This is a genomic window from Sporosarcina sp. HYO08 (assembly GCF_001563475.1).
Lineage (GTDB): Bacteria > Bacillota > Bacilli > Bacillales_A > Planococcaceae > Sporosarcina.
The window spans coordinates 1-57,671 of sequence record NZ_LPUT01000029.1 but is presented as its reverse complement, the minus strand read 5'-3'; the positions used below and the strand labels follow the sequence as shown (position 1 = coordinate 57,671).

Below are 57,671 nucleotides of genomic sequence, written 5' to 3'. Positions count from 1 at the left end.
CGCGATCCACATCGTACCATGTATACGTATCGTATTTTTCAACGATCGGTCCGATAAACATATCTAATACTGTGCAATCCGGACACCAACCTGCTTGAAACTTGACGATTGCTTTGTCCTCTCCAGCAATTGCTTCATTAAATTGTTCAACTGTCGTAATTGGTTTCATCATCAAATATTCCCCTCCCATATGTCAGTGTACAATGTTTTACTACGCGGCGGTAGTGAAACACTCTGCCTAGTCATGCATATAATGAAATCGGGTTTCAATATTGTGAAAATAGTGAAAATGTTTTAGAATAATAAATAGGGAATGTTTTGTTGTTTCACTCATAAAATGAATGAGCACTCATTCAAAAGTGGAAGGGAGACTTCGCGCGTGGCCATACAAATCAAAAAAGTGGCAGTTATTGGATCCGGTGTGATGGGATCAGGCATCGCAGCCCATCTTGCAAATGTTGGGATCCCTGTCTTGTTGCTCGATATTGTACCTACGGCATTGACGAACGAAGAACAAACGAAACGATTAACATTGGAAGATCCGCAAGTACGCAATAAGTTTGCAGCAAACGCTTTAAAAAAGCTGCTAACACAAAAGCCAGCCCCCCTAACATCGAAGCGTAACCTCTCATTAATAGAAGTTGGGAATTTGGAAGATGATTTAGAAAAGCTGAAAGAAGTGGACTGGATTGTTGAAGTCATTGTGGAAAATCTTGATGCGAAAAAGGCGTTATATGAAAAGATTGAGACAGTGCGGAGACCGGGAACGATGATTAGCTCTAACACTTCGGGAATACGAATTGATGCGATGGCTGAAGGGCGATCAAAAGATTTCCAACAACATTTTTTAGGTACACATTTCTTTAATCCGCCACGCTATTTGAAATTGCTCGAAGTTATTCCGTCAAGTTACACCGACCCATCCGTTGTGGAGGAAATGGTGCAATTTGGTGAGAACCGGCTCGGCAAAGGTGTCGTCATCGCAAAGGATACGCCTAATTTTATTGCCAATCGAATTGGAACGTACGGCTTAATGGTCACACTTCGTGAGATGGAGAGGTACGGTTATTCAATTGGAGAAGTAGATTCCGTGACGGGGACTTTGATCGGCCGGCCTAAATCAGCGACTTTTCGCACGTTAGACGTTGTCGGTCTTGATACGTTCATGCATGTTGTGAACAATGTTTACAACGAAACGACAGGGGAAGAACAACAAGTATTTACGATCCCACCGTTTATGAAGAAAATGATCGATAACGGCTGGATCGGTGCAAAAGCAACGCAAGGTTTTTATGTGAAAAAAGGTCGAGAAATTCTTGAGTTGGATCTTCAAACATTTGACTACATCCAGACAAAGAAAATGAAAGCGCCTTCAATTGAAATGACAAAGCAGCAAAAAGGATTGGCGAACAAAGTAAAGACACTCGTCTATGCGAAAGATCGAGCTGGAGAAATACTATGGAATACCTTATCGCCAACCCTTCGGTACGCAGCCGAAATGCACGGTGAAATTGCCGATACCATTGTCGCCATCGATCAGGCGATGAAGTGGGGCTTTGGATGGCGGCAAGGACCTTTTGAAGTATGGGATGCCATTGGCGTACAAAAATCCGTTCGGAAAATGAGGGAAGAAGGATTTGAGATCCCCACTTTTGTGCAAAGTTTGCTCGACAGCGGCTATGACTCTTTTTATGGTGAACAAGACGGGGTGATCCACTATTTTGATGGGGATCGTTACCGTCCAGTTCCGGTTAATGAAAAAGTAATTGATCTAAAACAGTATAAAAAGAAACAGGGTGTTATTAAAAAAAATACAGGTGCAAGCTTGATTGACTTAGGCGATGGCATTGCTTTGCTTGAATTTCATTCGCAATCGAATGCGATCGGACTGGATATTATTCAAATGATCAATTTTGCTGTCGATGAAGTCGAAAAAAATTACAAAGGGCTCGTCATTGGCAATCAAGGAAAAAACTTCTGTGTCGGCGCGAATTTAGGACTTATTTTAATGGAAGCCGGGGACGATAACCTATTTGAATTAGATTATGTCATTCGCGCATTTCAAAATGCCATGATGAAAATAAAATACGCAACAAAGCCGGTCGTTGCTGCGCCATTCGGTATGACGCTTGGCGGTGGGGCGGAAGTTTGCTTACCAGCGGCGCATATTCAAGCGGCGCAGGAAACGTATATGGGATTAGTGGAAACTGGCGTTGGGTTAATTCCCGGCGGGGGCGGCAATATCGGTCTCTATACGAAGTTCTTAAAAGGCATTCCGCATGGTGTGGAAGTCGATCTTCAAAAAGTGGCCAATCAAGTATTTGAAACGATTGCGCTGGCCAAAGTCTCAACATCTGCCGAAGAAGCGAGAGAAAATAACTTCTTAAACTTTGCGGATGGCATCAGTGTGAACGAAGATCATCAATTGTACGAAGCGAAACAAATCGCGCTTACTTTATTTGAAAATGGCTACACGACACCGAAGCGGGAGAAAATCCCGGTCACAGGAGATTCGGGTTATGCGACGTTACTGCTTGGTGCGGAAGCGATGTTCTTATCGGGCTATATAAGCGAACATGATTTGAAGATCGCGAAGAAACTTGCCTTTGTATTATCAGGTGGAAAACTGCCATTTGGGACACTAGTAGATGAACAATATTTACTAGACCTTGAGAGAGAAGCGTTTTTAAGTTTAATTGCAGAACCAAAGTCACAGCAACGGATGCAACATATGCTTTTGAAAGGAAAACCACTGCGCAATTAAAGAACCCGCCTAAAGGAGGAAAAAACATGCGTGAAGCAGTTCTCGTGTCCGGCGCAAGAACGCCGGTCGGTAAAGCAGGAAAAGGTTCCCTTGCAACAGTTCGTCCCGATGACCTAGGAGCACTTGTCATTCAAGAGACGTTGAAACGAGCGGGAGGGTATGATGGACCGATCGATGACGTTATTATTGGCTGTGCGATGCCGGAAGCAGAGCAAGGAATGAATGTTGCGCGCAATATTGGTGCACTTGCTGGACTGCCCGACACAACACCAGCCATTACGATCAATCGGTTCTGCTCTTCGGGTCTCCAGTCTATTGCGTTTGCTGCAGAGCGAATTATGCTCGGTCATGCGGAAGCGGTGATCGCAGGCGGTGTGGAGTCGATGAGTATGGTACCAATGATGGGGCATACGATTCGGCCGAATGTCAAGCTAGCCGAAACAGCACCCGAGTATTATATGGGGATGGGGCATACAGCGGAGCAAGTTGCGATGAAGTACGGTGTGAGCCGGGAAGACCAGGACGCTTTTGCGGTAAGATCACATGAAAAAGCAGGGGCAGCAATTGCCGCTGGAAAGTTTGTCGATGAGATCGTTCCAGTTGAAGTCGTTAAACGTTTTGTCGATGAAAAAGGCAAAGTTCAAGAACAACCTTTTCTATTCGAAATGGATGAAGGTGTGCGGCATGGAACGAATAGGGAAGTGTTGGCGAAATTAAGGCCGGTTTTTTCGGTGAAAGGAACCGTCACCGCCGGAAATGCCTCTCAAACGTCTGACGGTGCCGCTTCAGTTCTCATGATGGAACGGGAAGTGGCAGAAGCGAAAGGACTGAAGCCGTTCGCAAAGTTTCGGTCATTTGCTGTCGGAGGCGTGCCGCCGGAAGTGATGGGCATCGGACCGATTGCTGCCGTGCCGAAAGCATTGAAAATGGCAGGGTTAACCATTGCTGATATCGATTTATGGGAACTAAACGAAGCATTTGCCTCCCAATCCCTTCAAGTCATTCGGCACTTGGATCTTGATATGGATAAAGTAAATGTGAACGGAGGCGCGATCGCGCTTGGCCATCCGCTTGGGGCAACAGGTACCGTGTTAACATTAAAATTACTGCATGAGTTAAAAAGGCAAGGGAAACAATTTGGTGTCGTGACGATGTGCATTGGCGGCGGCATGGGAGCAGCGGGCGTTTTCGAACTACTGTAAAGCAATTGAAGGGGAGGAAAAAGAATGACTGAGCTCGTAAAAGGCGGGGCTTTCTTACTGGAAGATCTAGCGGCAAGTCGTGTATTTACACCTGAAGATTTTTCCGCTGAACAGAAAATGATTGCTGAAACGACAGAACAGTTTTTGAAAAACGAAGTTGAACCGCATATGGAAGAACTGGAAAAACAACAATTCGACCAATCGATTAAACTCTTGAAGGCTGCGGGAGAACTAGGTCTTTTAAGTGCTGACATTCCCGAGGAATACGGCGGGCTGGGGCTCGATCAAGTTTCATCCGCGCTCATTGCAGAAAAAATGGCTGTAACAGGTGGATTTTCGATTACGCATGGGGCACATGTTGGGATTGGAACATTACCGATTGTATTATTTGGAAACGATGAACAGAAAAAGAATTATTTACCCTACTCGTCTACTGCGGAGAAAATTTTTGCTTATGCGCTGACAGAACCGAGTTCAGGCTCTGACGCATTGGGGGCAAAAACAGTCGCAAAGCTGAATGCCGAAGGAACGCATTACGTTTTAAATGGTGAAAAGCAATTTATTACGAATGCAGCGTTTGCGGATGTATTCATTGTCTATGCCAAGGTGGATGGGGAAAAATTTACGACTTTTATCGTCGAAAGAGATTTCCCGGGTGTTTCCGTAGGAGCAGAAGAGAAAAAAATGGGGTTGAAATCTTCCTCTACGAGAACGCTTATTTTACAAGATGCACAAATTCCTGTTAAGAATATGTTAGGTGAAATCGGCCGCGGTCATGTCATCGCTTTTAATATTTTGAATATCGGACGCTACAAACTTGGGATTGGAACAGTCGGCGGTTCAAAACGTGCGCTGGATTTAGCGATTACGTACACAAATGAGCGTCAGCAATTTAAAACACCCATCTCTTCATTTAATTTAACAAAGCAAAAATTGGCCACGATGGCATCGAAAATTTATGCTGCTGAAAGTTTAATGTACCGAACGGTTGGCTATTTTGAAGCGCGCCATGCACAAATGACGCCAGAACAGCAAAAGGACGGGAAAGCGATCGCCGCTTCGATTGCCGAGTATGCCATCGAGTGTTCGATTAATAAAGTTGTCGGTTCTGAAACGCTGGACTATGTAGCGGACGAAGCAGTACAGCTTTTTGGCGGCTACGGGTATATCCAAGACTATGAAGTGGAACGCATTTACAGAGACTCGCGCATTAACCGAATTTTTGAAGGAACCAATGAAATTAATCGACTGCTCGTACCGGGTACATTTTTGAAGAAAGCATTAAAAGGTGAATTGCCGCTTCTTCAAAAAGCGCAAAGCTTGCAAGAAGAGCTGCTTATGCTGATGCCGGAAGAAATTGGCGAAGAAGCACTTGCGCAGGAAAAAATGCTTGTGAAAAACGCGAAAAAGATTGGTTTGCTCGTTGCAGGGTTGGCAGCGCAGCGTTTTGGAACGAAGTTAGAAGCAGAGCAAGAAGTACTAGTGAATATTGCCGATATTGCCAACATGATTTTTGCCATGGAATCAGTGTTGCTTCGAACAGAAAAAGCAGTGGCCAAAAATGGAGAAGCGAAAGAACAACAGAAGATTTTGTACACAGAAATCTTTTGTCAAGAAGCGTTTGAAGCAATTGAAAAAGATGCAAAAGAGACATTGCTCGCTTCTGTCGAAGGTGATCAGCAGCGCATGATGCTGTCCGCACTTCGAAAGCTAACGCGTTCGAATCCTTACAATATCATTGTGAAAAAACGCCAAGCCTCTGAAAAGCTCATCCAAGCAAGCAAGTACGTCGTCTAATCACCATAACATCTAGGTACTCATTAGGTGCCTGGATGTTATTTTTGTTATACTAGTGATAAATTGGCAGAAGCAGGGGGACTAGGATATGACATTGATCTATTATGGATATGCAAAATGTGGGACGTGCAGAAAAGCGAAGAAATGGTTAGAGATGAACGGGCTTCCTTTTGAAGAGGTTGATATTACAAAGGAACCTCCGTCCGCAGCGACGCTAAAAAACATGATTGAAACGTCCGGACTGGACATTAAAAAGTTCTTTAACGTCAGCGGCAAAAAATACCGTGAACTGGGCTTAAAAGACCAGTTGCCAACCATGTCAGATGAAGAGAAAATTGAGTTGCTTTCTTCAGATGGGATGTTATTGAAGAGACCGATTGTGGCGAGCGATGAAAAAGTAACAGTAGGTTTCAAAGAAGAAAGTTTCGAAAATACTTGGACAAAGTAATTGATTATCTTGAGTTTCGTGTAGAAGTATGGGAAAATCGACAAGAATGAATATAGTTTTGGAGGGGTCAAGAATGAGCACACCAAAAGAGTTACGTTATTCTGAAGAACACGAATGGGTAAAAGACGAAAACGGAAACTACCGTATCGGAATTACACATTTCGCACAATCTGAACTAGGCGACATCGTTTTCGTTGAGCTGCCACAAGCAGGCGACGAAGTAAAAGCGGACGAGCCTTTCGGAAGTGTTGAATCTGTTAAAACAGTTTCTGAACTTTACGCGCCAATTAGCGGTAAAGTCCTTGAAGTAAACGAAGAACTTGAAGACAGCCCAGAGCTTGTCAATGAATCACCATACGAAGGTGCATGGATGATCGTTGTTGAGCCATCCGATGTTTCTGAACTTGATGAGTTAATGTCTGCTGAAGAGTATGACAAAATGACAATCGGAGAATAATATGTACAAATGCAAAAAGCGCCTGGATGATTTTCCGGCGCTTTTTGTAAATAAATCGTCTAGGCTTCGGGCGCCAGACGCCCTACGCTTTTGAATATAATGGGGTGACAGCGTTGAATGAGGAAAGAGTCTTAATTGTTGAAGGCGATACGGATCGAAAACGCCTTTTGCCAATTCTTGCCGAACCTGTTAAGATCATTTGTACAAACGGCACGGTGAGTCCTTATCGTTTGGAGGAACTGTTAGCACCGTACGAAGACTGGGAGTTATACGTATTTGTAGACGCTGACGATTCAGGGGAAAAACTTCGTGCATTGTTCAAAAGGGAATTTTCAGAAGCGCATCATTTATACACAGATAAGATCTACCGCGAAGTCGCAACAACCCCATACAAATTGTTGGCGACCATCCTACATGCGGCAAATTTTAAAGTGAAAACGGAATATTTGTTTTGAAGGATTGAGTCATTTGGAAAAATGGACATATGAACAGTGGAAAGAACTATTAAACAACAAAGCAGACGCGGTTTTTTATTTATATACACCGATTTGCGGGACTTGTGCGGTCGCTTCTAAAATGATGGAAGTTGTGCAGGCGATGCGCCCCAATTTGCCAATCGGAAAAGCAGATATTAACTATGAGCAGGAGCTTGCGATCGATTATGAGATCGAAAGTGTACCTTGCTTGCTCATTCAAAAAAATGGCATCATTCGACATAAAGTGTATGCATTTCAGTCCGTACCACATCTTCTCGACAAAATAAGTTGACAACAAGAGACCGCATGTGCTAAATTATGCCTAACAATTAATTACATATGTCGCTCTTATTAAGAGAGGTGGAGGGAAAGTGCCCTATGAAGCCCGGCAACCGTCATATTTATGAAATGGTGCCAAATCACTCGAAGCGCATGCTTTGAAAGATGAGAGATCGGATGAACGTAACTTTTAAACGTAAACCTTTCTGCTAATCTGCAAAAAGGTTTTTTTATCTTTTGAGGTGAATAAAATGATCAATTTAAAGGATGTCAATAAAATATTTGGCGCCCAAAACAATGCAATAAAAGCAGTTGATGATGTGTCGCTTGATATTGCCGATGGCGAAATATTTGGGATTATCGGCTATAGCGGCGCTGGGAAAAGTACGTTAATCCGCATGTTAAATGGATTAGAAACACCGACTACAGGTTCCATTCAAATTGGCGGACTTGAAATCTCTTCCATTAAAGGACGAGAGTTACGAGAAGCCAGACAAAAAGTGAGCATGATTTTCCAACACTTTAACTTGCTTTGGTCAAGAACGGTGAAGGAAAATATTGCATTTCCACTTGAAATCGCCGGCGTGAAAAAAGCTGAGCGTGACCGGAAAGTGACAGAACTGATTGAACTTGTCGGTTTGGCAGGTCGTGAAAATGCCTATCCATCCCAATTATCGGGAGGACAAAAGCAACGGGTTGGCATTGCACGTGCATTGGCAAATGATCCAGAAGTTTTGCTTTGTGATGAAGCGACGTCTGCGCTTGATCCTGAGACGACAGATGCTATTTTAGAGTTATTGACAAGTATTAATGAGCGACTTGGCTTAACGATTGTGCTCATTACACATGAAATGCATGTGATTCGGAAAATTTGTCACCGAGTTGCAGTTATGGAAGCTGGGAAAGTCGTAGAATTGGGGAACGTTCTGGATGTGTTCCAATCACCGCAAGAGCCAATTACAAGACGATTTGTTTCTCAATTGACTGAACCAGAAGCAGCCAAACAAGCGATGACACATATAAAAGAAGAATTTCCTGAAGGTACGTTGTTAAAACTAGTGTTTGTTGGTGAACGAACAGAGCAACCGGTTCTGGCCGACCTTATTCGACAATTTGATATTGACGTGAACATTGTCCAAGGAAATATTTCACATACGCATGGTGGAGCATATGGAACACTTATTCTTCAACTCATTGGAAATGACGAGACGATTCAAGAAGCAATGAATTACCTCCATGGTAAGGATGTACAGACGGAGGTGATCGGCAATGATTGAAAGCTTTTTCCCGAATGTTGACTGGACAAAAATGTGGGAAGCAACAGTAGAGACGTTATATATGACAGCTGCTTCGACGCTTTTCACGTTTGTCATCGGGCTTGCACTAGGCGTCATATTGTTTTTATCAAGTCCGCATCAATTGTGGGCGAATCGACTTGTAAATATATTAACGGGTGCATTTGTTAATATTTTTCGTTCGATCCCGTTCATTATTTTAATCATTTTGCTCATCCCGTTTACGAAATTCCTTCTCGGGACAATTCGTGGACCGGATGCGGCGTTGCCTGCACTGATTATCGGGGCGGCACCGTTTTATGCAAGAATGGTGTTGATCGCTTTACAAGAAATAGATAAAGGTGTCATTGAAGCTGCAAAGTCGATGGGTGCTAAAACATCAACCATTATTTATAAAGTACTTCTGCCCGAGTCAATGCCTGCCCTTATATCAGGAATTACGGTGACAGCGATCGCACTTGTCGGGTATACGGCGATGGCAGGGATCATCGGTGCGGGAGGACTTGGAACGCTTGCTTATTTAGATGGATTCCAGCGCAGCCGAGAAGATGTGACACTAATGGCGACAATACTTATTTTGATTATCGTATTTATTCTCCAATTTATCGGAGATTTCGCTGTGAAGAAAGTGGATAAGAGATGAATAAGGCTACTATTTAATACAAATAAAGGAGTTTTATACGGATGAAAAAATTATTAACGGGAATTTTATTCGCTGTTCTCGTACTAGCACTTGCCGCTTGCGGAGCAAATAAAAACAGCAGCAATAATGCAGGTGAGGGGAATAACGAGGAAAAAGAACAAACGACAATTGTTGTAGGTGCTTCTAATACACCGCATGCAATCATTCTTGAACAAGCGAAACCATTGTTAAAAGAAAAAGGTTATGACCTTCAAATTGAAACATACCAAGATTATGTCCTGCCAAATACAGACCTTGAATCAAAAGCACTTGATGCAAACTACTTCCAGCATATTCCATACCTGGAATTGCAAATGAAAGATAATGGATATGACTTTGTAAATGCAGGCGGCATCCATATTGAACCAATTGGTGTCTATTCGAAAAAGTATAAGTCACTGGATGAGCTTCCTGACGGTGCAACGATTTTAATGAGTAACTCTGTTTCAGACCATGGACGTGTGCTTTCAATGCTCGAATCAAAAGGACTCATTAAACTTGCCGAAGGAATCGATAAAACAGCGGCTGAATTAAAAGATATTGTGGAAAATCCAAAAAATCTTAAATTCGACCCGAATTATGAACCGGGACTTATGCCGCAGCTATATAACAATGATGAAGGGGACGCATTGTTAATTAACTCTAACTTTGCAATTGATGCAGGTTTGAACCCGCTTGAAGATGCGATTGCAATTGAAGATGCGGATTCACCTTATGTCAATATTATTGCTGTTCGAAATGGTGACGAAAATAAAGAATCAATCAAAGCGTTAATCGAAGTCTTGAAGTCAAAAGAAATCCAAGACTTCATTCTAGAAGAATGGGATGGAACAGTTGTACCAGTAAAATAAACTTAGGTCTAACAGGTTTTGCCTGCTAACCATACAAAGAGAATAGAAAAGGGGAGAATGTTGATGAGAAAACTGTTAGGGGGAATACTGTTTGCAATCCTCGTTCTTGCATTGGCAGCTTGCGGGGCGAAAGACAGTGGAAGCGACAATAATGCAGCAAGTGATAACACAGGCGAAGAAAAGCAAGAACTTACAAAAATTGCAGTAGGTGCTTCTAATACACCACACGCTGTCATTCTTGAACAAGCGCAGCCTTTACTTGAAGAAAAAGGTATTGAACTTGTCATCGAAACGTATCAAGACTATGTGTTACCGAACAAAGACTTGGAATCAAAGGAACTGGATGCGAACTTCTTCCAGCACATCCCTTATTTGGATCAACAAGTCATCGACCATGGTTATCAATTTGCCAATGCCGGCGCTGTTCATATCGAACCGATGGCTGTTTACTCACAAGAATATGAATCAGTAGAAGATCTTCCAGAAGGTGCTACAATCATTTTTAGTAACTCGGTGGCAGAACATGGCCGCGTTTTATCATTGCTAGAATCAGCTGGATTGATCAAACTTGCTGAGGGTGTAGATAAAGTAAAAGCAGAAGTAAAAGATATCGTTGAAAACCCAAAAAACCTAAAATTTGACGCGAACTACGAACCTGCACTACTCCCTCAGCTATACAATAACGATGAAGGAGATGCAGTTGTCATCAATGCGAACTATGCAATCGACGCTGGATTGAATCCGGTTGAAGATTCCATTGTTCTTGAAGATACTGACTCGCCTTACGCGAACATCATTGTTGTCAGAGAAGGCGAAGAAAATAATGAAGCCATCAAAACTTTGGTGGAAGTGCTGACATCGAAAGAAATTCAAGATTTCATTTCAGAAGAGTGGAAAGGCTCCGTCGTTCCAGTAAAATAAGTTAAAAAGACCCTATCAATCAAAAATGATTGATAGGGTCTTTTTTGTGGGTAATTGAATATTTTGAATAAAAAAGTTAAAGGAAAAGTCGTATCCATAGAACACATTATATGGTATTGTACTTGTTGTATAACATCATAGGAGGATTAAAAAATGAAGCTTAAAATAGGCTTGATTTGGAGAATTGTCATTGCGATTGCTTTAGCAGTACTCCTTGGTACATGGGTGCCTGAAGGATTCGTTCGTTTATTTGCAACCTTTAACAGCATTTTCGGCAGTTTCCTTTCATTTATCGTACCGCTTATTATTGTCGCATTTATCGCACCTGGAATTGCAAAACTAGGAAAAGGTTCCGGGAAAATGCTCGGGATCGCAACGGTGGCCGCCTATTCCTCAACGCTATTTGCAGGGTTCCTTGCTTTTTTTGCCGGTTCAACGATTTTGCCGGGCTTCCTAAAAGGGAAAGAAATTAGCAACTTAGCGGATCCCGAAGAAGGCCTTGCCTCTGGATTTTTCGAATTGGCCATTCCAGCGCCAATGGAAATTATGACGGCACTTGTCTTGGCGTTTGTTCTCGGGATTGGCATGGCGTCAATTGGCAGTCGTTCCATGCTTCCGCTTTTCGATGAATTTAATGCGATTATTGAGAAAGTGATTTCATATATCATCATTCCGCTACTACCTATTCATATTTTTGGAATATTCCTAAATATGACGTTTGCAGGGCATGTAGCGAAAGTGCTGTCTGTTTTTGCACTTGTTTTCGTTTTAATTATCGTATTGCACTGGATTATGCTTTTCATTCAATATGTGACAGCGGGCACTTTGACAGGGAAAAATCCGTTTTTCTTAATTAAAACAATGCTGCCAGCTTATTTGACGGCAATTGGAACACAATCATCCGCAGCAACGATTCCTGTTACATTGCGTCAAGCGCGTAAAACAGGCGCATCTTCGAGAGTGACAGACTTTGCGGTTCCGTTGTTTGCGACGATTCACTTATCGGGCAGTACGATTACGATCGTTACATGTGCCATCGGCGTGCTTATTTTAAACGGACAAGCGATTGTATTCAGCGCCTTCCTGCCGTTTATCTTCATGCTGGGGGTCATGATGATCGCAGCACCTGGCGTGCCAGGCGGTGCTGTAATGACAGCAATCGGTCTTTTAGGCACGATGCTTCATTTCGATCAAACGATGATTGCTTTAATGATCGCATTATATTTGGCGCAAGATAGCTTCGGTACGGCAACAAACGTTACAGGTGACGGAGCACTTGCGATCATTGTCGATCGTTTTTCGCCAGGCGAAACAAAGTCATAATCTTTCAATGAAAACCGGCAGCTAGTTTGCCGGTTTTTTTCATGTTATTCAAGAAGGCTCGTTATTTCATTCTCAATTAGGGAATTAATAAATGAAAATAAATACCAACTATTGAAATCGGTGTAAAGAAGCCTTGAAATCAGGCAATCAGTTAATCACACAAGATTCTTAATGATTTGCATGCGCAAGGTGAATGCGTTAAGATTAGAATGATAATAATTTGCGGATGTGATTTTTACATCCTTAACATATTGGAGGTAGTGGAATGGCAACGTTGGAAATCAAAGGCCTACACGTTGAAATTGAAGGCAAAGAAATACTTAAAGGCGTCGACTTGACGATTAATACAAATGAGATCCACGCAATCATGGGTCCAAACGGTACAGGAAAATCTACGCTTGCACAAGCGATTATGGGACATCCCAAATATGAGATCACATCCGGTTCAGTCACACTTGACGGAGAAGATGTTTTAGAAATGGAAGTTGACGAGCGTGCACACGCAGGTCTATTCCTAGCGATGCAATACCCAAGCGAAATTACAGGTGTGACCAACGCAGACTTCTTGCGTTCTGCAATTAATGCACAACGTGAAGAAGGCGATGAAATTTCCTTGATGAAGTTTATCCGCGAGCTTGACGGCAAGATGGAGCTTCTTGAAATGGACGAAGATATGGCAACACGTTACTTGAACGAAGGTTTCTCAGGTGGGGAAAAGAAACGTAACGAAATTCTTCAATTGATGATGTTGAAGCCGAAATTTGCGATTCTTGACGAAATCGACTCAGGACTCGACATTGATGCATTAAAAATCGTTTCGAAGGGTATTAACGAAATGCGCGGCGAAAACTTTGGCTGCCTAATGATTACACACTATCAGCGTCTACTTGACTACATTACGCCAGATCACGTTCACGTTATGATGCAAGGTAAAGTTGTCAAATCGGGCGGACCTGAGCTTGCAGAAAAACTTGAAGAGCAAGGTTACGACTGGATTAAAGAAGAACTTGGCATCGAAGACGAGACGGTTGGACAAGAAGTTTAAGGAAGGGGACAATGTCAAATGACAGTTGAAACAAAAGTGGCATTGACCGAACAGGATGTCCGCTCTTATTCCGCTAAGATGAATGAAGCCGATTGGATGGCGGATTTCCGTGCAGATGCATTAGCGAGAGTGGAACAGCTCCCAATGCCAACACCAGATAAAACGAAAATTGATAAATGGAACTTCACTGAATTTCCATCACATACAGTTGAGACAGCTGTTTTCGCATCACTTGAAGAGCTTCCGGAAGAAGCGCGTGAGCTTGTCGATGTAACGCAACAAAAAAATATCTATGTTCAGCACAATAATACACCAGCTTTCCTGTCATTATCAGAAGAATTGAAAGCGCAAGGTGTAATTATGACAGACATTTTCACAGCATCCCGTGAACATGGCGATCTTGTGAAAAAGTATTATATGACAGATGGCGTCAAAGTGAATGAGCATAAGCTGACAGCACTTCATGCGGCATTGATGAACGGCGGCGTATTCGTATACGTACCGAAAAATGTTGTCGTTGAAGAACCGCTTCAAGTACTATTCTTACATGACGACGCACAAGCATCATTGTTTAACCATGTGCTCGTTGTTGCGGAGACAAGCAGTTCCGTCACGTATGTTGAAAACTATTTATCAACTGTTGAAGAATCAAAAGGCCTTGCAAACATCGTTACAGAAGTTATCGCAGGCGATAACGCGAAAGTCGTTTACGGTGCGGTAGACGTTCTTGCGGATGGCTTCACAACTTATGTAAACCGCCGTGGTGTAACGGGGCGCGACAGCCGCATTGAGTGGGCACTTGGCTTAATGAACGACTGTGACACGATTTCTGAGAACATTACACATCTTGTCGGTGACAACTCATCGTGTGACTTGAAAACAGTTGTAGTAGGTCGCGGTAAACAGCGTCAAAATTTCACGTCCGAAATTGTGCATTGGGGACTTGATACAGATGCATTTATCTTGAAACATGGCGTGATGAAAGATGAAAGTTCTGCGATCTTTAACGGAATCGGAAAGATTGAAAAAGGTGCGACACGTTCAAACGCAGTTCAAGAATCGCGTATCCTTATGCTAAGTGAGAAAGCTCGTGGAGACGCGAACCCAATTCTTCTCATCGATGAAGACGATGTAACAGCAGGGCACGCTGCATCTGTTGGAAATGTCGATCCGCTTCAGCTGTTTTATTTGATGAGTCGAGGCATTTCAGAAAAAGAAGCACAACGTCTCGTCATTCATGGTTTCCTTGCGCCTGTTGTTAGCAAACTTCCAATCGAAGGCGTTAAGAAACAATTGACGGAGGTTATCGAAAGGAAAGTGCGCTAATGCTCAGTAAAGAGATCCGTCAGCATTTCCCAATACTTAACCAAGAAATAAACGGCCATCCGCTCGTTTATTTAGATAGTGGGGCATCTTCACAGAAGCCCCTGCAAGTGATAGAAGCAATCAGCAATTATTACAAGTTTGATAATTCGAACGTTCACCGCGGCGTTCATACACTTGGAAACCGTGCAACGGAAGGGTATGAAGGCGCGCGTGAAAAAGTTCGTAACTTCATTAACGCGAAGTCGACGGAAGAAATCATCTTCACGCGCGGCGCAACAACTGCACTCAATACCGTAGCTCAGAGCTACGGTCGGGCAAATGTCGGTGAAGGTGATGAAATCGTCATCACATATATGGAGCACCATGCCAATATCATTCCTTGGCAGCAGCTTGCGAAGGAAAAAGGCGCGGTGTTAAAATACATCGACTTGGAAGAAGACGGAACATTATCGCTCGACAAAGTTCGGGAAGCAGTCACGGAACGTACAAAAGTCGTTTCAGTCATGTACGTTTCAAACGTTCTGGGTACGATGAACCCAATTAAGGAAATCACGGAAATTGCGCATGCAAATGGTGCGGTCATGGTCGTTGACGGTGCGCAAGCTGCACCGCATATGAAAGTGGATGTGCAAAAGTTAGATTGTGATTTCCTCGCATTTTCTGGTCATAAAATGTGCGGTCCAACGGGCATTGGTGTCCTTTATGGGAAAAGAGATTTGCTCAACCAAATGGAGCCGGTAGAAACAGGCGGCGAAATGATTGATTTTGTCGGATTATATGAATCTACGTGGAAAGAGTTACCATGGAAGTTTGAAGCAGGTACACCGATCATTGCAGGCGCAATTGGGCTTGGAGCAGCCATCGATTATCTTGAAGAAATTGGTATGGATGCGATCGAACAACATGAACATGAAATTGCGAACTATGCAATGGAACGCATGTCGACGATCGAAGGCCTAACCATTTACGGCCCGGCTGACCCAGGCAAACGCGCGGGAATCATTACATTCAATTTAGAAGAAGTCCATCCGCACGATGTAGCGACAGTATTAGATATGAATGGAATTGCCGTACGGGCAGGTCACCATTGTGCGCAACCGCTCATGAAGTGGCTTGACGTCTCCGCGACAGCACGTGCGAGTTTCTATATATATAATACGGTCGATGACGTCGATCGCCTCGTTGAAGGGCTGCGTGTGGCAAAGGAGTATTTTAGCGATGTCTATTAAAAACCTCGATCAGCTTTATCGTTCGGTCATTATGGATCATTATAAAAACCCAAGAAATAAAGGCGTATTAGATGAAAATAATGTCACCGTTGATATGAACAACCCAACTTGCGGGGATGTGATTCATTTAACGCTGAAAGTCGAAGACGATATTGTCCAAGACGCGAAGTTTGAAGGAGAAGGCTGCTCGATTTCGATGGCTTCGGCTTCCATGATGACACAAATGATCAAAGGAAAAAATACAAGTGAAGCGGTGAAAATTGCACAAGTTTTCTCCGATATGATGCTTGGTAAAGATGTAGATGATTCGCTGGATCTGGGAGATATCGAGGCACTTTCGGGTGTTGCGAAATTCCCAGCGCGCATTAAATGTGCCACACTTGCGTGGAAAGCGATAGAAAAAGGCGTCGGACAAGACGACGAACAATAATAGAACGGAGGAATCGTAATGGCTAAAAAAATGCCTGAAATCGGTGATTATAAATACGGTTTTGCGGATAAAGACGTTTCTGTGTTCCGTTCGGAGCGTGGTTTAACACGTGAAATCGTTGAAGAAATTTCTAAAATGAAAGAAGAACCTCAATGGATGCTAGACTACCGTCTAAAATCCCTGGAGATCTTCTACAGCAAGCCAATGCCACAGTGGGGCGGAGACTTGAATTCGTTAAACTTTGACGAGATCACTTACTATGTAAAACCATCCGAAGCAACAGAACGTTCTTGGGATGAAGTTCCGGAAGAGATTAAACGTACGTTTGATAAGCTTGGTATTCCGGAAGCAGAACAAAAATACCTTGCAGGTGTTTCTGCACAATACGAATCAGAAGTTGTTTACCACAACATGAAAGAAGATCTTGAAGATTTGGGGATCGTCTTTAAAGATACAGATTCTGCGTTGAAAGAAAACGAAGAACTGTTCAAGAAATACTGGGGTACTGTCGTTCCGAACACAGACAACAAATTCTCAGCGTTAAACTCTGCAGTTTGGTCGGGTGGATCATTTATTTACGTACCGCCAGGCATCAAAGTAGACACGCCGCTACAAGCGTATTTCCGTATTAACTCGGAAAATATGGGACAGTTCGAGCGTACGTTAATCATTGTAGATGAAGGCGCAAGCGTTCACTACGTTGAAGGATGTACAGCACCAGTTTACACAACGAACTCACTTCACAGTGCGGTCGTTGAAATTATCATTAAAAAAGATGCATACTGCCGCTACACGACAATCCAAAACTGGGCGAACAACGTTTACAACCTTGTAACGAAGCGCGCAATATGTGAAGCGAACGGAACGATGGAATGGGTTGACGGCAACATCGGTTCTAAATTGACGATGAAATATCCGGCAATCATTCTAAAAGGTGAAGGCGCACGCGGTATGACCCTATCGATTGCACTTGCAGGAAAAGGTCAGCACCAAGACGCTGGATCGAAAATGATTCACTTGGCACCAAATACGTCGTCAACAATCGTTTCCAAATCGATTTCACAGCACGGCGGTAAAGTAACCTACCGCGGGGTTGTACACTTTGGCCGCAGAGCGGACGGTGCACGTGCGAACATCGAGTGTGACACGCTTATCATGGATAAGCTGTCTACGTCTGACACAATTCCATACAACGAAATTCTAAACGACAACATTTCTCTTGAGCACGAAGCGAAAGTTTCAAAAGTATCAGAGGAGCAGCTGTTCTACCTCATGAGCCGCGGAATCCCTGAGCTAGAAGCAACAGAAATGATCGTTATGGGCTTCATCGAGCCGTTCACAAAAGAACTGCCGATGGAATATGCAGTAGAAATGAACCGTCTCATTAAGTTCGAAATGGAAGGTTCTATTGGATAAATAATGACACAAAAAACCGGCGCATAGGCGTCGGTTTTTTCATATGGTGAAAAAGTAAAAAGAAATTTTAATGAAAGCGTACGAAGTTCTGATCAACGTTCATGGACCACCAACAAACGATCATATACTAATCCAATTGATCGCAGGTCCAAAGTCAAAATTGTCTCGAAAATGACTTTGGATATGGTAATATGAGGTTATTGTATTAAAGGGAGGCGACAGGATGATTCAAATAGGATTGACAGGTTGGGGAGATCATCCGGAAGTGTATGCGCCCTCCTCTTCGTCGAAGGAAAAGTTAATAGACTATAGTGCGCATTTTCCGATCGTTGAGCTGGACTCGTCCTTTTATGCGATTCAGCCGGAACGAAATATTCGGAAATGGATTAGGGAAACACCTGACAGTTTCCGTTTCATTGTAAAGGCATATCAGGGAATTACCGGACATCAGCGAGGAGAAATCCCATATGCCGATGCAGGAGAAATGTTTGAAGCTTTCCGATTATCTATTAAACCGATGCAAGAAGCAGGGAAACTTACGATGGTGCTCGTACAATTTCCGCCTTGGTTTACTTGTACACGTAAATCTGTCGATGAAATTCGAAAGATGCGTGAGGAACTGCAAGACTTCGATATTGCGGTGGAATTTAGGCATCAATCTTGGTATTCAGCGCAATATAGAGAGCAAACGTTAGCATTTCTTCGGGGCCTCCAAGTGATCCATACAGTTTGCGATGAACCGCAAGCTGGTAATGGAAGTGTTCCACTCGTTCCGATTGCGACAAGGAATGATAAAGCATTGCTTCGTCTTCATGGCCGCAATCAATTTGGTTGGCAAAAGACAAGCCGTAACGACAAAGAATGGCGGAAAGTACGATACTTATACGATTACAGTGCTAAAGAATTACAGGAAATCGAAGCTGTGATTCATAATCTTCAGCAACAATCAGAAGAGGTATTTATCATATTCAACAATAATTCAGGTGGACATGCAGCCCCAAATGCGAAGCGGCTGCAAAAAATGCTCGATATCCAATTTGAAAGTCTAACACCGAAGCAACTCGACTTTTTTGAAGGGGACTGGTAGGGAACATGGAATTTGTTATTTTGGCTTTTATCGGCCTTTTTTCAGGAATTGTCGGGGCGCTTGTCGGCCTTGGGGGAGGAGTCATCCTCGTTCCTGCAACGCTGTATATTGGCGTTAACTTAGGGCTGATTGAGGGCATCACGCCGCAAAGTGTTGTCGGTCTTTCAGTCGTGATGATGATCTTTATTGGTCTTTCTTCTACTTTGTATTACATGAAGACGAAGACGATTGACTATCAAAGCAGTTTGATCTTTTTTGCAGGCAGTGTACCGGGTACTCTATTAGGGGCGTACGTAAACAAAGGACTTAACTTGTCATCTTTCAATTTATACTTTGGCATTCTATTAATCGCGATTTCCACTTTGCTCCTTGTACGAAAATATTTAAAGCCCGTTCGATGGTTTGTAGATCATGGCAGACAGCGGACGTTTACAGATAATCGGGGCGAGACGCATGTGTTCGGATATCCGATTTGGTTCGCACTGCTCTTAACGTTCGGGATTGGCTTTATATCGGGACTGTTTGGGATCGGCGGCGGCTCGATTATCGTTCCCGCCATGATTTTATTATTTTTATTTCCACCGCATGTGGCAGTGGGTACGTCCATGTTTATGGTTTTTTTATCAGCAATTGTCAACTCGATTACACATATATCACTTGGAAATGTACCTTGGCTTTACACAATTGCGGTCGTACCGGCAGCCTATTTTGGTGCAAGAATTGGGGCCTCGCTCAATCAAAAAATGAAATCAGAAACGTTAGTGACTGCTTTACGAATTACACTGCTTCTATTAGGAGTACGGTCAATTATTAGCAGCTTGTTGGGGTGAGATATGGAAACGACATTGGAGACGATTCATTTTTATCATACAAACGATATTCACAGCCATTTTGAAAACTGGCCGCAAATTAGCCGCTTTCTGCAGGATCAAAGACGTCTGCATGGATCGCAAAAAGAAGCATGTTACATTTTTGACATTGGGGATCACGTCGATCGATCCCATCCATTTACAGAAGGAACGAACGGAAAAGGCAATGTTTCACTGCTCAATGAGGCGGGCTATGATGCGGTAACAATCGGCAATAATGAAGGCATTACGATGGCGAAAACAAAATTATGCGACCTCTATTCTGAATCATTATTTGACGTCATTGTGGGGAATGTCGTTGAGCAAGATGGCAGCCGCCCCGATTGGATGTTGCCCTCTGCGATTTACGAGACAGAGCGCGGTACAAAAATTGGCGTGATCGGTGCAACCGCAGAATACCAAGCATTTTACTCGAAACTTGGATGGGAAGTGTCGCCGCCGCGTGAACAGCTGAAGGAACTTGCGAAGCGGTTAAAAAAAGAGACTGATTTAATCGTTTGTCTGTCTCATATGGGGATAAAGGATGATCGTTTGTTAGCGGAAGAATGTGCAGAAATAGACGTTATTTTTGGCGCGCATACGCATCATTTATTTCAACATGGTGAATGGGTGAATGATACATTATTAGCGGCAACAGGGAAATTTGGGGAGTACGTCGGCTGCGTCACGGTCGATGTGGACATTTCAAGGCGTGCACGTGCGAAAATGGAAGCATCCGTTGTTCGTACAGAACAACTGAAAACAACCGAGGAAGATCGGCTTATTTTGAATAAGCTCCTTGAAGTTGGAAAAGATGCCATGGGCCGTGAAGTTTTCTATAATCCAACACCGCTTCCACAAAACTTATTCGATCAAAGTCCGCTTGCCTCTTTTTTTGGTCGGGCATTGATTGCCTACACAAATGCGGATTGTGCCATGTTTAATGCAGGTATTTTCCTTGGAAGTTTGGATTCGGGATGGATCACAAAACAGCATTTACATGCCTTGCTGCCTCATCCGATTAATCCGTGTATCATTACATTAGATGGTGCGGAACTCATTCATGTTTACGAAACATCTTTAAATCCAGACTGGCCGCAAACTGAAATAAAAGGACTCGGGTTCCGCGGTGCTTTGATGGGTGCTATGATTCACGAAAGATTATTTGTCAATCGAACTGGTCAGTTATTCGCGGGGAACCGGCAAGTGGTGGCAGGGGAAACGTACACACTTGCCACGCTTGATATGTTTACATTTGGCTATTTCTTTCCGACGTTGCAGCATGCCAAAAAAGATTATTGTATGCCCGAGTTAATTCGTGATGTTTTAGGATGGTTTGGCGCTAACTATTTCCATGAGAAAGATCAAACAACTGAACCTTAACGAAAGAATGAACGACGTGTCCCATGCATACTTTAGTAGCGGGAGGCGTCGTTTTGAAATTTCATGGGCAAAGCACCCGCAGGCGAAGAGCAAAAAGAAAAAAAAATATATGGCTGCCGCTGCTTATTCCGGCATTTTTAATCACCATTCCACTTTCTTTATATGTAGTCAATGAAAAACTTAAACCTGTCTACGTGCAATATGCCGAAGTACAAACGAGGAAAATTGCTGCTCACGTTATTAACAAAGCGATCAATTCAAGACCCGAAGGAACGATCGATAATAGTCGAATCATTACAAGCGTGTCAGGTCAAGATGGCATGGTGAAAATTGATAGCGATATTGTCAATCAAGTCGTGGCGGAAACGCATGCACTCGTAGAGTCACATCTTGAACAAGCAGAGGCGGGCAATTTGGACTTATTGCCGCTTCAAGACAATATTAAATATGATCAAAAAGAAATGGAGAATCACGGAGGCATTGTCTTTTTTGTGCCATTATCGCAAGCTTTGCAAATTCCATTGCTTGGAAATTTAGGACCCAAAGTGCCAATCCGGTTCCATGTCATTGGTGACGTCCATGCAGTGCCAGAAACAGAAATACGGGATTTCGGCATTAATAATGCGTATGTAGAAATCAGTGTTTTACTAAGCGTCAATGTCCAAATTATTGTGCCGCTCGCGACAAAAACAAGTACGTTAGAGCAAAAAATCCCCGTTGCCATTACGGTCATCAAAGGTGATATTCCAGTCATTAGCGGTGGGTCTGGTAATCTCAATCCTCAAGTGGAAGTGCCGATTCCACCGGAAAAACTTGAGTGAAAGACTTGAAAATCTTTTGAAAAGCTGATAGGATAGTACGGTATTAAAATACCGATTGGGTAGAGGCTGCATTGCTTAAGAGTAGCATACGTGAGATTGACATCGTTGACTGTATGTAAAAGGAAGTAGTGCCGAAACTTAATAGAAAAGTCAAAGTCTATTAGGTTGGGGTTATTCCGAATAGGGATAACACTGTCACACGTTTGTAATGACGTTTGATGAGCTACAAGTCGTCCGTTTAGATGAGTTGAAATTTATCAAACAAACGAAATGTAGAGTATACCGGTACCCTGAACACAATTATGTGAGCAAGGTACCGTTTTTTTATACGCAAAGCCTTCTAGTCCCGAAGAAATTGGAGGAAAAGGAAACATGATTGGAACTTGGGTATCCATTTTACCGCCACTAATTGCGATTGTGATGGTATTTGCAACAAGACGGGTGCTTCTATCACTTGGCGCGGGCGTTGTTTCAGGCGCTTTGATTGCAGCAGCATTCGAACCTGCTTCGACACTAAAAAATTTATGGTATTCAGTAAAAACAACATTTTGGGATGATGGTGCACTGAATGCTGGAAATGTCTATATTATTATCTTCATTCTTCTTTTAGGAATCATCACTGCATTTGTTAGCTTGTCTGGAGGAAGCAGGGCATTTGCTGACTGGGCGGTGCAGCGGATTAAGACGAAACGGGGCGCAAAATTACTAACTGTATCTTTGGGAATGGCCATTTTTGTCGATGATTATTTTAATGCACTTGCGGTCGGTCAAATTTCCCGGCCGATTACCGATCGGCATAAAATTTCTCGTGCGAAATTAGCTTATTTTATCGATTCAACTTCTGCACCTATTTGTGTAGTTTCCCCGATTTCGAGTTGGGGTGCTTTTTTAATCGGACAATTGGCACTGATATTTGGTGGAGCAGCAGCCATTAATTATTCCCCGCTATCCGCATTTATCATGATGGCGCCGATGAATTTCTATGTAATTGCAACACTTTCAATGGTGTTTTTCCTTGCCTGGACGAATTTCGATCTTTTCGAAATGAAAAAGCATGAACAGCGTGCAACTGAAACAGGTCACGTCTATGATCCGGACAAGTCTATTCCGGGTCAATTAAAAGAGGATTTCCCAACGCACACATATGGTAAGGTACGTGATCTTGTTGCCCCCATTATAATGCTGATTTTTGTGACATTTTTGATGATGTTCTGGACAGGTTATGTGGTAGGGGGATCAATGAGTATTTGGACGATCTTCGAAAATACAGATGTATCTTTCTCATTAGTCGTTGGCGGAATTGCGGCGACGGTACTCGCTGGGCTATTGTATATGCTTCAGATGAAAAACAATAATACAGCAAGTTTTTCTCTTATGGGACGTGCGATTGTGAGTGGGGTGAAAGTCATGATGTCTCCTGTACTCATCCTGATCTTCGCTTGGGCGTTAGCGTACCATATCGAAAAATTAGAAACAGGTTTATATCTGTCTGATCTCGTAATGAAAGCCAATTTACCAATTTCCTTTCTCCCGGTGATCATGTTTATTCTTGCTGGTGTTATGGCATTTTCAACAGGTACTTCATGGGGATCTTTTGGAATATTGCTACCGATTGCAGGGACCATTATGATCAAAGCTGCACCAGAAATGTTATTACCCGCACTGGCAGCGGTTCTTGCAGGTGCCGTTTTTGGTGATCACTGCTCGCCTATATCCGATACAACGATTCTTTCTGCTACAGGAGCCGGCTGTAACCTGATTGATCATGTTACAACTCAATTGCCCTATGCATTAATAAGCGCAGGGATTGCCACTTCAGGGTATATCGTTCTAGGTATTACCGGTTCAGTTTGGTTAGGTCTTGCAGCTGTTTTCGTTATACTTATCACATTATTTTCCATATGGGCATTGAGTATTAAGAAATCCACAACAGGAAAGTCTGCTACCCAACTATGATCAAGAAGCGATGAATATTCATCGCTTCTTTTATTATACTCTAATACTTTTGGTGAATAAATAATATTTTGACAATAATTGATTACCTGTATATACTGGTCATTAAGATTATGAAAATAGTCTTTCTATTCCGAATGCTTAATGATAGATAGGAGGAAATGATGATAAGAGAAACAAACATATAGCAATAGTAGGATCGCATCAAACCTTTCCGTCGTTTCATCACATTGATCTAGTAGTGTTACTTTCTGTTAACGGAAGACAGACTTTTCCGAGTAGACTGAATTAGTAGTTTGTTATACAATGGATCGTGAAACTAGGAAAAAAGTGATGCTTCTGGATCTGGTCAAATAGATGGACGATCAGTTCGGAATTGAAGCAGCAAAAAAAAGGGGGATTTCATATGAAGTTTAAAAAAATTGCAGGTCTATTCGCAGCCACAACCCTTGCGCTAGGCGTCTTGGCAGCATGTGGGGCGGATAAAACGGGCACGGGAGACGAAAGTACGGGAGGTTCCAAGGGAGCTGACACCATTAAAATTGGTGTGAACCTAGAATTATCGGGAGCTGTCGCATCCTATGGAACATCAGAAGCTGCTGGAATTGATCTTGCGGTTGAGGAGATTAACGAGGCGGGCGGTATCGATGGTAAGAAAATCGAACTTGTAAAAGTAGATAATAAGTCAGACGCTGCAGAAGCTACAAATGCGGCGATTAAATTGACGACACAGGATCAAGTTGTTGCAATCATTGGTGCGGCAACGAGCGGCGCTACGGTTGCACAAGCGCAAATTGCGAATAGTAATAAGACACCTTTGATTAGTCCATCTGGTACAAGCCCGACTGTTACAGTAAACGAAGACGGTTCAGTCAACGAATATGTATTCCGTACATCATTTATTGATCCTTTCCAAGGAACAGTTGCTGCAAATTTCGCGGCAAATGATCTGAAAGTAAAAAATGTAGCCATTTACTCTGATAATGCAAGTGATTATTCAAAAGGGCTTGCGGCTTCTTTCAAGAAAGATTTCGAAGCTGCTGGAGGGAAAATTGTCGCGGATGAGTCCTATGTAGCAAAAGACTCCGATTTCCGCTCTACTTTAACACGTATTAAAGCAGCAAACCCGGAATTCATTTTCATCCCTGGCTACTATGAAGAGGTTGGTTTGATCGTTAAACAGGCAAGAGAAATGGGCATTGATGTTCCGCTTATGGGAGCAGACGGATGGGATTCACCAACTTTGCTTGAGTTAGCAGGAGCAGATGCTTTGAACAATACATTTACGACGAATCACTATTCATCTGAAGATCCAGAGGGGAAAATTCAAGAATTCAACAAGAAATTTGAAGAAAAATACAATGGGAAATCACCAGATGCATTTAACGCCCTAGGTTATGACACTGTTTATCTTTTAGTAGATGCGATTAAACGTGCAGGCAGCACAGATTCAACAAAAATCCAGGAAGCTTTAGCATCGACAAAAGATCTGGAACTCGTCACGGGTTTGTATTCTGTTGATGAAAATCACCATCCAATTAAATCTGCAACAATTTTGAAATATGAAAATGGTGGGCAAGTGTTCGAAACAAAAGTTAATCCTTAATCTGAACGGCAGGAATGGGGGGAGGAGGAATGTCTCCCCCTATTTTTTTCTCTCGGATATCAATCTAGTAGGTTGTGGAGAAATTTATCGTACACTGCTTGCCGCAAAGAATGTCGAAGTTAATACTCAATCAAATGTTTGAAACGGAGTGAAAAAATCATGGAATGGTTACAACAACTGATAAACGGGATTTCACTCGGAAGCATTTATGCGCTTATTGCACTGGGTTATACAATGGTTTATGGAATCATTAAGCTTATTAACTTTGCACACGGTGAAGTCTTTATGATTGGAGCATTCATTGGCTTCTACTCCATCACAGGATGGGGCTTTGGGTTTTTTCCTGCATTGATTTTATCAATGACGGTCTGTGCAATTATTGGTGTCGTTATTGAGCGAATTGCTTATAAAAGATTGCGGGCAGCAACTAGAATTGCAGCGCTGATTACTGCGATTGGGGTCTCACTCCTTATTCAAAATGGTGTTATCTATATGCGTGGGGCACAGCCTGAAGCCTACCCAGAAGTGTTGGCAAATAAAACTTTCAATCTTTTTGGTGCACAAATTAGCAGTCAGGCCTTATTAATTCTTTCCGTCTCTGTTGCGCTAATGATTATTTTACAATTCATTGTACATAAAACGAAAATTGGTAAAGCGATGCGCGCGGTTTCATATGATAGTGAGGCTGCTAAACTAATGGGCATCAATGTAGATAACACGATTTCGGCAACATTTGCAATTGGATCTTCCCTTGCTGGTGCTGCAGGTGTAATTTTCGGTATTTATTATACAAAGATTGATCCGTTAATGGGGGTAATTCCTGGTCTGAAAGCATTTGTTGCTGCAGTTCTGGGAGGGATTGGAATTATTCCGGGAGCCATGGTTGGGGGACTCGTACTCGGCGTGGTGGAGACGTTTGTCAGTGCGCTTGGCTTTTCTTTATGGCGAGATGCTGCGGCGTTTATCATTTTAATCTTAATCCTCATATTCAAACCATCCGGCATCTTTGGCAAAAATACACGAGAGAAAGTGTAGGTGAATAAGGGATGAAAAGATCAAAACAGTTTTGGTCATTTATAAGTGCGGCGATTGCTGTCTATGTAGTTGTTGAGGTACTTATAAATGTAGGTATATTAAATAACTTTCACTCCAATACACTGATTTTTATGGCCATTAATATTATGCTGGCGGTCAGTCTGCATTTGGTGATTGGGGTTACGGGGCAATTTTCTCTTGGCCATGCTGGTTTTTTGGCGGTCGGGGCATATATATCGGCAATCGTAACAATGAAGTTGAACTTATCATTTCCGATGGCTATTTTGGCAGCAGGAATTGTCGCTACGATTGCAGGGCTCATTGTAGGAATTCCAAGTTTGCGACTCAGAGGAGATTATTTGGCCATCGCCACCCTGGGATTCGCAGAAATTATTCGAATTGTCTTTTTGAATATTGAATATGTAGGTGGGGCGGCAGGAATGCAAGTGACCCACATGACAACCTGGACTTATGCGTATGTGTGTCTATTTATAACAATCCTTGTGATCGTTAACTTTACAAATTCAAGACATGGACGTGCATGTATTGCTGTTCGTGAAAATGAGATCGCTGCGGATGCAATGGGTATTAATACGACTTATTATAAAGTACTGGCATTCGCCATCGGATCGTTCTTTGCAGGTATTGCAGGTGCGCTGTATGCACATAACTTTTATATCATTCAGCCCGTTAACTTTGGATTTTTAAAATCTATCGATATTTTAATTTACGTTGTATTAGGGGGACTGGGAAGTTTGTCAGGAGCCATTGTCGCAACGATCCTTTTGACAATCGTCTCTACTTTTCTTCAAAGCTATCCCGAAACACGAATGATTATTTATAGTTTAGTCCTCATTATTGTGATGCTTTACCGTCCAAAAGGATTAATGGGAACAATGGAAATAACGGATTACTTCAAGTTGTGGAGAGGTTCTAGAGGGGGTAAGCAGCATGGCCAATGAACCGTTACTTCAAGTGAAAGATGTCGGCATACAGTTCGGCGGACTAAAAGCCGTTTCGAATTTTAATATGGAAATACATCAAGGAGAACTTATCGGCTTAATTGGACCAAATGGCGCGGGTAAAACAACAAGTTTCAACTTGTTGACAGGTGTCTATACGCCTACGGAAGGTGAGATACGATTCAAAGGGGACCGTATAAATGGACTCCCTCCTTTTCAAGTAACACGCAGGGGCATTAGCCGTACATTTCAAAATATCCGTTTGTTCAATGAGTTGTCTGTTTTGGATAATGTTAAAGTTGCTTATCATTCCTTGGCGAAAAATTCCGCACTCAGCTCTATACTGCGTCTTCCATCCCACTTTTCAGAAGAAAAAGAAATGGAAAAGAAAGCAATTGAATTCCTGAAGATTTTCCAGTTGGATCAATACAAAGACGAAGAGGCGAAAAATTTAGCATACGGGAAGCAGCGAAGGTTGGAAATTGCCCGAGCATTAGCCGCAGGTCCCAAGTTATTATTACTGGATGAACCGGCAGCAGGGATGAATCCGCAGGAAACGAAAGAGCTTATGGAATTGATTGCGTTTGTCCGTGAGAAATTTGATTTAACAATTTTACTTATTGAGCATGACATGAACTTAGTCATGGGGATTTGTGAGCGCATATATGTATTGGATCATGGTGTACTCCTTGCCGAAGGGTTACCAGAAGAAATTCGTAATAATCCCAAAGTAATAGAGGCGTATTTAGGGGAGGAAGTTCACGATGAGCATGCTTAAAGTTGAAAATTTAAATGTTTATTACGGCAGCATCCATGCATTGAAAGGCGTTTCCTTGGAAGTTAATGAAGGGGAAATTGTTACGTTAATCGGCGCGAATGGGGCAGGGAAAAGTACATTATTGAAAACATTATCCGGGTTGTTAAAGCCAAAGGATGGATCCATCACTTATTTGAATGCTCCCATTGCAGGAAAGCCGGCACAATCGATTGTGAAAGCTGGCGTTTCACATGTTCCAGAAGGCAGACGCGTCTTTGCGGAAATGTCAGTAGAAGAGAATATTGAGTTAGGTGCTTTTTTAAGAAAAGATAAAGATGGGATTAAAAGTGACCATCAAAAAGTGTATGATATTTTTCCGCGCCTATATGAGCGACGCAAGCAGTCAGCTGGAACATTGTCCGGTGGAGAGCAACAAATGTTAGCTATGGGCAGGGCAATTATGGCAAAGCCCAAACTTCTGTTACTCGATGAGCCCTCAATGGGATTAGCGCCATTAATGGTCAAAACGATTTTCGAAGTTGTTCGAGATATTAATAAAGAAGGAACAACCATTTTACTCGTCGAACAAAATGCAAATATGGCATTATCCGTTGCTGAACGGGCATACGTGATCGAAACAGGAAAGGTGATTCTTTCGGGGACTGTTGAAGAATTACAAAAAAGTGAAGAAATTAAAAAAGCCTATCTTGGGGGGCATTGAAAAAAAGCGTCTTTCAAAGGCGCTTTTTTTCATGATGTTAATACAATCATCTATTTTATCGTATGACGATAAAGCCGGCGGTGTTGTTAGATGTCAGAAGATATGGTACATTGACAACAGTGATAAATAGAAAAAGTTAATAAGAAAGGAGCGGATTTATCATGTCATGCAGACCAGAAAACGCAAACAAGACAGAACATATCCGTAAGCCCGATTGGCTTAAAATTAAACTTAATACGAACGATAACTATACCGGTCTAAAGAAAATGATGCGGGAGAATAATCTACATACTGTGTGTGAAGAAGCACGCTGCCCGAATATTCACGAATGTTGGGGAGAACGCCGTACTGCGACTTTCATGATTTTAGGGGCTGTTTGTACGCGCGCATGCCGTTTTTGTGCGGTTAAAACAGGATTACCGACTGAGCTGGACTTGGCTGAACCAGAGCGTGTTGCGGACTCGGTAGCGCTCATGAACTTGAAGCATGCCGTTGTTACAGCTGTCGCACGCGATGACCAAAAAGACGGCGGTTCGGCCATTTTCGCTGAAACGATTCGTGCCATTCGAAGAAAAAGTCCATTTACAACGGTTGAAGTGCTTCCGTCTGATATGGGGGGCGACTACGATAACTTAAAACGTCTCATGGACGCAAAGCCGGACATTTTAAACCATAATATTGAAACGGTTCGCCGCTTAACGCCAAGGGTACGTGCAAGAGCTACATATGACCGTTCGTTGGAACTTTTGCTGCGTGCAAAGGAATTACAGCCGGATATCCCGACAAAGTCTTCCTTAATGTTAGGACTTGGGGAAACGCATGAAGAAATTCTTGAAACGATGGACGATCTTCGTGCACATAAAGTGGACATTATGACAATTGGCCAATATTTACAACCTTCGAGAAAGCATTTGAAAGTGCAAAAATACTATTCTCCGCAAGAATTTGGAGAGCTTAGAAAAATTGCGATGTCCAAAGGCTTTTCTCACTGTGAAGCGGGACCACTCGTTCGTTCAAGTTACCATGCTGATGAACAAGTAAGTGCTGCTGCAAAAGAAAGACAACGTCGAGGAGAGGAACAGCTAGAAGGAACGACTTTATAAGAAGGCGTTCGAATTTCTCTTCGATATTTAGTTAAATGGCGGTGAAAGACCATTGATCATCCTTGACAATTGGCAGTTTGAAGTGATTAAAGACTATCGAAATGGCTTCAACGAAGAAGCGGTATTAGCACGTTATAGTGATGTGTTGCTGAAATACGACTATATCCTTGGCGATTGGGGTTATGGTCAATTACGACTGAAAGGTTTTTTTGATGACAAAAACCCAAAAGCGACGTATGAAACCAAAATAAGTACATTGCAGGACTACCTATTTGAGTATTGTAATTTCGGCTGTGCGCATTTCGTGTTGAGAAAAATCAGTAAAGTCAAACAACCTGCTGCAGAAAAATAGCAAAGACCAGAACAGACCCTTACGTAGACACCCCTACAGACGGGTCTTTTTCTGCGGAAATGGTAAGATAAATGAAGTGGACTTGTAGGAGGGATTCTTTTGTATTTTATCGATCGAACTAAAATGTATAGGACTTTGGACTACATGGAAAAGTTATTACAACAATTTGAAACGAAACAAAACTGGCATGAAGATTTCATTAGCACATTGGCACTTGAGCGCATTGCGCATGTTGTGATCGAATCCGTTATTGACGTTGGCAATTCTATGATCGACGGATTTATTATGCGGGATCCGGGAAGTTATGACGACATCATTGATATTATGGAGGATGAGCGTGTCATTACTGCCGAAATGTCAGTACCATTGAAAAATGTGCTCGCCCTTCGAAAAATGATCGTTCGGGAATTCACAGAAGTGGAAGGACAAGAAGTTGAGGCCGTACTTCGCGCCTCTATGGAAGAATTAGCAGTATTTCCAAGTAAAGTGCGTTATTATCTGGAAAATGAACTAGGGCCCGTTTCAGCATTTTTACCAGAGGAGAAATAATGGAATGATAAAAAGAGACTCCCCCGCAAAGCTTTGGCAGCTTGTGGGAGAGTCTCTAAAAATGCTCAAAAGAGCGGATTCTCTTCTATGAATTGATAGATACGTTCCGTAAGTTCTTCTGGAGTATCGGCTTCAACGATTTCTCCATTTACGATGGCGTATAGTGTTTCTGCACATTTCGTACAGTAACTCAAACAGCCATACTCAAGAACATCTAGATTCGGATCATTCTCCAATTTTTCGAAGGTTTTATGTGAACCGTTTGCAAGGTTACTTATGCAAAATTCAACAATCGGATTCACGATCCATCACCTCACTAATTGGAATGCTACTCTTTTTTTAGGAAAACGTCAATTGTCTCACATTGCATATGTAGAACTAGTCCTACACGTATTGTGGGGCATATCAGACTTCTGTTATACTAGAGAAAAGGAAAAATGTGTCGAATTAATGAACCGTGAAGGAGAAAAAAATGCGAAAACTTGTATTATTGGGTGCCGGATACGGAAACATGCGTATTTTACTTCGGCTATTAACGAAGGAATTACCAGCTGACATTGAAATTACACTTGTTGATAGGACGCCATTTCACAGCTTGAAAACTGAATTTTATGCACTTGCTGCGGGTACTGTCTCAGATACAGAAGTCAGGGTACCACTTCCTGATCATAGTCAATTGAAGGTCGTCGGAGGAGAAATCATAGAGATTAGGCCGGATGAGAGATGCGTATATCTTGCGGATGGTATGCAAATTCCATACGATGAGCTTGTCATTGGACTAGGCTGTCAAGATAACTATCATAACGTGCCAGGTGCTGAGGAATATACATATAGCATTCAAACAATCGGTAAATCACGTGAAACGTATAAAAAGCTTCTTGGCTTAGGTGGAGGTGCGACAGTAGGAATTATAGGTGCAGGTTTGAGTGGAATAGAACTTGCCAGTGAATTGCGTGAAAGCAGACCTGATCTAACTATCAAACTATTTGATCGCAGTCCGCGAATTTTGCGTGATTTTCCGGAGCGCTTGAGTAATTATGTGAAAAAGTGGTTTGACGAAAACAATGTTGAAGTTGTAGCTAACTCAAATATTACACGCGTTGAAAAGGATCTGTTACATAACCACGAAGAAACAATTCAAGTGGATGCAGTCGTTTGGACAGCAGGGATCCGTCCCGTTCAATTGGTGCGAAATATGGAAGTTGAGAAAGACCGTTCTGGACGAGTCATTTTGAACCAGCATCACCAAGTTCCGCAATATAAGGACGTCTACGTTGTAGGTGACTGTGCAGCATTGCCTTATGCGCCAAGTGCACAAGTTGCAGAGGAACAGGCAGAACAAATCGTTAAAATTTTACGCTTAGTATGGAGCGATCAGCCATTACCTGAAAAAATGCCGGAAATTAAATTAAAAGGTTTCCTCGGTTCACTCGGTAAAAAGCAAGGGTTTGCCTACTTGGCAGATCGAACAGTTACGGGCAGAATTGCTAGACTGTTAAAATCTGGTGTGCTGTGGATGTACAAATGGCATAACGGTTAATATCGATTTGGCAGCGTTTACAAATAATTTAGAATTAAAAACCCCCGAACATGGGGGTTTTTATTCTCAGTTAACAGATTTTATTATCAGGAAAGTTTCACGTTTAAGCTTGTGGCGTATACCCGTGTTTTTCTAATTCTGCAAAAACAGGTTTTAATTGAATGTAGCCTTCACCGATCATTTCATTCTCAATCATGACCAATGGATAGAAAAATTCATCGTTACGCACTTGCTCGGCAATCGAATGTTGCCGCTCATCAGAAATATCCGATTCGATATCAATATATTCAATTGCATAAGGCTGATCAGGATATTTACGATCAATTGCGGCTTGTAGCCATTCATACGTATCTTTCGACGAAGGAGCATTGACACAGCTCGCACAAATAATATCTGCCCCGTACACTTCAATTGTTACTTTGTTTAGACTCAACAAAAAGACCCCTTTCAAATCAAAGTTGGATTTTTTCTGCTATCCAGTTTATAATAAGTATAAGGAAAGGGGAGTTAAAATACAATGACAGATACGGCAATGATGGAACCAGTTCAAAATGTATTAGATAAATTACGCCCATTTTTATTGAGAGACGGCGGCGATTGCGAGCTTGTAGATATTGAAGATGGAATTGTGAAGCTTCGTTTGCTCGGCGCATGCGGTACATGCCCAAGCTCAACGATTACGCTTAAAGCAGGAATCGAACGTGCACTTCTCGAAGAAGTTCCAGGCGTTGTAGAGGTAGAGCAAGTATTCTAATAAAGCGGCTGTCTTAGAAGTGCCTGGCACCACTAAACACTGTCAAAATGTAGCATCGTTTTCTAATTTCGATACTATATTCAGTGTTTAAAGGTGCTTGGCTCTTCGTTTTTATAGACGGTAGATGAAAGGGAGGGGAACACGCATGGCGCAAATTGTTGAAATTACGGAAGCGGCAGCTTATCAGGTAAAAGAAATGATGAGTCATAACGGTGAAGAAGGTTCATTCCTCCGTGTAGCTGTAAATGGCGGGGGATGTAGCGGGTTAACCTATGGTCTAGGCTTCACATCGGAACAAGAAGAGCAAGATACTTTACTTGAACAGCAAGGGCTGCGAATTCTCGTTTCAAAAGAAGATGCCCCGATCCTTGAAGGAACGATTGTCGACTATAAGGAATCACTCATGGGCGGCGGATTTACGATCACCAACCCAAATGCGATCGCATCTTGCGGTTGCGGGACATCATTCAGAACTGCTACAAAACAAGGTGCACCTTCGGATTGTGAATAATACAACGACCTTCCTCGCATGATGCAGGAAGGTATTTTTATGCAAACGAGCATCTGGAGTATTCAGAATATTCCCACTTACCATAAGCTATTGAAATAACGTATCAAAAGGGCTACTATTAAAGTATAAGTTTGTCGAAATGATGACAAAATCCGGGTTTTGTAGACTAGATAGTAGCTAGACTGTTTGAACCCGGCTCATAAAACATAAAAGGTGGTTTCGATGTTCGTGAAAAGGCCAACAGTTTTAGTATTGGGTGCGGGTTACGGAGGTCTAACAACAGTCGTTAACTTGCAAAAATTAGTAGGTACGGACGATGTAGAAATTATTCTTATTAACAAAAACGATTATCACTATGAATCCACATGGCTTCATGAAGCGGCTGCAGGAACGTTGTCACCTGAGCAAGTTCGCTATGATGTTAAGAATGTCATTGATGAGTCGAAAGTGAAATTTATTAAAGCTGAAGTACAAGGAATTGATGTGAAAGGGAAAGTTGTAACGTCAACTGCGGGTACGCATACGTACGATTATCTCGTCATCGGTCTTGGTTTTGAGGGGGAGACATTCGGCATCCCTGGATTGGATAAATATGCACTGGCAATGGCGAATGTAAAAGCAGCACGTCAAATTCGTGAGCATATCGATTATCAATTTGCAACATGGTCTACTGAAGAAGAAAAAGACGATAGCCGTCTAACGATTGTTGTTGGAGGCGCAGGATTCTCAGGTATTGAGCTGCTTGGTGAGCTTGGTAACCGTGTGCCAGAGCTTTGTAAGGAATTTGATGTTCCGCAGGAAAAAGTACGCGTGCTATGTGTAGAGGCAGCGCCTATGGTTCTACCAGGATTTGATCCAGAGCTAGTAGACTATGCTGTACGTCAACTAAGTGCAAAAGGCATCGAGTTTTCAATCGGTACGCCGGTTGTCGAAGCAACTCCAGAAGGCGTTAAAATTAAAAAAGGCGAAGATGAATTCGAATTCATCAAAGCGGGCACAGTCATTTGGGCTGCGGGCGTTCGCGGAAACAAACTAATCGAAGAATCTGGTATCGAAAACATGCGTGCGCGTGTTAAAGTTGAAAAAGACCTTCGTGCACCAGGCCATGAAGACGTTTTCATCGTTGGGGACTGTGCATTATTGATCAATGAAGAAATTAATCGTCCATACCCACCGACAGCACAAATTGCGATGCAGCAAGGTGTGACAATTGCACAAAACGTGCATGCATTGATCAAAGGCGAGCCGACGAAAGAATTCGTTCCAGACTTGAAAGGTAGCGTTTGTTCACTTGGAGACGATGACGCAATCGGTCTTGTGTTCGGTAAGAAAATGACGGGTACAAAAGCTTCATTCATGAAGAAGATGGTCGACAACCGTGCGCTTTACCTCATTGGCGGCGTCGGACTTACTTTGAAAAAAGGTAAATTTAACCTCATTAAATAAGCATTTTATGGCACTTGCCTGTCTGTGATGACGGCAAGTGTTTTTTTAGGAAATTGTACTAGAGTAAGCCAGGATTTTTCAAGAAGTGACGACATTCTAACAACTTATTTAATTTATTGAAAGAGTTAGACCCTTCGTGTAAAATTATGGATGGAAAACGGAGGGAAATGCATTGACCATTTCATTAACGCACGTTGTTTTATCTATACTGATTTTTATCGTCATGTTTTTCGGTATAGGATTCCTCTTAAATATGCTGCTTCGTATGACGTGGTTGATGGCCATTATTTATCCGATAGTAGTCATCCTCATTATCGATGAAGTAAAGGTATATGAATATATTACAAAGCCTAAAGTTTCATTTCAGTTGCTTGGGGAGAAGATACTTGCACTCCAAGTGGTCGATGTTATTATATTAGCAAGCGGTCTTGTGGGCGCAATTATTTCAGGCTTTGTTATTAAATTACTGAGGAAACAAGGTTATCAAATGTTTTAACAGATGTCTTAAAAAAGGTAAGTTCAAGTGGAAGTGGACACTTGAACTTACCTTTTTTTGTCTTAGATCAGAAATGTGTAAATGACAACTGAAATGATGATTCCTGTAAGGGCACCGGCAAATACTTCACTCGGCTTATGACCGAGTAACGTTTTTAATTCTTTGATCTTTTGCTGGCCATCTTTATGCTGCCAGCCTTTCGCTTCTTGCACAAAAGTTTGAAAATCGAGTCGCATTTGATTGATGATGAGCGCTTGTTGTCCCGCTTGGTAACGAATACCTGTTGCGTCAAACATAACGATGACAGCAAAAATTGCCGACACCGCGAAAAGTGGCGAATCTAATCCTGTTTCGTACGCAATGGCAGTCGTCAGAGAAGTGACTGCAGCCGAGTGTGAGCTGGGCATGCCGCCGGTAGACGTCATCAGTTTCCAATCGAGCTTGCCGCTTAGTAAATAATGAATGGGGATTTTCACAAATTGAGCAAACAAAATGCCGAATAATGCCGCAAGGAGCGGGACATTTTGAAATACTGCCATCGTCTTCCACTCCTTTACAAATTTCAAAAAGTGTACGAACAGTATACCACAATGACGGGATCAAAAAACAAGCGATAATTAAATGACGAATGAATGATGCTGCTAATGGAAGGTAATGGGATATACTATGAAGCGTAGAGAACAAGGGAGGAAGCATTGTGCAAACAATTATTGTAGAACCAGACTTTTCAAAAGTAACAGCTGATGTACTCGTCATCGGTGTACCCGAACATCCGGAAAATAGTGAAGGATGGGAAGCCTTCGTTAACTCATTTTCAACAAGATTACCGGAATGGCTAAAAACAGGTGACGTGAAAACAGATTTTAAAGAAATTGTAAAAATGCCTACGTTTGAGCAAACAGGATATGAACGGGTCATTTTCGTCGGGCTTGGTGCACGTAAAGAATTAACGGAAGAACGCTTGAGACAAGCTTTTGCCGCAGTAGGAAAGGCACTTGCAGATGCCAAGGCTTCCTCGGTCGCAGTTTGGACAGTACCGTTCACAAGCGATGCATTGACTTGTGAAGATGTCGCCTACGTCGCAGCAGAAGGCATTCAGCTCGGTGCTTACGCATTCGAAGGGTATAAAACAAACTCAAATGCACGTGATGTCTCAATCGAAACGATCACGTTCTTATCCGCATACGATCCGGATGCTTTAAAAGCAGCCTTTGAAGTCGGAAAAGTATATGGGCATGCCGTTTGTGAGGCAAGAAATCTAGTGAATATGCCGCCGAATTTATTAACAGCTGCGAAAATGGCGGACTACGCACGAAATCTTGCAGAGCAATACGATTTTGACATCGAAGTATTAGGTAAGAGAGAAATGGAAGAACTCGGAATGGGTGCCATTTTAGCGGTCAACCAAGGATCAAAAGAAGAACCGCAATTGATCGTTCTAAAATATGCAGCGACAGAACAGTGGGGAAATGTCGTTGGACTCGTTGGGAAAGGGATTACATACGACACAGGCGGTTACTCCTTAAAGCCGCGTGAAAGTATGGTAGGCATGAAGGGGGATATGGGTGGTGCGGCGGCAGTGCTTGGTGCTATGACGATTATTGGAGAACTCAGGCCTGCGCAAAATGTGATCGCTGTTATCGCTTCCACGGATAATATGATTTCTGGTGATGCTTTTAAACCGGATGATGTCGTCACATCATTAAGTGGTAAAACGATTGAGGTGTTAAATACAGATGCCGAAGGTCGACTCGTGTTGGCTGATGCGGTAACGTATGCGAAACAATCGGGCGCAAATTATTTAATTGACGTAGCGACATTAACTGGCGGCGTCATCGTTGCACTTGGTAACGATAAGACAGGTGCTTTAACGAACGACGAAGCATTTTTTGAACAATTTATGCATGCTTCCATTGAAACAGGTGAATTCGTTTGGCGCCTGCCTTTAACGGAAAGTGACAAGAAAAGAATACGAAAAAGCGATATTGCAGATTTGAATAACTCACCTGGCCGCGATGGACATATGATTTTTGGCGGTGGATTCGTCGGTGAATTTGCGGAAGATACGCCGTGGATTCATTTAGATATTGCAGGAACTTCGGATGCTGCGGCGGCACATGCATTAGGTCCAAAAGGTGGAACGGGCGTCATGGCTAGGACGCTCGCAACATTTGTGGAATTAATGGCTGTCGAAACAGAAGAGGACTAGGCATATGTCCACTCTTACTTACTCTGTTTGAATAGGATAAGTGAGAAAGGGGGATGAAAATGCCTAGAGGAGGTTATCATCACAGGGGCGGTCACCGTCATGGCGGCGGCGGCTTCGGACGAGGCGGATTTGGTTTTGATGGTTTCTTCGGTGGATTTGGAGGACCGTTTATCGGAGGGTTGACAGGCAGCCTGTTAGGTAACGCGTTATTTCCGGGTTACGGCGGATATGGCGGCGGTTTTGGTGGATACGCACCTTACCCATTCTACGGTTATCCAAATTATTACTATCCGCCATTTGGGGGATATTGGGGATTTTAATAGCTTGAACAGCAAAACACGCATGGGCTTAGCCGCATGCGTGTTATTTCATTTTTCACCAACACGGATCTAAATCGAATGGGGAAACGTCCATATTCTTTAATTTTCTATGAATAGGATGAGTGGGAGAGGGGGAAGAAAATGTCTAGAGGATTTCACGGCTCCGGTGGATTTGGTGGATTTGGCGGATTTGGTGCACCATTTCTAGGTGGATTGGCAGGAAGCTTCTTAGGAAGTGCAATATTTCCGGGCTATGGATGGGGACGCGGTTTTGGCGGCTTTCCACCTTATCGAGGCTGCGGCTGTCCAGCATGCTACCGGCGATTTGGAGGATATTGGGGATTTTAAAAGCTTAAACGGCAAAATACGCATGGAGATTAGGATTGCTCCATGCGTGTTTTTACGTTTTTTTCTGCTCTTTTCTGCTCAACTAGGTACTCACTAAAATCTTGAAAAGGACTGCGTTTCACTAGATAAAGGAGCGTGAATCCGACTAAAAATAATACACCTGTTATGACAAAAACGGATGGAATGCCGACATATCCGCTAAGGATCCCGCCTAGCATCGGACCGATAATATTCCCTAAAAATCGGAAGCTCGTATTATAACCCATTAATTCACCTTGAATATCAATAGGGGCTTCTCTTCTTACTAAAGCTGTCGTGATGGGAATCATTCCACCGATTGCCATACCGAAGAAGAATCTCCAAAAGACAAGCTGCCAAAGGTTCGAAACGAATGCTTGCGGAATGATGAAAATAAAGGAGAGAATAAGCAGTATTGAAAGCACCTTTTCATAGCCAATCTCATCACCAAGCTTCCCCCAAAAGCGTGTCAGCAACAGATTACCGATCCCGGCAGCACTAAAAGTGATCCCCGATAGAAAAGCGACATCTTTTGCATCTGTAAGATCTGCAACGTAAAGAGAGAGAAGGGGCTGAATGCTAAAATTACCAATTTGAATAAGTGCGGTAATGATCATGACATTCATCATTAATCGATGGCGAAAAATGCCTTTTACGATAGTTTTCCGCGTGTAGTTCACAGCAAGCTTACTTTTCTCTTTTTTCTTTTCGCGAATGCCAACTAGGACAAGGAGTGCTACCAAGTAGATAGAAATGGAAGTAATGATGAACGTGTATTGGAAGCCAAATTGATCGGCGAGTAGGCCGCCTAAAACGGGCCCAAATAACATCCCCGTCATGCTTCCCATTTGTAACGTGCCGAGCATTTTACCGGCTTCTTCCTTTGAAGTTTGTGAAGAAACAAATGCAAGAGAAGTAGGGATGAATCCCGTCACGATTCCATTCAATAAACGTAAAATAAAAAAAGTCTCGACGGAATTGATGAATCCCATCAAGAGAACTGATGTTGCAATTCCAAATCCGTTGATGATCAAAATTGGTTTAAAGCCGTATCGGTCAGCGACGCGTCCCCAAATCGGTGACATGATAAACGCCGTGATAAAAGTGGCACCAAAAATAAGACCGGCCCATCTTTGAACATATACATCTGAATGATTGCCAAATGTCTCGATGTAAAGGGAAAGAAAGGGCATAATCATCGTCATTGTTCCGGCAACTAAAAAATTAGCAAACCAAATGATGATAAAATTTCGTTTTTGCACGTCCATTTGAAAACCTTCTTTCTATGCGTGCTACTTAACAGTATAAGACATTTCGAGAGACGAAGGAAGTAACGTGCTTAATCATCGAAAAGCCAAAGGGAATATGGTAAAATTATTCAGGGTGAAGCAATAGTGAAAAACATGTTTCATATCATTTTTATCGCGGTGCTTTCAATCGTCCTTTCTGCTTGCGGTCAAGACGAGGGGATGACGTTAAATGAAGAAGGGAAAGCCCACGATGTAAAAAGTGTTCCTGATGAAAATATGAACCGTAACGATGAGGAGGCAACTATTATGTATCCACAATTATCGACAGAAGTAGCAGAAAACGAAGCACTCGTTGTCATGAATACAACGCTTGGTGCGATTAAGATTAAAATGTTCCCAGAGATGGCACCGAAGACAGTTGAGAACTTTTTGACGCATGCCGAAAACGGCTATTACGATGGAATTATTTTTCACCGCGTCATTGAAGATTTCATGATTCAAGGCGGAGACCCAACTGGGACAGGTATGGGCGGCACAAGCATTTATGGTGACACATTTGAAGATGAGTTTTCCATGCAATTGTTTAACTTGCGCGGAGCGCTTTCAATGGCAAACGCTGGTCCTGGAACAAATGGCAGCCAGTTCTTTATCGTTCAGGCATCTCAAGCACCAGGTTCTGTGGAGCAAATGAAAGCTGGCGGCTGGCCTGAGGAAATTGCAGAAGCATACGGTAAAATGGGCGGTACACCGCACCTTGATCAAAAACATACTGTGTTCGGTCAAGTGATTGAAGGAATGGACGTCGTTGATAAAATTGCTGCTGTGAAAAAAGGTCGTCAAGACAAGCCAGTTGAAGATGTTTCGATCCAATCCATTGAAATTCTGAAAAAATAATGTCATTGTCAAATTACTCGATGTAAGGAAGTGAATGTAAATGAACGTCCTGTTAATGCCGTTCCTTTACTTTCCGGAAGACAAGTCAGAATACATTCCCGCGGCCTTTTCGTTTATCATTTTTATGATTCTTTTTTACTTTACGATCCGATGGTTTCGGAGAAATTCGAGAAAACAATTGGAAGAAACGAAAGAGTTAGAAGCGCGCATTTTGCGTGAACGCCGCGAAGAAAGAGAAAAACAGCAATCGAATTGATTGCTGTCAGCCTGTTGAGAAACGCTCGCATCCGTCGTTGCTCGTCTCGCTCGTCCGCTCATGAACTTAAGTTCTATTCGCGTCTTCGCTCGACTTCGCGCCTAGGCTGGCAAGCGTTTTCAATCAGGCTGAAGATGCAATTAGCAAGAATGTCATCTAAAAAAGTAAAGCCAAAGTCAAAATGACTTTGGCTTTACTTTTTTATTTCATTGCCGCTATAAAGCGTTTTACACCATCTTCTACTTGGCTGCGGGTTGTTGCAACGTTCATGCGCAAAAATCCTCTGCCCGCTTCGCCGTATTTCGTCCCCGGTTCAAGGGCAAGTTTTCCTTTTGTTAAGAGGCGCTTCATCATTTCTTCCTCTGACAAACCAGTTCCGCGATAATCGATCCACAATAAGTATGTCCCTTGGGGTTTCGTGATTTTCACGCCAGGTACCGCCGCGGGAAGTGTTTCAATGATGTAATCCATATTCGAGGAAACGACTTCAAGCAACTGTTCAAGCCAAGGGGCGCCTTCTTCATATGCAGCTTTCAAAGCGGCTGCTGCAAATGCATTAGGTTCCATTTGACCATGGGCCATTGCATTTTGACGCAGTTTTTCACGGATTTCTGGATTGGATGCAATCATCATCGCAATTTGCACACCTGCAATGTTAAATGTTTTCGTTGGGGCAACGCATGTAATGATCCGATCATTCTCTTCACCTGCAATCGTTGCAAGTGGAATATGCTTATGCCCAGGGAATACAAGATCCGCATGAATTTCATCCGATAAAATGAGCACATCATATTTCGCGCATAACCGAACCATTTCTTTCAGCTCATCTTCTGACCAAACAATTCCACCTGGATTATGTGGATTACATAAAATAAATAATTTCACATTGTCTTGTAAACATTTTTCAAATGCATCAAAATCAATGGAATAGACGCCGTTCTCTTCTTTCATAACACATTCAATTAGTTTACGTTCCTGAAATTTTGGCACGTTGAAGAAAGGGGGATAAACTGGCGAGGTCACTAAAATGGCATCGTCTTGAGTTGTAAATGTCTCAACAACTGTAGCAATTGCAGGTACAACACCTTGGTGAAAAAGAATCCAATCCTTTTCAATTTGCCAATTATGTCGATCCACATGCCATTTTTGAACCGCATCTTTACAACCATCGCAAATGTACGAATAACCGAAAACTGGATGTTCCAGTCTTTCTTTCATCGCAGCAATGACAGGTTCAGGCGCTGCAAAATCCATATCTGCCACCCACATTGGTAAAATATCCGAACCATCTTCGACCCCATAAACAAATTCCAACCTGTCCCATTTTAAAGAGCGCGTGTTGCGGCGTTCGACTATTTCATTGAATATTCCCACAAAAATCCCTCATTTCATGTTTTCTTAGCCTCCACTATGTTATTATAATCTAAACTATTAAAAAAAATAAGGTGACGGCCATGCAAACAATTGAAATGAATAAAAAGGCAGTAGAGCTTCTAGAACAGTGGGATCCATTCGAAGTTGGACAAAAGGCATACGAGCTTGAAATTGCAGATGTCGTAGCTGAGCTGCACTATCTAGATCATCCGACAGATCTCGCTAAGCGTATTCGTGAAATTTACGAACATTCCTACGAGCTTTGGATCCCAATCGAAAACTGTGTACAAATCGCTTATAAATTGTTGGCCATTAAATACGAAGCGAAATGTATTGTTTAAACAAAAAACTGCGTCTCCATCAAGGGGCGCAGTTTTTCATTTGAAAAAGAAGGGGTTGTCCTGGAAGTGCCTGGCTCTTCGCTTTAGGACAGCCCCTTCTAGAAGTGTTATTCAAATATCCAAGCAAGGAAAATGACTACGATAGCGAGCGGCGCAATATACTTTACGAGAAACTTCCAGCTGTTATGAAGCAGCGGCTGCATACCCAACTCTTCATCAGTCTGTGCTTTCGTTAGGACGAATCCAACGAAAATGGAGACGAGAAGCGCACCAATCGGCATAGCAATCCGACTTGTCAAAATATCTGCGAAGTCAAAAATGGTTCCGCCAAAAACTTTCACGTCAGACAACGGCCCGAAAGAGAGGGCGCTAGGAATACCAATGAGGAAAATGAGTAGACCGAAAATCCAGGAAGCCTTCTTTCGATACTCGTATTTTTCACGAATGCCCGTTGAAACAACAATCTCAAGCATCGCAATTGCCGAAGTGAGCGTTGCAAATAGTAGTAAAATGAAAAAGATCACCATGAATAGTCCACCAAACGGAATTTGGTTGAAAATCGCCGGCAAAACGACGAAAACTAAACCGGGTCCTTCCATCGGTGAATGTCCGAGTGCAAAGACCGCTGGGAAAATGACGAGTCCCGCTAAAATAGAAATAACGATATTTAAAATCGCGACATTCATAGCTGATTGTCCCAATCGTTCTTCCTTAGACAAATAAGAAGCATACGTCATCATGGCGGTCACTCCAACGCTGAGCGAGAAGAATGCTTGACCAAGTGCCAGTAAAAACGTCGATCCTTTCAAATAAGACCAATCAGGCACAAATAAGAAACGAACACCTTCCATGGCTCCTTCCAACGTCAATGATCGAATCGCAAGAACGATGAAAAAGATAAATAATAAAGGCATCATCCATTTACTAGCCCGCTCAATGCCGTCATTGACTCCACCTTGTACAATCAAAATGGTTAACAGCATAAATGCACCTTGTGCGACTAACACTTCCAAAGGATTCGCGATAATCGAATTGAACAATTCCACGTGATTGGCCGATCCTAACTCGAAGGTAAAGGAACGGACCAAATAGGAAAGAATCCATCCGCCGACAACACTATAAAAGGATAATAAAATAAATGATGCAGCAAGCCCGATCCAGCCCATCCAAAACCATTGCTTTTTAGGCGCAAGCTTTTTTAATGAAGTAACGGCATCGGCTTGTCCTCTTCGCCCAATGACAAACTCACCGAGTAAAATAGGCAGCCCGATTAAAACCGTATTTAGTATAAATAAAAGCACAAAGACGCTGCCGCCATTTGTCCCTGCCATATAAGGAAACTTCCAAATGGCACCGAGTCCAATTGCACTGCCGGCCGCAGCGAGGATGAACCCGATTTTGCTCGTCCATTGATCACGTTGTTTCATGTACACCCACACTTTCTATTGTTAGCAATTTAAAACATCTCTTTATTCTACATGAATCGACATTGGAAGTCACTGTCCCCTTTCTAGCAAATAAAGGGATATTCTTTGGTATATTAGGAGTATAAGGTAAAAAAGGGGGGAGATGTTTGGAGGAAAGCGACGTAAACAAAGAGCAGCGTGCTTTTGAAAAGTGGTTAGACCAATCTGCGAAAAGCATTTATCAATTCGCATTTCAATTCGGTTTATCAAAAGAACAAGCTGGAAAAATAACAGAAATGGCAGTTCTTGAGCTGTATTCAAAACAAGACGCTTTCAATAGGGGAAGGGACGGATTATTAAAGCTTTATCAAATTGCTTGGTCGTACATACGGGAGAAGTCACCTTCGCCGCCAAACGAAAAAGGATTTTTATCGTTTGAAGAGGATGAAATGCTGCATAAAGAAATTATCCTGCTTGAAAGAGAGGATAAAGTTTCCCTCATACTTACCGAGTTTCATAGAAAAAGTGCAGAGGACATTACGGCAATTACTGGACTCACTAATCCAGAAGAAAAAATTCGGCAGGCAAAAGAACAATTACAAATCGATCAATTAGAAAAACGGTTACAATTACTTGCCAAATCGTACGCGCGATTGTCTACAAAGGTTGAAGTGGATCAATGGACAGAAGAAATATCGTTATCCTCTGCCGAAGAGGACAAACCGAATGATGTGCAACAAGAAAAACAAGCACCGTCTAAAAAATCATTATACATATGGGGAATCGGTGTCCTAAGCCTCTTAGTTTTGGCAATTACTTCCGTCCTAACAAGTGAAGATTATCAAAACGCAAGATCTGAAAAATACATCGAAAACTTAAAAATAGCATTCGAACAAGAAATAGATGATAAATACAAAGTATTAGGGTTTTCCGAAAAAGCACTTATCAAGTTAAATTATCATGAAGAAGTATTTAGTACGCGTGCGCGCAGCCAGTTTGAGAAATTGATCAAACAATTAGAACATCAACTCGAAAATAAAGAAAAATTGGATCGAAAAGTAACGCAAGCCGCGTATGAAGAAATCCTTCAATCGATCACGCTGCCTTCTGAAATGGTGGCAGACCTTATGAAGCATCCACTTACCAATGATCGTAAAGGGAGCGAGGCTTTCATAGCAGATTATTTCGACAAACAGTTTATCCTGCAGGCAGTCTATACGAACATATTTTCACGGTATGAATGGAAACTTAATAGCGCGAAAGAAAATCCAAACTTCGACTTGCAACAATTTATTGATGAAAATATAAAGGTTGAAGATGATCAGATCATCCAAAGTATGGAAAAGCAAAATCTTCATTTTCAGGATGATCCGATTTGGCCGATGCTTTATCCGAAATTCAAATCGAATGCACTTAGCCAGCAAATGCGTGAAGCATTACATAAAGACATGGCGGGTTATATGACATTGTTGGAAAAAGAGCCATTTATTTATTACCAAGATGATTTTGAACCAATTTTTTGGTATACGCTCGAAGAAACGGTCGATGGGTTACTGGAAATGGAGCAGTCGTTAATCACTTCCAAATCAGAAAGTATGGCATACGATTTTCTTTTTAGTCAATTTGGATGGATCTTTCAAACACTTGTGAAGGGTTATGACGGCAATGCCTTTGTTTTTGATGACACAGGGCAAGTAAAAATGGACTTACGGGATAGTTGGCGGAAAATGGCAGCATCGGGGGAAGCCTCCCCGACCGGTTATCTAATGGGGTCCATCGTAAAGGAAATGGAAGTAAGTGGCTGGACGACGTCTGAAAGCTATGATCGTTTAGAACCCTTTCATCTAGCAATGCTTATGGATCAGGCAAAAAACGATGAGGCCTTTTCGCTATCGTTTGCCGCAGAGGATGACGGAGGACCCGAACAGGTTGCACTCAATGACCTTGATTACCAAGACTTGGTAAGGGAGACTTACGAACAATTTCATGCACAGCATGATTTTTCGGTGCTACAAGACGTCCACCCGCTCGTCGTGATCGGCATGTATTACTACGCGAATGATCTCGAAGACGCCGAAACGATGTGGCATCTTTTAATAAACAACGATGACAAGCCGCCGCTTGAGGTGTATACGGAGAAATGGCAGCCATTAAAGCAGCCAGCATTCAATGGTGCCGATTCCATATCTGTTGAGTTGGGTACAAATGAAACAAACGGTGTACCGTTAGCGCCAGTGCTTTACTATCAAGAGGGGAACTTTGAATATGGCGCCTGGCTCATATGGGATGAAACGGATGCTTGTTGGAAAGTAAATAGTATTCTTTTCTTTATTTTTTGATCAACAAATGTTCATCCAAAATCATTCAATGATCCCATTACCTGTTTTGCCCAGTACTTCTAACCATGGTATAATTTTAAGTGGCCGAATTGGCAGATAGAAGTTCAAAATAGAGACTGGGAGCTGTTTACAATGGCAAAAAAATACGAAGCAGGTGAAGAACTTACTGGTAAGGTAACAGGAATTCAACCATACGGTGCATTTGTAGCTTTGGATGATGAAACGCAAGGTCTCGTACACATCTCAGAGATCACGTACGGGTTTGTAAAAGATATACACGACTTTCTTGCGATAGGCGAAGAAGTGAAAGTAAAAGTTTTGGACGTAGACAAAGAGGCAGGAAAGATTAGCCTATCGATCCGCGCACTACAAGAAGCACCGCCAGCTTCAAGAAAAGACCATTCACCGCGCAAATCGCTGCAAGATCGAGTGAGAGAGCGAGACGCGGATGGCTTTAATTCGTTAAAAGATAAGTTGAAAGATTGGATTGAAAGATCTGGACAATAATAAAGGTGAGGATTAGGTTATTTCACAACCTAGTCCTCATTTTTTATTTTGCGTAAACGATATTGTAAATTTTGCCTGCTCATCCCTAAAGCAGTAGCAGTTTTTGTGATATTCTCCTCATTTAATTTCAATGCTTTTTGCAAATAATATTGTTCAGCTTCTTTTAAAAATTGGTCGAGGGGCATGAGTTCTTTTGAAGGCTGCACGATAAAATCAGTCGCATGCATTACTTCGCATGTCATGTCTGTTGCTTTCATTCGAAAATGAAGCGGCAGCATATCGAACGTCAGTACAGTTTCTGTCGTCGCGAGTGAAGAAACTTCATCGAGCAAAAATTCTAATTCACGCATATTGCCGGGCCAGTCATAGGTCATAAAAAGTTGTTCAACTTCAGGTTTCACATCTAGCAGACTCGTTCCGTATCGCCCACCGCGTTTTTCAAAATAAGCTTGGACAAACGGCATAATGTCTTCTTTTCGTTTGCGAAGCGGCGGAATTCGGATTGTAAGCGAGGCGAAGAAATAATATAAATCCTTTAATAATTCCCCTGATGCGATCAGTTCTACAGGATCGTCCCCGATGCTTGCGATCATTTGGCGATGGGTGTTTTGTTCGTCCACCAAAATTGCCAATAGCTTTTGTTGAAGGGGGATGGATAGAAGATCGATCCTTTCACAAAATAGAGTGAGCAAATTCGTATTATCCAACGCTTCGTCCAAATGATCAATTAAAAGGGGATCCGCGTTATGACAATGAAGCGTAAAAAAATCTTCGTTAGAAGGTGATGAATCATTGTGAATGCTTTCCGCGATCAAATCTTTCCCTGTGCCTGATTCACCGATCAGTAAAACCGGCAGTTTTGCAAGTGACGCTTTTTTTGCCGTTGCAATGATTGACTGCATAGATTCGCTTGCTGCGACAATTTGATTGAACGTAACGGGGTCGCTGTTTTTTCGCAGGGGATGCAGGACGAATTTTTCAAGTGCTGTTACATCTTGTGCAAGTTCAACAGCGCCTATTAGGTTGTCTTCTTGAAAAATTGGGTATGTATCATTGATCGTTGTAATTTCGGTGCCATTTCGATTCCAATAGGTTTGTTTGATGTTTAATTGTTCCTTACCACTTTGCAGCACTTTCAATAGCGTACTTTCTTCTTGTGCAAAGTTGAAAAGCTCCAAAATGGAGCGGTCTTCAACATCTTCTAATGCAAGACCCTCGATTTCTTTCATTTTGTCATTGTATAGTATAGTTCGTCCATCTAGGTTGATGGCATGGACGCCGACGCCGGCCTTCTCAACGACAAACCGATAAAAAGGAAGGAGCATTTTATCCGATTTTTTCATTTATAAACCACCATCCGCACATTTTTTTGAAAGAATTGTGAATTCGGACTTGAAATATGCAACAATCTTTTGCATTATTATAGATGTAATCAATTCTGTAATGCAAATATTTTTTGCGTTTCAATAGTTAGAGGAGGAAATGGAATGATTCCATACAAACACGAACCATTTACTGATTTTTCGGTAGAAGAAAACCGACAAGCTTTTTTAGCAGGTATGAAAACGGTTGAAGGATATCTTGGCCAAGATTACCCGTTAATTATTGGCGGAGAGCGTGTAATGACTGAAGAAAAATTAGTTTCTTCAAACCCAGCGAACAAAGAAGAAGTGATCGGTGCTGTTTCAAAAGCAAGCAGAGATCTTGCTGAAAAAGCGATGAACGTTGCGGATGAAACGTTTAATACTTGGAGAAAAGTAAAACCTGAATTCCGTGCAGATGTTCTATTCAAAGCTGCTGCGATCATACGTCGCCGCAAACACGAATTCTCGGCACTTCTTACAAAAGAAGCGGGCAAGCCTTGGCATGAAGCAGATGCAGATACGGCAGAAGCAATTGACTTCCTAGAGTACTACGCACGTCAAATGCTGGAATTGAAAGAGGGTATTCCTGTTGAGAGCCGTCCAGGCGAGTTCAACCGTTTTAACTATATTCCACTTGGTGTAGGTGTTGTCATTTCCCCGTGGAACTTCGCATTCGCGATCATGGCAGGTACAACAGCTGCAGCACTTGTGACAGGAAATACAGTGCTTCTAAAACCGGCTTCTACAACACCGGTTGTTGCATACAAATTTATTGAAGTGCTTGAAGAAGCAGGCATGCCTGCAGGTGTTGTCAACTTCATCCCAGGATCTGGCGCAGAAGTGGGCGACTACCTCGTCGATCACCCAAGAACACGTTTCATTTCTTTCACAGGTTCACGTGAAGTCGGAACACGCATTTACGAGCGTGCAGCTGTTGTGAACGAAGGACAAATTTGGCTAAAACGCGTAATCGCTGAAATGGGCGGTAAAGATACAATCGTCGTAGACAGCGAAGCAGACCTAGATCTCGCAGCAGAATCGATTGTTAAATCTGCATTCGGATTCAGTGGTCAAAAATGTTCGGCTTGTTCACGCGCAGTCATCCTAGAAGATGTCTATGATGAAGTGCTAGCACGTGTTGAAAAACTCACAAAAGAAATCACTTACGGAGATCCAGCTGACCGAAGCAACTTCACTGGACCAGTAATCGATCAAGCTTCATACGACAAAATTATGAGCTACATCGAAATTGGAAAAGAAGAAGGACGCATTATTGCAGGTGGTATTGGAGATGACTCGAAAGGTTACTTCGTTGCACCAACAGTCATTGCGGATCTGGCACCAGACGCGCGTGTGATGCAAGAAGAAATCTTTGGACCAGTTGTTGGTTTAACAAAAGCGAAAAGTTTTACAGAAGCGATTGAAATTGCAAACAACACAGACTACGGTCTAACAGGTGCTGTCATTACAAATAATCGCTTCCACATTGAGCAAGCACGTGAAGACTTCCATGTTGGAAACCTTTACTTCAACCGTACTTGCACAGGTGCAATTGTTGGATACCAGCCATTCGGCGGATTTAACATGTCAGGTACTGACTCAAAAGCGGGCGGTCCGGACTACCTACAACTACACATGCAAGGGAAAACAACTTCAGAAATGTTCTAATTGAAGGAACAAGAAAGGGCTGTCTGGAAGTGCCTAGCTCTTCGTTTTCAGACAGCCTTCATACATAATTAGGGGAGGGAATCGTATGTCAATTTCAGTATCCGCAAACGTCATTGCACAAACAGAACAATTTGGTGCAAACAACTATCATCCACTGCCAATCGTTATTTCAGAAGCTGAAGGGGTATGGGTGAAAAACCCAGAAGGTAATCAGTACATGGATATGCTATCTGCGTATTCAGCAGTGAACCAAGGCCATCGTCATCCGAAAATCATTCAAGCATTGAAAGATCAGGCTGACAAAGTAACATTGACGTCACGTGCATTCCACAACGATCAGTTGGGCCCGTGGTATGAGAAAATTTGTCAGCTGTCCGGTAAAGAAATGGCATTGCCAATGAACACAGGTGCAGAAGCTGTTGAGACGGCTATTAAAGCAGCACGTCGCTGGGCCTACGATGTAAAAGGGGTTGCAGATGGTCAAGCGGAAATTATTGCTTGTGAAGGAAACTTCCATGGCCGTACGATGACAGCCGTATCTTTATCGTCTGAGGAAGAATATAAACGCGGTTTCGGTCCAATGCTGCCAGGCATTCAATTAGTGCCTTACGGTGATATCAAGGCACTTGAAGCGGCGATTACACCGAATACGGCGGCGTTTTTAATCGAGCCGATCCAAGGTGAGGCAGGGATTATCATCCCACCGGCAGGATTTATGAAAGCTGCGTATGAGCTGTGCAAAAAACACAATGTTTTATTCATCGCAGATGAAATCCAGGCAGGTCTTTGCCGAACAGGAAAAATGTTCGCAACAGAGTGGGAAGGCTTCGTTCCGGATATGTACATTCTTGGTAAAGCACTAGGCGGCGGCGTTTTCCCAATATCTTGTGTCGTTGCAAACAAAGATGTGCTGGGTGTATTTAACCCGGGATCCCACGGCTCAACTTTTGGTGGAAACCCAATGGCATGTGCAGTATCCCTTGCATCGCTTGAAGTGCTCGAAGAAGAAAAACTTGCGGAGCGTTCTATTGAACTGGGTAATTACTTCAAAGAACAACTGGAAAAAATTGACCACCCTTCTATTAAAGAAGTACGCGGACGCGGATTGTTTATCGGCGTGGAATTGACAGAAGCTGCCCGCCCTTATTGCGAACAGTTAAAAGAGCTTGGACTGTTATGTAAAGAAACACATGACACCGTCATTCGATTTGCACCACCGCTCATCATTGAAAAAGAGGAATTAGACTGGGCGATTGAAAAAATCCAACAGGTTTTTGCTAAATAATCTATTTACTATCCAAAAAAGTTGGAGAATGTGGTACAATGTGTGACGAAGAAATACATTATGAATCAAAGAGGCGAACCATAACAATGACTGAAAACCTGAATCTGTTTACGTCTACACAAGATGTCATTAAAGAAGCACTTGACAAATTAGGCTATGATGAAGGAATGTACGAACTATTAAAAGAACCCCTACGTATGGTTGAAGTACGGATTCCGATCCGTATGGATGACGGTAAAGTAAAAGTATTCACGGGCTTCCGCGGACAGCATAGTGATGCTGTTGGGCCGACAAAAGGCGGCGTTCGATTCCACCCGGAAGTAACATTTGAGGAAGTAAAAGCCCTTTCCATGTGGATGACATTGAAAGCTGGAATTGTTGACCTTCCGTATGGCGGAGGAAAAGGAGCAATTATTTGTGACCCGCGTGAAATGTCAATGGGTGAACTCGAGCGTCTAAGCCGCGGTTATGTACGCGCGCTCAGCCAAATTATGGGACCTGCAAAAGATATCCCAGCGCCAGACGTTTTCACAAATGCGCAAATTATGGCTTGGATGATGGATGAGTACAGTAAAATTGATGAGTTTAACTCTCCAGGTTTCATTACAGGGAAACCAATTGTACTAGGCGGTTCCCAAGGAAGAGACCGTGCGACAGCAGAGGGTGTAACGATCATTATCGAAGAAGCGGCAAAACGTCGCGGTATTGATATGAAAGGTGCACGTATCGTTATCCAAGGATTTGGGAATGCGGGAAGCTTCCTATCTAAATTCCTTCACGATGCAGGGGCAAAAGTGATCGGCATTTCTGACGCTTATGGTGCTTTGCATGATCCAGAGGGTCTAGACATTGACTATCTATTAGATAGACGAGACAGCTTCGGAACAGTAACGACTTTATTTGAAAATACAATTTCGAACAAAGAGCTTTTGGAGCTTGACTGTGATATTCTAGTGCCTGCTGCTATTGCAAACCAAATTACAGCAGAGAATGCACATGATATTAAAGCGAAAATTGTCGTCGAGGCGGCAAACGGTCCGACAACTGCAGAAGGAACACGTATCCTAACAGATCGTGGCATTTTGCTTGTACCGGATGTGTTGGCAAGTGCGGGCGGCGTCACGGTTTCTTACTTCGAGTGGGTTCAAAACAACATGGGCTACTACTGGTCTGAAGAAGAAGTTCGTGAGAAAATGACTGCCAAAATGGTTGAGGCATTCGAAAATGTTTACAACGTGGCCAAAACACGTAACATCGATATGCGCCTAGCTGCGTATATGATCGGGGTCCGTAAAACTGCGGAAGCATCCCGTTTCCGTGGATGGGCATAATAGAAGTAGATTAAAAGGCATTTCCACTTAGGAAATGCCTTTTAATAATCCTCAGGAATCGGTTTAGGCTCTCTCCGCACTTCCGGATTTCGCCATTGATCAAATAACAGCCCTAAGCTGAAAAGTCCTGAAATCCCAATAAGTAAATAAATGAACCTTGCTAACGATTCCATCGAACCGCCCGCCATCTGTGCAACGACATCAAAGCGAAAGATTCCGGCGACTCCCCAATTGAGCGCACCGATAATTGTAATGGCCAAGGCTAATTTATGAATTTTATTCATCCGGGGAACACCTCCTACTTTTACTATTCCCTGTTGGATTCATTTCATACGACATTAGCTTTGCAAAATCCGATTCAGTTCTGGATAATGATAAAAGACAAGGAGGATTGGCATGAATAATTTTGAATTTTATAACCCTGTTAAATTAATATTCGGGAAAGGTCAAATTAGTCAGTTAACAAACGAGCTTTCTCAATATGGAAAAAAAGTGCTTGTTGTGTATGGCGGAGGAAGTATTAAGCGGAACGGTCTTTACGATGAAGTCATGTCCCTTTTAAAAGAAGCGAATATGGAAATCCATGAGCTTGCGGGTGTGGAACCAAATCCACGTGTATCTACTGCTCGAAAAGGAGCGGAGATTTGTAAAGCGCACGACATCGATGTCGTTCTAGCAGTCGGCGGTGGTTCTGTCATTGACTGTACAAAACTCATCGCATCTGCGGCGAAGTACGACGGAGACCCATGGGACTTTGTCATTCAAAAAGCAAAACCTCAAGACGCACTGCCATTCGGAACGATTTTAACACTTGCTGCAACAGGTTCGGAAATGAATGCAGGATCTGTTATTACGAACGAAGAAACGCAAGAAAAGTATGGATGGGGCGGACCGTTTAACTTTCCAAAGTTCTCCATTCTGGACCCGACCTATACAATTTCCGTGCCGAGGGATCAAACGGTGTATGGCATTGTCGATATGATGTCGCATATTTTCGAACAGTACTACAATGAAGCAACCAATACACCTGTACAAGATGAAATGTGCGAAGGGGTCCTGCGGGCAATTATAGACAACGGCGCAAAACTTGTGGATGACTTGGAAAATTACGATTTGCGGGAAACGATTTTACTTGCTGGCACAATCGGCTTAAATAATTTCCTTCGTCTCGGTTATCAAGGAGACTGGGCGTCCCATGACATTGAACATGCGGTATCCGCTGTTTACGACATTCCGCATGCAGGTGGTCTAGCCATTTTATTCCCAAATTGGATGCGTCATAATGTCCATGTGAATCCAGCCCGATTTGCAAAAATGGCAGTAAATGTCTTTGGCGTAGATCCTGCTGGTAAAACAGATGAAGAAGTGGCATATGAAGGCATTGATCGTCTGAGTGCATTTTGGACATCGATCGGTGCACCGCAAACGTTAGCGGATTATCAAATCGATGATGCTAAATTAGAACTGATGGCGGATAAAGCAATGGCAAACGGCCCACTGGGCAAGTTTGTAAAGTTAGAACGTGAAGACGTGCTAGCCATTTTAAAAGCTTCACTATAAAAGGGGAATGACGCGAACGTTCTATAAACGTCGCGTCATTTTTTTACATTTTATCAGAACGAGATTCTTTCCAATTGATCACGCCATCATCTTGGTCGAATGCAATCATGACGTCTCGAACGCCTTTTTGTTGTAGGATCGTGTTCATCAATCGATCGCGAATAGCGTCCACATAGGAAACGGTATGCGTTGCATCTACTTCTGCAACCACTTCTACATGTAAAAACTCGCCTTCTTTGATTACTTCTACTCGCTGTAAATCTTTAATGTCGGGATCTTTTTTAACGAGCTTGGCAATATGATTCAGCATTTCTTCATCCGTTTCACCAATCGCTCCACGCGCATTTTCTAAAAACACCCTTCCGACAACGTAAAACATCATAAGACCAATGAGTATAGAAGCAATCCCTTCCGCCGATAATACCCCGAAGAAATGTGCAAGGGTAATGGCGATCAATGCGAGCGCTCCCCCAGAAGTGGCAATTAAATCTTCCAAAAAGACAAGCTTGGTAGCAGGCTTTGCACGATTTAAATGGAGGAAACTCGATGTAACTGGTGCGAGAAAGCCTTTACTTTGAATGTTTCCTTCAACGAGTACCTCTTTTCCAGCCTTATAAAAAACGAAAAATTCTAATACAAGCCCAATGGCTAATACCGAAAAGTTAATCCAAAACCCTTGGGATTCAACTGGATGTAGGACATGGTGCCAACCTTCTTTCACCGCTTCGTAAGCCATAATTGCAATGATAATGACTGCGCCCAAACAGACTAGGTTCACCACTCGGCCAAATCCATTTGGAAATCTTGGCGTTGGTGCGCGTTTGGATAAAGCGGAACCGATGAAAACAAAAAGTTGGTTAGCCGCATCACCAAACGAATGCAGCATTTCTGCAAACATTGCTACATTGCCTGTTATGAAAAAAGCAACTGCTTTTAGTACGCCGATGATCGTGTTCACAACCGCGGCAAGTAAAGCCGGTCGATTGCCATTCTTTAGTAATTTGAAAAATGCTCCCATACGATCCCTCCGTTTTGTTCCAGTCCGTTTAGACATGTTGTGATTTGCTCATCGTTAGGTTGCCAGTTTGGATACCTTCTTATCTATACCCACTTTTCATGCGACCTATCATATTGAAGGAGGGATTATGACGAATTACGTAAAAATTTCAATCTCTACGGATTCTACATAAGGAAGAGTGGATAGATCAATGTACAATTTAGATGTCGGTTTTTTTGTTAATGCTGATAGCCTAAAATCTAATTCATGATGAATGTGTCTTTCATCTGTATAAATTTGGCGGATACGAAGGTTATCAATCATCATGCCTTCTTTTTTTAAGAAAGTAATAAGTTCGTCAATTTTCGACTTATCCGATAGCACAACCACGAAAGCCGCTTCTTTCGTACGCAATCTTTTCGGACCGAATTTACCAAGGAAAGGCGCAATGACTTCAATGACAAACATGACCATTAGCACCGCAAAAATGGCTTCAATGAAAAATCCTGCACCGACGGCGATGCCAATACTTGCTGCGCCCCAAATCATAGCGGCAGTTGTCAGTCCCGTAATGTTGTCGTTATCTCTTCTTAAAATAGCGCCGGCTCCGAGAAAACCAATTCCGCTCACAATTTGTGCGGCAAGTCGAAGCGGATCCATCGTCACGTTGATATCTTGACGGGAAGGGACGAGATAAGCAGCTTCAATTGAAACGATTGTTAACAAACAGCTAAAAGTAGCGATGACTGCACTTGTCTTTAATCCAATAGGCTTCTTTTTAATTTCTCTTTCTACACCAATGACTAAGCTTAGTATTAAAGCAATTGCAATTTTTATTAGTACTTCTGGATAAAGTGTTTCACTTAAAATCCAATTCATACAAAGTTCCCCCTTTTGTGCTTTAAGATAAGGATTAATTCATGTTATAATTACACCTATTGCCTAAAATGGCAAAGTTGTAATCATGATTGAAGGAGATATATTAACAATGGAACGACCGTCGATTCACCCTTACATCCCCATTATTATAGGGGTACTATCAGTTGCTTTATCGGCCATCTTTGTAAAACTTGCCACAGCCGATGCAGGCGTCATTGCCTTTTATAGAATGTTATTTTCCGTCATCCTTATGATGCCGATCTTTTGGTTCAAATATCGAAGTGAGATAAAACTGTTAGGAAAGAAAGATTGGATATTTTCAGCAATCGCTGGTATTTTTCTGGCCTTTCACTTCATCCTTTGGTTTGAGTCGTTAAATTACACGTCTGTTGCGAGTTCAACAGTTCTAGTGACATTGCAGCCAATCTTTGCATTTGTCGGAACGTATTTCTTTTTTAAAGAAAAATTATCGCTTAAAACAATTTTATCTGGTGTGATTGCGATTTCCGGAAGTGTTATTATTAGTTGGGGAGACTTCCAATTAAGCGGAACGGCATTATATGGTGATATTTTAGCACTTATTGCGTGTGCGCTTATTACGGCTTATCTTTTATTTGGTCAAGATGTACGTAAACGACTCTCTCTTATTACATATACGTTTGTCGTTTATTCAATAAGCACAATTACGCTCTTTTTTTATGTCTTGGCAAGCGGAGAGTCATTTGGACCTTATCCGCAATCAGATTGGTTTTGGTTTATCATACTTGCGCTTATTCCAAACTTACTTGGCCATACATTATTTAACTGGGCTATTAAATATGTCAGTACAAATGTCATTTCAATCGCCGTACTATTCGAGCCGGTTGGGGCAGCGATCTTGGCGTATTATGTATTCCACGAAAAATTAATGGGTTCTCAAATAATAGGTGGAATGGTTATTATTGCGGGGATTCTGCTATTTGTTGTCGATGGTAAAATGCTGCGGGAAAAACTATTTTCAAAAAGGACTTGATTTTAATCAAGTAAGTATTGTATATTAGTACATGTCGTTCGAGAGCGAGAAACAATATTAAAATCAAACTTAAATAAATTTGAAATGTGTTGTTGACTCGTTCCGTGAGACATGTTATAGTAGTAAACGTTGCGCTTCGAAAAAGCGACAACAACCGACAAAAACATTTTGTGAAAAGTTGTTGACGAATAAATGGCAACTTGGTAAGATGTAAAAGTCGCTTCCGGGAAAACGGAAGAAGAGAATTGGCTCTTTATTATAAAAAATGAACCTTGAAAACTGAACAGCAAAACGTTAACAAATACGTTTACGGATCCGACCCCGTCGGTGAAGTAAACAAAACAAGAATCTTCGGATTCAAAGTCAGCAAGAATTGAGCAAATCAATTTCTTCTATTATGGAGAGTTTGATCCTGGCTCAGGACGAACGCTGGCGGCGTGCCTAATAC

59 protein-coding genes and 2 riboswitches (1 of these 61 running past the window's edge) are annotated in these 57,671 nt (G+C 42.4%); of the genes, 48 read left to right on the top strand and 11 right to left on the bottom strand.

The window, feature by feature from the left end; genetic code table 11:
* Positions 1–169: the 5' portion of a thioredoxin family protein gene (locus tag AU377_RS13610; protein WP_067408397.1), read on the bottom strand. The gene continues 152 nt to the left of window position 1, outside the view; the window shows 169 of its 321 coding nt (coding positions 1–169); the start codon lies at positions 167–169; its stop codon lies off the left edge, out of view.
* Between the two features lie 210 nt (positions 170–379).
* On the opposite strand from AU377_RS13610, the gene AU377_RS13605 reads away from it, so the two are divergent.
* The 30 genes from AU377_RS13605 (at position 380) to AU377_RS13460 (ending at position 31,118) form a co-directional block, all read left to right on the top strand.
* Positions 380–2,764, top strand: a complete 2,385-nt coding sequence (locus tag AU377_RS13605) for a 3-hydroxyacyl-CoA dehydrogenase/enoyl-CoA hydratase family protein (RefSeq protein ID WP_156450452.1) — start codon at positions 380–382, stop codon at positions 2,762–2,764.
* Between the two features lie 26 nt (positions 2,765–2,790).
* Complete coding sequence (locus AU377_RS13600) at positions 2,791–3,966, top strand: acetyl-CoA C-acetyltransferase (protein WP_067408324.1); 1,176 nt, start codon at positions 2,791–2,793, stop codon at positions 3,964–3,966.
* A 24-nt stretch (positions 3,967–3,990) separates the two neighbouring features.
* Entirely contained in the window at positions 3,991–5,763 is a 1,773-nt protein-coding gene (locus AU377_RS13595; protein ID WP_067408323.1) for an acyl-CoA dehydrogenase family protein, read from the top strand.
* An 88-nt stretch (positions 5,764–5,851) separates the two neighbouring features.
* The gene (locus AU377_RS13590; protein ID WP_067408322.1) at positions 5,852–6,211 is read left to right on the top strand and encodes an arsenate reductase family protein; all 360 of its coding nucleotides are present in this window, start codon (positions 5,852–5,854) and stop codon (positions 6,209–6,211) included.
* 73 nt (positions 6,212–6,284) lie between these two features.
* On the top strand, positions 6,285–6,668 hold the full coding sequence (gene gcvH, locus AU377_RS13585; RefSeq protein WP_067408321.1) for a glycine cleavage system protein GcvH: 384 nt from the start codon (positions 6,285–6,287) through the stop codon (positions 6,666–6,668).
* 113 nt (positions 6,669–6,781) lie between these two features.
* Complete coding sequence (locus AU377_RS13580) at positions 6,782–7,123, top strand: hypothetical protein (RefSeq protein WP_067408320.1); 342 nt, start codon at positions 6,782–6,784, stop codon at positions 7,121–7,123.
* A gap of 13 nt (positions 7,124–7,136) precedes the next feature.
* Positions 7,137–7,436, top strand: a complete 300-nt coding sequence (locus AU377_RS13575; RefSeq protein WP_067408319.1) for a thioredoxin family protein — start codon at positions 7,137–7,139, stop codon at positions 7,434–7,436.
* A 53-nt stretch (positions 7,437–7,489) separates the two neighbouring features.
* Positions 7,490–7,595: riboswitch (SAM riboswitch) on the top strand.
* A gap of 79 nt (positions 7,596–7,674) precedes the next feature.
* Complete coding sequence (locus tag AU377_RS13570; protein ID WP_067408318.1) at positions 7,675–8,700, top strand: methionine ABC transporter ATP-binding protein; 1,026 nt, start codon at positions 7,675–7,677, stop codon at positions 8,698–8,700.
* Positions 8,693–9,361: a methionine ABC transporter permease gene (locus AU377_RS13565; protein WP_067408317.1), complete on the top strand. Its 669-nt coding sequence runs from the start codon at positions 8,693–8,695 to the stop codon at positions 9,359–9,361. Before AU377_RS13570 ends, AU377_RS13565 begins: the two co-directional genes overlap by 8 nt.
* Before the next feature lie 41 nt (positions 9,362–9,402).
* Complete coding sequence (locus AU377_RS13560; protein ID WP_067408316.1) at positions 9,403–10,251, top strand: MetQ/NlpA family ABC transporter substrate-binding protein; 849 nt, start codon at positions 9,403–9,405, stop codon at positions 10,249–10,251.
* Positions 10,252–10,314: 63 nt separating this feature from the next.
* Positions 10,315–11,172, top strand: a complete 858-nt coding sequence (locus AU377_RS13555; RefSeq protein ID WP_067408315.1) for a MetQ/NlpA family ABC transporter substrate-binding protein — start codon at positions 10,315–10,317, stop codon at positions 11,170–11,172.
* Between the two features lie 153 nt (positions 11,173–11,325).
* The gene (locus tag AU377_RS13550) at positions 11,326–12,495 is read left to right on the top strand and encodes a dicarboxylate/amino acid:cation symporter (RefSeq protein WP_067408314.1); all 1,170 of its coding nucleotides are present in this window, start codon (positions 11,326–11,328) and stop codon (positions 12,493–12,495) included.
* Between the two features lie 265 nt (positions 12,496–12,760).
* Positions 12,761–13,540 (top strand): Fe-S cluster assembly ATPase SufC, encoded by a 780-nt coding sequence (gene sufC, locus AU377_RS13545; protein WP_067408313.1) that lies wholly within the window; start codon positions 12,761–12,763, stop codon positions 13,538–13,540.
* Between the two features lie 18 nt (positions 13,541–13,558).
* Positions 13,559–14,866 carry a Fe-S cluster assembly protein SufD gene (gene sufD / locus AU377_RS13540; protein WP_067408312.1) on the top strand — a complete coding sequence of 436 codons (1,308 nt, stop codon included), beginning with the start codon at positions 13,559–13,561 and terminating at the stop codon, positions 14,864–14,866.
* Positions 14,866–16,095 carry a cysteine desulfurase gene (locus AU377_RS13535; RefSeq protein ID WP_067408311.1) on the top strand — a complete coding sequence of 410 codons (1,230 nt, stop codon included), beginning with the start codon at positions 14,866–14,868 and terminating at the stop codon, positions 16,093–16,095. Before sufD ends, AU377_RS13535 begins: the two co-directional genes overlap by 1 nt.
* Complete coding sequence (gene sufU, locus AU377_RS13530; RefSeq protein ID WP_067408310.1) at positions 16,085–16,525, top strand: Fe-S cluster assembly sulfur transfer protein SufU; 441 nt, start codon at positions 16,085–16,087, stop codon at positions 16,523–16,525. Before AU377_RS13535 ends, sufU begins: the two co-directional genes overlap by 11 nt.
* An 18-nt stretch (positions 16,526–16,543) precedes the next feature.
* On the top strand, positions 16,544–17,941 hold the full coding sequence (sufB, locus tag AU377_RS13525; RefSeq protein WP_067408309.1) for a Fe-S cluster assembly protein SufB: 1,398 nt from the start codon (positions 16,544–16,546) through the stop codon (positions 17,939–17,941).
* A gap of 223 nt (positions 17,942–18,164) precedes the next feature.
* A complete protein-coding gene (locus tag AU377_RS13520; RefSeq protein WP_067408308.1) occupies positions 18,165–19,028 on the top strand; it encodes a DUF72 domain-containing protein in 864 nt (287 codons plus the stop codon).
* Positions 19,029–19,033: 5 nt separating this feature from the next.
* A complete protein-coding gene (locus AU377_RS13515) occupies positions 19,034–19,858 on the top strand; it encodes a sulfite exporter TauE/SafE family protein (RefSeq protein WP_067408307.1) in 825 nt (274 codons plus the stop codon).
* Positions 19,859–19,861: 3 nt separating this feature from the next.
* Positions 19,862–21,259, top strand: coding sequence for a bifunctional UDP-sugar hydrolase/5'-nucleotidase (locus AU377_RS13510; RefSeq protein ID WP_067408306.1), 1,398 nt, complete (start codon positions 19,862–19,864; stop codon positions 21,257–21,259).
* A 53-nt stretch (positions 21,260–21,312) separates the two neighbouring features.
* Positions 21,313–22,080 carry a sporulation protein YunB gene (yunB, locus tag AU377_RS13505; protein ID WP_067408305.1) on the top strand — a complete coding sequence of 256 codons (768 nt, stop codon included), beginning with the start codon at positions 21,313–21,315 and terminating at the stop codon, positions 22,078–22,080.
* Between the two features lie 52 nt (positions 22,081–22,132).
* A riboswitch (Lysine riboswitch) is annotated at positions 22,133–22,314 on the top strand.
* Positions 22,315–22,452: 138 nt separating this feature from the next.
* Complete coding sequence (locus tag AU377_RS13500) at positions 22,453–24,036, top strand: Na+/H+ antiporter NhaC family protein (RefSeq protein WP_067408304.1); 1,584 nt, start codon at positions 22,453–22,455, stop codon at positions 24,034–24,036.
* Between the two features lie 403 nt (positions 24,037–24,439).
* Positions 24,440–25,639, top strand: a complete 1,200-nt coding sequence (locus AU377_RS13495) for an ABC transporter substrate-binding protein (RefSeq protein WP_067408303.1) — start codon at positions 24,440–24,442, stop codon at positions 25,637–25,639.
* A gap of 159 nt (positions 25,640–25,798) precedes the next feature.
* Positions 25,799–26,674, top strand: a complete 876-nt coding sequence (locus AU377_RS13490; protein ID WP_067408302.1) for a branched-chain amino acid ABC transporter permease — start codon at positions 25,799–25,801, stop codon at positions 26,672–26,674.
* A gap of 11 nt (positions 26,675–26,685) precedes the next feature.
* The gene (locus AU377_RS13485) at positions 26,686–27,636 is read left to right on the top strand and encodes a branched-chain amino acid ABC transporter permease (RefSeq protein WP_067408301.1); all 951 of its coding nucleotides are present in this window, start codon (positions 26,686–26,688) and stop codon (positions 27,634–27,636) included.
* Positions 27,626–28,414: an ABC transporter ATP-binding protein gene (locus AU377_RS13480; protein ID WP_067408300.1), complete on the top strand. Its 789-nt coding sequence runs from the start codon at positions 27,626–27,628 to the stop codon at positions 28,412–28,414. Before AU377_RS13485 ends, AU377_RS13480 begins: the two co-directional genes overlap by 11 nt.
* Positions 28,407–29,114: an ABC transporter ATP-binding protein gene (locus tag AU377_RS13475; protein ID WP_067408396.1), complete on the top strand. Its 708-nt coding sequence runs from the start codon at positions 28,407–28,409 to the stop codon at positions 29,112–29,114. The genes AU377_RS13480 and AU377_RS13475 overlap by 8 nt, the downstream gene beginning before the upstream one ends.
* Positions 29,115–29,275: 161 nt before the next feature.
* Complete coding sequence (lipA, locus tag AU377_RS13470; RefSeq protein WP_067408299.1) at positions 29,276–30,217, top strand: lipoyl synthase; 942 nt, start codon at positions 29,276–29,278, stop codon at positions 30,215–30,217.
* Between the two features lie 52 nt (positions 30,218–30,269).
* Positions 30,270–30,569: a YutD-like domain-containing protein gene (locus AU377_RS13465; RefSeq protein WP_067408298.1), complete on the top strand. Its 300-nt coding sequence runs from the start codon at positions 30,270–30,272 to the stop codon at positions 30,567–30,569.
* A gap of 99 nt (positions 30,570–30,668) precedes the next feature.
* A complete protein-coding gene (locus AU377_RS13460) occupies positions 30,669–31,118 on the top strand; it encodes a DUF86 domain-containing protein (RefSeq protein ID WP_067408297.1) in 450 nt (149 codons plus the stop codon).
* 65 nt (positions 31,119–31,183) lie between these two features.
* Here AU377_RS13460 and AU377_RS13455 read toward each other — a convergent pair whose 3' ends face one another.
* A complete protein-coding gene (locus AU377_RS13455; RefSeq protein ID WP_067408296.1) occupies positions 31,184–31,420 on the bottom strand; it encodes a YuzB family protein in 237 nt (78 codons plus the stop codon).
* 170 nt (positions 31,421–31,590) lie between these two features.
* Here AU377_RS13455 and AU377_RS13450 point away from each other — a divergent pair, with 170 nt between their 5' ends.
* Positions 31,591–32,658, top strand: coding sequence for an NAD(P)/FAD-dependent oxidoreductase (locus AU377_RS13450; RefSeq protein WP_067408295.1), 1,068 nt, complete (start codon positions 31,591–31,593; stop codon positions 32,656–32,658).
* A gap of 103 nt (positions 32,659–32,761) precedes the next feature.
* Here the strand turns inward: AU377_RS13450 and AU377_RS13445 are convergent, their stop codons facing one another.
* Entirely contained in the window at positions 32,762–33,091 is a 330-nt protein-coding gene (locus AU377_RS13445) for a YuzD family protein (protein ID WP_067408294.1), read from the bottom strand.
* Positions 33,092–33,175: 84 nt separating this feature from the next.
* Here AU377_RS13445 and AU377_RS13440 point away from each other — a divergent pair, with 84 nt between their 5' ends.
* The 4 genes from AU377_RS13440 (at position 33,176) to AU377_RS13425 (ending at position 35,865) form a co-directional block, all read left to right on the top strand.
* On the top strand, positions 33,176–33,412 hold the full coding sequence (locus AU377_RS13440; RefSeq protein WP_067408293.1) for a NifU family protein: 237 nt from the start codon (positions 33,176–33,178) through the stop codon (positions 33,410–33,412).
* Positions 33,413–33,557: 145 nt separating this feature from the next.
* Complete coding sequence (locus AU377_RS13435; RefSeq protein WP_067408292.1) at positions 33,558–33,923, top strand: iron-sulfur cluster assembly accessory protein; 366 nt, start codon at positions 33,558–33,560, stop codon at positions 33,921–33,923.
* A 228-nt stretch (positions 33,924–34,151) separates the two neighbouring features.
* On the top strand, positions 34,152–35,369 hold the full coding sequence (locus AU377_RS13430) for an NAD(P)/FAD-dependent oxidoreductase (RefSeq protein WP_067408395.1): 1,218 nt from the start codon (positions 34,152–34,154) through the stop codon (positions 35,367–35,369).
* 172 nt (positions 35,370–35,541) lie between these two features.
* The gene (locus AU377_RS13425; protein ID WP_067408291.1) at positions 35,542–35,865 is read left to right on the top strand and encodes a YuiB family protein; all 324 of its coding nucleotides are present in this window, start codon (positions 35,542–35,544) and stop codon (positions 35,863–35,865) included.
* 62 nt (positions 35,866–35,927) lie between these two features.
* Here the strand turns inward: AU377_RS13425 and AU377_RS13420 are convergent, their stop codons facing one another.
* Positions 35,928–36,404, bottom strand: a complete 477-nt coding sequence (locus tag AU377_RS13420; protein ID WP_067408290.1) for a divergent PAP2 family protein — start codon at positions 36,402–36,404, stop codon at positions 35,928–35,930.
* Between the two features lie 158 nt (positions 36,405–36,562).
* On the opposite strand from AU377_RS13420, the gene AU377_RS13415 reads away from it, so the two are divergent.
* The 3 genes from AU377_RS13415 to AU377_RS13405 all read left to right on the top strand — a co-directional run bounded on the left by AU377_RS13415 (position 36,563) and on the right by AU377_RS13405 (position 38,742).
* Positions 36,563–38,074, top strand: a complete 1,512-nt coding sequence (locus tag AU377_RS13415; protein WP_082732058.1) for a leucyl aminopeptidase — start codon at positions 36,563–36,565, stop codon at positions 38,072–38,074.
* A 59-nt stretch (positions 38,075–38,133) separates the two neighbouring features.
* Positions 38,134–38,394, top strand: coding sequence for a hypothetical protein (locus tag AU377_RS13410; RefSeq protein WP_156450451.1), 261 nt, complete (start codon positions 38,134–38,136; stop codon positions 38,392–38,394).
* A gap of 141 nt (positions 38,395–38,535) precedes the next feature.
* Positions 38,536–38,742 carry a hypothetical protein gene (locus tag AU377_RS13405; RefSeq protein WP_067408288.1) on the top strand — a complete coding sequence of 69 codons (207 nt, stop codon included), beginning with the start codon at positions 38,536–38,538 and terminating at the stop codon, positions 38,740–38,742.
* Positions 38,743–38,771: 29 nt separating this feature from the next.
* Here the strand turns inward: AU377_RS13405 and AU377_RS13400 are convergent, their stop codons facing one another.
* A complete protein-coding gene (locus AU377_RS13400; RefSeq protein ID WP_067408287.1) occupies positions 38,772–40,028 on the bottom strand; it encodes an MFS transporter in 1,257 nt (418 codons plus the stop codon).
* A gap of 288 nt (positions 40,029–40,316) precedes the next feature.
* Between AU377_RS13400 and AU377_RS13395 the strand changes: the two genes are divergently transcribed.
* The gene (locus AU377_RS13395) at positions 40,317–40,904 is read left to right on the top strand and encodes a peptidylprolyl isomerase (protein ID WP_067408393.1); all 588 of its coding nucleotides are present in this window, start codon (positions 40,317–40,319) and stop codon (positions 40,902–40,904) included.
* Positions 40,905–40,944: 40 nt separating this feature from the next.
* Positions 40,945–41,160 carry a hypothetical protein gene (locus AU377_RS13390; RefSeq protein ID WP_067408286.1) on the top strand — a complete coding sequence of 72 codons (216 nt, stop codon included), beginning with the start codon at positions 40,945–40,947 and terminating at the stop codon, positions 41,158–41,160.
* Between the two features lie 201 nt (positions 41,161–41,361).
* Here AU377_RS13390 and AU377_RS13385 read toward each other — a convergent pair whose 3' ends face one another.
* Positions 41,362–42,534 carry a MalY/PatB family protein gene (locus AU377_RS13385; RefSeq protein ID WP_067408285.1) on the bottom strand — a complete coding sequence of 391 codons (1,173 nt, stop codon included), beginning with the start codon at positions 42,532–42,534 and terminating at the stop codon, positions 41,362–41,364.
* 80 nt (positions 42,535–42,614) lie between these two features.
* On the opposite strand from AU377_RS13385, the gene AU377_RS13380 reads away from it, so the two are divergent.
* A complete protein-coding gene (locus AU377_RS13380; protein WP_067408284.1) occupies positions 42,615–42,875 on the top strand; it encodes a DUF1871 family protein in 261 nt (86 codons plus the stop codon).
* Positions 42,876–42,982: 107 nt separating this feature from the next.
* Here AU377_RS13380 and AU377_RS13375 read toward each other — a convergent pair whose 3' ends face one another.
* Positions 42,983–44,302, bottom strand: coding sequence for a sodium-dependent transporter (locus tag AU377_RS13375; protein ID WP_067408283.1), 1,320 nt, complete (start codon positions 44,300–44,302; stop codon positions 42,983–42,985).
* A gap of 146 nt (positions 44,303–44,448) precedes the next feature.
* Between AU377_RS13375 and AU377_RS13370 the strand changes: the two genes are divergently transcribed.
* Positions 44,449–46,620, top strand: a complete 2,172-nt coding sequence (locus tag AU377_RS13370; protein WP_067408282.1) for a hypothetical protein — start codon at positions 44,449–44,451, stop codon at positions 46,618–46,620.
* Positions 46,621–46,752: 132 nt separating this feature from the next.
* On the top strand, positions 46,753–47,127 hold the full coding sequence (gene yugI / locus AU377_RS13365) for a S1 domain-containing post-transcriptional regulator GSP13 (protein ID WP_067408281.1): 375 nt from the start codon (positions 46,753–46,755) through the stop codon (positions 47,125–47,127).
* A 29-nt stretch (positions 47,128–47,156) separates the two neighbouring features.
* Here yugI and AU377_RS13360 read toward each other — a convergent pair whose 3' ends face one another.
* Positions 47,157–48,470: a sigma 54-interacting transcriptional regulator gene (locus AU377_RS13360; protein ID WP_067408280.1), complete on the bottom strand. Its 1,314-nt coding sequence runs from the start codon at positions 48,468–48,470 to the stop codon at positions 47,157–47,159.
* Positions 48,471–48,614: 144 nt separating this feature from the next.
* On the opposite strand from AU377_RS13360, the gene pruA reads away from it, so the two are divergent.
* The 3 genes from pruA to AU377_RS13345 all read left to right on the top strand — a co-directional run bounded on the left by pruA (position 48,615) and on the right by AU377_RS13345 (position 52,775).
* Entirely contained in the window at positions 48,615–50,159 is a 1,545-nt protein-coding gene (pruA, locus tag AU377_RS13355) for an L-glutamate gamma-semialdehyde dehydrogenase (RefSeq protein WP_067408279.1), read from the top strand.
* 85 nt (positions 50,160–50,244) lie between these two features.
* The gene (locus AU377_RS13350; RefSeq protein WP_172794069.1) at positions 50,245–51,444 is read left to right on the top strand and encodes an ornithine--oxo-acid transaminase; all 1,200 of its coding nucleotides are present in this window, start codon (positions 50,245–50,247) and stop codon (positions 51,442–51,444) included.
* An 86-nt stretch (positions 51,445–51,530) separates the two neighbouring features.
* On the top strand, positions 51,531–52,775 hold the full coding sequence (locus AU377_RS13345) for a Glu/Leu/Phe/Val dehydrogenase (RefSeq protein WP_067408278.1): 1,245 nt from the start codon (positions 51,531–51,533) through the stop codon (positions 52,773–52,775).
* A gap of 41 nt (positions 52,776–52,816) precedes the next feature.
* Here the strand turns inward: AU377_RS13345 and AU377_RS13340 are convergent, their stop codons facing one another.
* Complete coding sequence (locus tag AU377_RS13340) at positions 52,817–53,059, bottom strand: DUF378 domain-containing protein (RefSeq protein ID WP_067408277.1); 243 nt, start codon at positions 53,057–53,059, stop codon at positions 52,817–52,819.
* Between the two features lie 112 nt (positions 53,060–53,171).
* Between AU377_RS13340 and AU377_RS13335 the strand changes: the two genes are divergently transcribed.
* Positions 53,172–54,335, top strand: coding sequence for an iron-containing alcohol dehydrogenase (locus AU377_RS13335; protein WP_067408276.1), 1,164 nt, complete (start codon positions 53,172–53,174; stop codon positions 54,333–54,335).
* A gap of 43 nt (positions 54,336–54,378) precedes the next feature.
* On the opposite strand, the gene AU377_RS13330 is transcribed toward AU377_RS13335, so the two are convergent.
* Positions 54,379–55,353 carry a cation diffusion facilitator family transporter gene (locus AU377_RS13330; protein ID WP_067408275.1) on the bottom strand — a complete coding sequence of 325 codons (975 nt, stop codon included), beginning with the start codon at positions 55,351–55,353 and terminating at the stop codon, positions 54,379–54,381.
* Positions 55,354–55,488: 135 nt separating this feature from the next.
* Positions 55,489–56,211, bottom strand: a complete 723-nt coding sequence (locus AU377_RS13325; RefSeq protein ID WP_067408274.1) for an MgtC/SapB family protein — start codon at positions 56,209–56,211, stop codon at positions 55,489–55,491.
* Positions 56,212–56,320: 109 nt separating this feature from the next.
* Between AU377_RS13325 and AU377_RS13320 the strand changes: the two genes are divergently transcribed.
* Complete coding sequence (locus AU377_RS13320) at positions 56,321–57,223, top strand: DMT family transporter (protein WP_067408273.1); 903 nt, start codon at positions 56,321–56,323, stop codon at positions 57,221–57,223.
* Positions 57,224–57,671: the final 448 nt, after the last annotated feature.

What these genes read in the sequence shown, in the direction of transcription:
- AU377_RS13560 (WP_067408316.1), top strand. Translation starts at nt 9,403, where the DNA reads ATGAAAAAATTATTAACGGGAATTTTATTCGCTGTTCTCGTACTAGCA.
- pruA (WP_067408279.1), top strand. Translation starts at nt 48,615, where the DNA reads ATGATTCCATACAAACACGAACCATTTACTGATTTTTCGGTAGAAGAA.
- AU377_RS13550 (WP_067408314.1), top strand. Translation starts at nt 11,326, where the DNA reads ATGAAGCTTAAAATAGGCTTGATTTGGAGAATTGTCATTGCGATTGCT.
- AU377_RS13420 (WP_067408290.1), bottom strand. Translation starts at nt 36,404, where the DNA reads ATGGCAGTATTTCAAAATGTCCCGCTCCTTGCGGCATTATTCGGCATT.
- AU377_RS13500 (WP_067408304.1), top strand. Translation starts at nt 22,453, where the DNA reads ATGATTGGAACTTGGGTATCCATTTTACCGCCACTAATTGCGATTGTG.
- AU377_RS13565 (WP_067408317.1), top strand. Translation starts at nt 8,693, where the DNA reads ATGATTGAAAGCTTTTTCCCGAATGTTGACTGGACAAAAATGTGGGAA.
- AU377_RS13330 (WP_067408275.1), bottom strand. Translation starts at nt 55,353, where the DNA reads ATGGGAGCATTTTTCAAATTACTAAAGAATGGCAATCGACCGGCTTTA.
- AU377_RS13395 (WP_067408393.1), top strand. Translation starts at nt 40,317, where the DNA reads ATGTATCCACAATTATCGACAGAAGTAGCAGAAAACGAAGCACTCGTT.
- AU377_RS13570 (WP_067408318.1), top strand. Translation starts at nt 7,675, where the DNA reads ATGATCAATTTAAAGGATGTCAATAAAATATTTGGCGCCCAAAACAAT.
- AU377_RS13320 (WP_067408273.1), top strand. Translation starts at nt 56,321, where the DNA reads ATGGAACGACCGTCGATTCACCCTTACATCCCCATTATTATAGGGGTA.
- AU377_RS13600 (WP_067408324.1), top strand. Translation starts at nt 2,791, where the DNA reads ATGCGTGAAGCAGTTCTCGTGTCCGGCGCAAGAACGCCGGTCGGTAAA.
- AU377_RS13510 (WP_067408306.1), top strand. Translation starts at nt 19,862, where the DNA reads ATGGAAACGACATTGGAGACGATTCATTTTTATCATACAAACGATATT.
- AU377_RS13475 (WP_067408396.1), top strand. Translation starts at nt 28,407, where the DNA reads ATGCTTAAAGTTGAAAATTTAAATGTTTATTACGGCAGCATCCATGCA.
- AU377_RS13325 (WP_067408274.1), bottom strand. Translation starts at nt 56,211, where the DNA reads ATGAATTGGATTTTAAGTGAAACACTTTATCCAGAAGTACTAATAAAA.
- gcvH (WP_067408321.1), top strand. Translation starts at nt 6,285, where the DNA reads ATGAGCACACCAAAAGAGTTACGTTATTCTGAAGAACACGAATGGGTA.
- AU377_RS13340 (WP_067408277.1), bottom strand. Translation starts at nt 53,059, where the DNA reads ATGAATAAAATTCATAAATTAGCCTTGGCCATTACAATTATCGGTGCG.
- AU377_RS13485 (WP_067408301.1), top strand. Translation starts at nt 26,686, where the DNA reads ATGAAAAGATCAAAACAGTTTTGGTCATTTATAAGTGCGGCGATTGCT.
- AU377_RS13435 (WP_067408292.1), top strand. Translation starts at nt 33,558, where the DNA reads ATGGCGCAAATTGTTGAAATTACGGAAGCGGCAGCTTATCAGGTAAAA.
- AU377_RS13410 (WP_156450451.1), top strand. Translation starts at nt 38,134, where the DNA reads ATGCCTAGAGGAGGTTATCATCACAGGGGCGGTCACCGTCATGGCGGC.
- AU377_RS13375 (WP_067408283.1), bottom strand. Translation starts at nt 44,302, where the DNA reads ATGAAACAACGTGATCAATGGACGAGCAAAATCGGGTTCATCCTCGCT.
- AU377_RS13535 (WP_067408311.1), top strand. Translation starts at nt 14,866, where the DNA reads ATGCTCAGTAAAGAGATCCGTCAGCATTTCCCAATACTTAACCAAGAA.
- AU377_RS13520 (WP_067408308.1), top strand. Translation starts at nt 18,165, where the DNA reads ATGATTCAAATAGGATTGACAGGTTGGGGAGATCATCCGGAAGTGTAT.
- AU377_RS13555 (WP_067408315.1), top strand. Translation starts at nt 10,315, where the DNA reads ATGAGAAAACTGTTAGGGGGAATACTGTTTGCAATCCTCGTTCTTGCA.
- AU377_RS13450 (WP_067408295.1), top strand. Translation starts at nt 31,591, where the DNA reads ATGCGAAAACTTGTATTATTGGGTGCCGGATACGGAAACATGCGTATT.
- sufU (WP_067408310.1), top strand. Translation starts at nt 16,085, where the DNA reads ATGTCTATTAAAAACCTCGATCAGCTTTATCGTTCGGTCATTATGGAT.
- AU377_RS13360 (WP_067408280.1), bottom strand. Translation starts at nt 48,470, where the DNA reads ATGAAAAAATCGGATAAAATGCTCCTTCCTTTTTATCGGTTTGTCGTT.
- AU377_RS13380 (WP_067408284.1), top strand. Translation starts at nt 42,615, where the DNA reads ATGCAAACAATTGAAATGAATAAAAAGGCAGTAGAGCTTCTAGAACAG.
- sufB (WP_067408309.1), top strand. Translation starts at nt 16,544, where the DNA reads ATGGCTAAAAAAATGCCTGAAATCGGTGATTATAAATACGGTTTTGCG.
- AU377_RS13590 (WP_067408322.1), top strand. Translation starts at nt 5,852, where the DNA reads ATGACATTGATCTATTATGGATATGCAAAATGTGGGACGTGCAGAAAA.
- AU377_RS13595 (WP_067408323.1), top strand. Translation starts at nt 3,991, where the DNA reads ATGACTGAGCTCGTAAAAGGCGGGGCTTTCTTACTGGAAGATCTAGCG.
- AU377_RS13495 (WP_067408303.1), top strand. Translation starts at nt 24,440, where the DNA reads ATGAAGTTTAAAAAAATTGCAGGTCTATTCGCAGCCACAACCCTTGCG.
- AU377_RS13335 (WP_067408276.1), top strand. Translation starts at nt 53,172, where the DNA reads ATGAATAATTTTGAATTTTATAACCCTGTTAAATTAATATTCGGGAAA.
- lipA (WP_067408299.1), top strand. Translation starts at nt 29,276, where the DNA reads ATGTCATGCAGACCAGAAAACGCAAACAAGACAGAACATATCCGTAAG.
- AU377_RS13400 (WP_067408287.1), bottom strand. Translation starts at nt 40,028, where the DNA reads ATGGACGTGCAAAAACGAAATTTTATCATCATTTGGTTTGCTAATTTT.
- sufD (WP_067408312.1), top strand. Translation starts at nt 13,559, where the DNA reads ATGACAGTTGAAACAAAAGTGGCATTGACCGAACAGGATGTCCGCTCT.
- sufC (WP_067408313.1), top strand. Translation starts at nt 12,761, where the DNA reads ATGGCAACGTTGGAAATCAAAGGCCTACACGTTGAAATTGAAGGCAAA.
- AU377_RS13350 (WP_172794069.1), top strand. Translation starts at nt 50,245, where the DNA reads ATGTCAATTTCAGTATCCGCAAACGTCATTGCACAAACAGAACAATTT.
- AU377_RS13405 (WP_067408288.1), top strand. Translation starts at nt 38,536, where the DNA reads ATGTCTAGAGGATTTCACGGCTCCGGTGGATTTGGTGGATTTGGCGGA.
- yugI (WP_067408281.1), top strand. Translation starts at nt 46,753, where the DNA reads ATGGCAAAAAAATACGAAGCAGGTGAAGAACTTACTGGTAAGGTAACA.
- AU377_RS13480 (WP_067408300.1), top strand. Translation starts at nt 27,626, where the DNA reads ATGGCCAATGAACCGTTACTTCAAGTGAAAGATGTCGGCATACAGTTC.
- AU377_RS13390 (WP_067408286.1), top strand. Translation starts at nt 40,945, where the DNA reads ATGAACGTCCTGTTAATGCCGTTCCTTTACTTTCCGGAAGACAAGTCA.
- AU377_RS13515 (WP_067408307.1), top strand. Translation starts at nt 19,034, where the DNA reads ATGGAATTTGTTATTTTGGCTTTTATCGGCCTTTTTTCAGGAATTGTC.
- AU377_RS13440 (WP_067408293.1), top strand. Translation starts at nt 33,176, where the DNA reads ATGACAGATACGGCAATGATGGAACCAGTTCAAAATGTATTAGATAAA.
- AU377_RS13490 (WP_067408302.1), top strand. Translation starts at nt 25,799, where the DNA reads ATGGAATGGTTACAACAACTGATAAACGGGATTTCACTCGGAAGCATT.
- AU377_RS13345 (WP_067408278.1), top strand. Translation starts at nt 51,531, where the DNA reads ATGACTGAAAACCTGAATCTGTTTACGTCTACACAAGATGTCATTAAA.